This is a genomic window from Nocardia sp. CA-128927 (assembly GCF_050955855.1).
Lineage (GTDB): Bacteria > Actinomycetota > Actinomycetes > Mycobacteriales > Mycobacteriaceae > Nocardia.
In genome coordinates this window covers 7836654-7894324 of sequence record NZ_CP192087.1, presented here as the reverse complement: position 1 = coordinate 7894324, position 57671 = coordinate 7836654, and the positions used below count along the sequence as shown (strand labels likewise).

Sequence of the window (57671 nt, the reverse complement as noted above, 5' to 3'; positions counted from 1 at the left end):
TATCGGCGTGCACCAGGACGGACTCGTGCACGTTTCCGCCATGTCGCACAACTTCATCAAGGATCCGCGCGAGGTGGTGAACACCGGCGACGTGGTCAAGGTGAAGGTGCTCGAGGTCGATGTCGCCCGGCAGCGCATCGGGCTGTCGCTCCGACTGGACGACGAGCCGGGCGCCACCGCCAAGGGCGAACGGGGCGAGAACCGGCAGCGTGGCCAAGGTGACCGCAAGGGCGGCGCGCCGGAGCGGCAGAATGGACAGGGCAAGAACCAGCAGGGCCGCAACCAAGGACAACGGACGCAGGGCCAAGGCCAGGCCCGCGGCGGTGGCAGTAAGAGCCGCAACGCGCCCGCGCCGACCGGTTCGATGGCGGATGCGTTGCGCCGGGCCGGTTTCGGACAGTAGGTCGGACGGAGGTTTCAGGCGGCCATGCGACGATGGCTCAGTGAGGATGTGATCGCGCAGGGCAGGCTTCCGCTGCTGTGCTTCCTTCTAGGGTTCATCGTCGGCTTCCTGTTGATCCGGCTCAGCGTCCGGCTGATCCGGAAACAGGTGCGCTGGTGGCCGGGCAACCTGCGCTCCGGCGGGGTGCACATCCACCACATGGTGTTCGGGGTGATCCTGGTGCTGGTGTCCGGCGTCGGCATGGTCACCCTGTACCAGACCGCCGATGTCACCACGGCCGCCGTGCTCGCCGCGTTCTTCGGGGTCGGCGCCGCGCTCACCCTCGACGAATTCGCGCTGATCTTCTATCTGCGCGACGTGTACTGGGAGGAGCAGGGGCGTACCTCGGTGGACGCGGTGTTCGTCGCGCTCGCCGTCACCGGATTGTTGCTGCTGGGTTTTCATCCGCTGTGGTTGCTCGACATCAACGACTTCCGCAGCGACCCGAGCATCGAGGTCCGGGTGTTCGTCGTCTTCTTCGCGGTGGTGAACCTCGCGCTCGCCGCGATCGTCATCGCCAAGGGGAAGATCTGGACCGGCCTGTTCGGCATGTTCTTCCTGCCGCTGCTCGTCGTCGGCGCGCTGCGGCTGAGCCGACCGGGCGCACCGTGGGCCCGCTGGCGCTACGCCGACCGCCGCCGCCTCATGTATCGCGCCATCGTCCGCGAACGGCGCTACCGCCGCCCGGTCATCCGCGCCAAGATCTTCGTCCAAGACCTGGTCGCCGGTAAACCCGACGTCGAACACGTGCGTACCGCCGCCGAGGCCGAGCTGACCCGCACCGTCGTGCCCGCCCCACCGGCGCCCCACCGCCACCACCTTTCCCTGTTCTCCTCGGACCACGAGTCCGAACCGATTGCGCACGCCCCCGACCGCGACTGAGCCACCGAATCTCGCGGCCTGTTACCTTCGCGCACCGCCATCCGTCAGAGAGATAGCAACGCTGACGGAAGGAACGAAATCGTGAATACGAAGAGTCTCGCACTGCGCGTCGCCTACTTGGGCGCCACCGGGGTCGTGCTCACCGAATCGGTGATCGGCTCCTACTGGGATATCGCCAGGATTCCCTATGTCCGTGAGGTTTTCGATCAACTCGGATACCCGATGTACTTCGCGACAATGCTCGGCGTCGCCAAGGCGGCGGCGGTGGCCGCGATCGTCGTGCCCGGCCATCCGCGCGCCGAGGAATGGGCCTATGCCGGACTGACTTTCGTCTACGGCGGCGCGGCGGTGTCGCACGTGTCGGTCGGCGACGAGCCGAAGGCGTGGATCGGTCCGTTGGTCTTCGCCGGTCTCAGCCTGGCGTCCTGGGGGCTGCGGCCGCCCGCTGGTCAGCGCAATCCGCTGGCGCTGCTGCGTCGTTCAGCGCACGCCTGATATCCGTGGGGAGGACGACTATGAGCACCATCGATGTACATGGCACCGTCGCACCGGGATTCGAGGCGGTGCGTGACGAATTCGCCGAGGTCGTCGCCGAGGAGAATGGCGAATCCGGTTCACAGCTCGCCGCTTTCGTGCACGGCAGGCCGGTGGTCGACCTCTGGGCAGGTTCGCCGGTGACCGGCGATACCCTCACCGGTCTGCTTTCCTCGACCAAGGGTGCCGCGACGCTGGTCGTGGCTCTGTTGGTGCAGGACGGGGTACTCGACCTCGACCGCCCCGTTGCCGCCTACTGGCCGGAGTTCGCCGACGCGGGCAAGGTCACGATCACCTTGCGGCAGGTACTCACCAACAAGTCCGGTGTGATCGGCGTCGACGGCGGCTTCACCCTGGCCGAACTCGCCGACGACCGGCTCATCGCGCAACGCGTCGCCGGTCAACGCCCGTTCTTCCGGCCGGGCGTGGTGCAGGGTTACGGCGGATTCGTCACCTTCGCCATCGTCGGTGAGGTGATTCGCCGCCTGCGGGGCGGTTCGATCCAGGAGTTGTTCGAGGAACGCATCAGGGCCCCTTATGGTCTGGACGTCTATCTCGGATTGCCTGCGGCACTGGAAGATCGCTACCGGGCGATCCTGCCGTGGTTGGCGACACCCGAGATGCAGGCCGCGTTCGAGGCGAATTCACCGAACCTGCAAGGCATTCCGGGAATCTCGTACAACCTCGACGCCACCGGATTAACCTCGGACGACGTGCTCGCCCTGCCCAACAACTCCGAACTCCGCGCCAACGGCCCCGCCTCGATGGGCGGCGTGGGAAGTGCGCGCGGCTTGGCGGCCATGTACGCGGCGGCGATTTCCGAAATCGACGGCCGGGCAACGTTATTGAAGCCCGACACCTTGTCCGTGTTCACTACCATTCAGACGACTGGCCACGACTTGGTCCGCGGCGACAACGTGCCCTATCTGATCGGCTTCGAAGCCAAGGGCTTGCAGTATCCGTTCCTCGGCGCAAAAGCCTTCGGCCACACCGGCGCCGCCGGTTCCAACGGATTCGCCGACCCGCACAGCGGCCTGGCTTACGGCTACACCCGCAGGCGGGCCGCTTTCGCCTTCGACGGGCGAGAGAACGCGAGGCTGGCGGCGGTGATACACCGCGCGGCACGGAATGTGCCGGACTGAAATGCTCAGGACGAGACGGTAATTCGTTCGGGGCGCGGTGCTTCCTGGCCCGGCGTCAACGCGACGTGCATGCACGCGGCGATCAAGAGGGACTGCCCCACGGCGCACAGCACCGCCTGGGCGAACGGTGCGCCGGGTTGCGCGGTGATCAGATCGAACCAGGTGTCGACCATCGCGACTCCGGCGACCGCCGCGGCGACCAGTCGAGCCCGGGAATCGTTGCGGCGCAACAGCATCGTCGTCAATCCGCAGCCGACCGCGAGTAGTAGATCCAGGCCGACCCATGCCGTCGACCAGTTCTGGACCTCGGTCGTGCCCGGCAACGTAGCCGCGAGGACGACCGTCCACGGCACCAGCACGACAGCGCTGGCGGCGATCAGTGTCCGCGGCTTGTCGCGGGCGGCTCGGCGGATCAACCGGGTGTGGGGGATCGGTATTCGGAACAGTGCGGTGTTTCGCATGACGGCCACGCTACGTCCGCAAAGAACTCTTTGCAAACATTTCTTTGCAAAGAACTCTTTGCTACCCTTCGACGCATGGCACCGCGCAAACCCGACGACATGACCAGCGCCGAGCGCACCGCGCTCTACCGCACGCTGGCCCACCCCTTGCGCGGCCGCATCCTCCAGTACCTGGGCAAACACGGCGAAGCCAATTCCGCGACGTTGGCCGAGGTGCTGGGCGAGAGCACCGGCAGCACCAGCTACCACCTGCGCAAGCTCGCCGAACTCGGCCTGATCACCGAGATCGCGGAGAAATCGGCGGGCCGGGAGCGCTGGTGGCGGTCGCTGCCGTTCGAGCACACCGTCCCCGATCCGGCGACCATGGCACCGGCCGAGTACGCGGCGGCCGAACATCTCGGCAGGTTGAAGGCGGGCCACGACATCGAGCTCTACCTGCGTGCGGTGCGCGAATGGGCGGGCCCCGACGGCTGGGCACAGGTCCAGCGAACCGGGACCTACATGGCTAAGTCCCAGGTGAGCGAGTTCGTGACGGAGTACAAGGCGCTGCTCGCGCGGTACAGTTTCAGTCGCGAGGACGCGCCCGCGGATGCCAAGCCGATGAGCGTCCGCCTGTTCGCGGTACCGGACAACCCGGCCTGAACCGGGGGCCGATTTCTCCCGCGACCCGCTGATCTGGCACAATACTCAGGTTGCCCTGGGTGGTTTGTGGACCAGGAGCATCCCCTTGAATCGGAGCATGAACCGGCCGAGCACGCGATGTGCCGCCAGGGTCCTCTGTTCGCGCGAACCCATAAGGATGGAAATGAACACCCTTGACTTCGTCGACGAGAAGTCGCTGCGCAGCGACGTCCCCGACTTCCGGCCGGGCGACACCCTCAATGTGCACGTAAAGGTCATCGAAGGCTCGAAGGAGCGCATCCAGGTCTTCAAGGGCGTCGTCATCCGGCGCCAGGGCGGTGGCATCCGCGAGACCTTCACGGTCCGCAAGGTGTCGTTCGGTGTCGGCGTGGAGCGCACCTTCCCGGTGCACACCCCGAACATCGACCACATCGAGGTCGTCACCCGTGGTGACGTCCGCCGCGCCAAGCTGTACTACCTGCGCGATCTGCGCGGCAAGGCCGCCAAGATCAAGGAAAAGCGCTGAAGTAGCTTCTCCGCGCGATAGAGCGTCTGGTAGCCCGGCATCGGAACTCAGTTCCGGTGCCGGGCTACTGTTTTCGGTGTGACAGATGAGACGTTGTCGGATGGCCAGGGGCGGCGCGGCAGGCGGCGCGCGAAGAAGCAGCGGCCGTTCTGGCAGGAGCTGCCGATCCTCGTCGTGATCGCGGCGGTGGTCGCGGCATTGCTGGTCAATTTCGTGGGGCGGCCCTATGTGATTCCGTCGGAATCGATGGAGACCACGTTGCACGGCTGTGCCGGTTGCACGGGTGACCGTATCTACGTGCAGAAGCTGAGTTACTACTGGGGCGACCCGGAGCCGGGCGACGTTGTCGTGTTCGTCGGGCCGCCATCGTGGAACGACACCTTCCAGTCGACGCGTTCGACCAACACGGTTGTGCGCGGCGTGCAGAACTTCTTCTCGTTCTTCGGTGTGGTGCCGCCGGATGAGAACGATCTGGTGAAGCGGGTCATCGCGGTCGGTGGCCAGACCGTGCAGTGCTGCGACGCGCAAGGGCGAGTGCTGGTCGACGGCAAGCCGCTGGACGAGCCATACGCCCGCTACACCATCCCGTACAAGCCCGGTCTGACCTTCGGTGCCAGCGGCGGGCGAGAGTTCCCGCCGATCAAGGTGCCCGACGGTCATCTGTGGGTGATGGGCGACAACCGCAACAACTCGCGGGACTCCCGCGCGCACACCAGCGATGACCTGCACGGAACCGTCCCCGTCGACAACGTTCGCGGCAAAGCGGTGTTCAAGATCTGGCCGCCCGGCCGGATCGGCCCGGTGCGATCGCAGGACCCGCGGCCTCGCGCATCCGCGGCTCGCAAGCGCTCCAAGCAATCGAAATAGTGTGACGCCGATCGCCCGGCGTCAGCCGAGTCTCAGGGTGCCGGGCTAATCTGTTCGGCGTGGCAGACGAAAGTGGGTCGGTGTCGGTGTCCGATTCGGACGACGAGGGGGTGCGTCCCCGTCGCGGCAGGCGGCGGCGCGCGAAGAAGCAGCGGCCGTTCTGGCAGGAGCTGCCGATCCTCGTCGTCATCGCAGCGGTGATCGCCGCGCTGATGGTCAGTTTCGTCGGACGCCCGTACGTGATTCCGTCGCAGTCGATGGAAACCACGCTGCACGGCTGCGCCGGTTGCACCGGTGACCGCATCTACGTGCAGAAGCTGAGCTACTACTGGGGCGATCCCGAGCCCGGCGACGTGGTGGTCTTCGTCGGTCCGCCGTCGTGGAACACGCACTACCAGTCGATCCGCTCGGACAACGCCGCCGTGCGCGGCGTGCAGAACTTCTTCTCGTTCTTCGGCCTGGTGCCGCCGGACGAGAACGATCTGGTGAAGCGGGTCATCGCGGTCGGTGGCCAGACCGTGCAGTGCTGCGACGCGCAGGGCCGAGTACTCGTCGACGGCAAGCCGCTGGACGAGCCGTACGCCCGCTACATCTTCCCGTACGTCCCCGGCCAGCCCTACGGCCCCGGCGGCGGACGCGAGTTCAAGCCGGTCAAGGTGCCCGAGGGGCATCTGTGGGTGATGGGTGACAACCGCAACGAGTCCGCCGATTCGCGCGCCCACATGAGTGATGAGCTGCAGGGCACCGTCCCGGTGGACAACGTGCGCGGCAAGGCCGTCTTCAAGATCTGGCCGCCCAGCCGGATCGGTCCGGTGCGCTCACAGAACGCCCAAGCGAACTGATCATCAGCGGCCGCAGCATAATTGGACGGTGGGGCAGAGCCGAGTGGTACAGAGCAATGGGTGGCCGCCGCGCGTGGTGATGCGGAAGGCCAGTGGGTTACGCACGCTCGAAGCGGCGTTGATCCGCAGCGGGCTGGGCCCGGTCGCCGGCGTCGATGAGGCGGGTCGCGGTCCGTGCGCGGGGCCGCTGGTGGTCGCGGCCTGCCTGCTCGCGCCCAAGGCCTACGACAAGCTGGCGGGTCTCGACGACTCCAAGAAGCTCACCGAGGCCGTCCGGGAAGAGCTGTATCCGGTCATCATCCGGCTGTCGCTGGCCTGGAACGTGGTGGTCATCCCGTCCTGGGAGATCGATTCGATCGGCATCCACGTCGCCAATATCGAGGGCATGCGCCGGGCGGTCGCCGGACTCGGTGAGACACCGGGATACGTGCTGACCGATGGCTTCCGGGTGCCGGGTATCCCCGCGCCGTCGCTGCCGGTGATCGGTGGCGACGCGGCTGCGGCCTGCATCGCCGCCGCCAGCATCCTGGCGAAGGTCACCAGGGACCGGATGATGGTCGATCTCGACGAGCGGTTCCCCGGCTACGGTTTCGCGACCCACAAGGGCTACAACACGCCCGACCACCTCGCCGCCTTGCGTCGCCTCGGTCCCAGCGACGAGCATCGGCGTTCCTGGCGCAATGTGCGGGAGCTGGCGGGCCTGCGGCCGGTCGCCGCGGTGGCCGATCAGGCCGACGCGATGCTCGCGGGCGAGGTCGACCCGATGATGTCCGATGAGTTCCAAGTCGTGCGTCCGGATAGCCGAGTGGCTACCGGCGCTACCCATGCGCGATGATGTCAGCACACGACGCAGCGCGGCGAGAAGGAGGACGTCCCACCCGATGAGTGCCGAGGACCTCGAGAAGTACGAAACCGAGATGGAGCTCTCGCTGTACCGAGAGTACAAAGACATCGTCGGTCAGTTCTCGTACGTGGTGGAGACCGAGCGCCGCTTCTACCTGGCCAACTCCGTGGAGTTGCGCCCGCAAAACGCCGACGGTGAGGTGTATTTCGAGGTTCGGATGAGCGACGCCTGGGTCTGGGACATGTACCGCCCGGCCCGCTTCGTCAAGCACGTCCGAGTGATCACCTTCAAGGACGTCAACATCGAAGAACTCGAGAAGCCGGACCTGCGCCTCCCGGAGTAACCGCCTAGCACGGCCCACCGACAACTCAGCGCTCTCCGCTACCTGCGCACGGCGAGTTGTCCACAGGCCTTCGGCTATCCACAAGGCTGGCATTTTCCCAGTTCAGCGCCCGAAGCCGAGGCGCGATGCCGGGCACGCTGGCCGAGTGACAGATACCAAGGCGCTCGGCGCACACGGGGAAGAGCTGGCGGCACGGTTCCTGCAGGCAGCGGGAATGGAGATCGTCAGCCGAAACTGGCGATGCAAATACGGTGAACTCGACCTGGTCGTCCGAGACGCGCAATACACCGCGTTCGTCGAGGTGAAGACCCGGTCGGGGCTCGGCTTCGGGATACCGGCCGAGTCGGTCACCTTCACCAAACAACAGCGGATTCGGCGGCTCGCCCTGCTGTGGCTGTCCGAGCAGGACGGTCCGTGGCGGCACATCCGGTTCGACGTCGTCTCGGTGCTGCTGACCCGCGGACACGAGCCGGTGATCGATCACCTCGAGGCGGTGTTCTGATGGCGCTCGGCCGGGCCCACTCGGTCGCGGTCACCGGGGTGGACGGCCTGCTGGTCGAGATCGAGGCCGATATCGGGCAGGGACTGCCGTCGGTACACCTGGTCGGGTTGCCGGATACCGCGCTACAGGAGTCGCGGGACCGGGTGCGCTCGGCGGTGGCGAACTCGGGGGAGAAGTGGCCGGACGGGCGGGTGATTCTGGCCCTCTCGCCTGCGACGCTGCCGAAGATCGGCAGTGTTTACGATCTCGCCCTGGCGATTTCGGTACTCGACGCGTCGGGCGCGGTTCCGTCGGAGCGACTCGCGAAAACGGTGTTGCTCGGTGAGCTCGCGTTGGACGGCCGGGTCCGGCGGGTGCGCGGCATCCTGCCCGCGGTGATCGCGGCCCGTAATGCGGGGTGGTCCGCGGTCGTGGTGCCGGAATCAGCGCTGGCCGAAGCCGGATTGGTCGACGGCGTCGAGGTTTTCGGGGCGGCCAGCCTGCGCACGGTGGTGGCCTGGCTGCGTGGTGAAGGCACGCTCGCCGAACCGAGTGGGCAGCTGCCCGAGCCGGTGCGCTCCGGCGGTGATCTGAGCGAGGTGGTCGGGCAGGACGATGCACGCTGGGCCTTGGAGGTGGCCGCGGCCGGTGGCCACCATCTCCTGCTCACCGGTCCGCCCGGGATCGGGAAAACGATGTTGGCGCAACGTCTTCCGGGTCTGCTGCCGCCGCTGTCGGAAGCCGAGTCGCTGGAGGTGACCGCCATCCACTCGGTGGCGGGGGTGTTGTCCGGGGATCATCCGCTCATCACGATGCCGCCGTTCGTCGCGCCGCACCACTCGACCTCGGTGACCGCGATGGTCGGTGGCGGGTCGGGCACCGCGCGGCCGGGCGCGGTGAGCCGGGCGCATCGCGGCGTGCTCTTCCTCGACGAGTGCGCCGAGATCGGCACGAAGGTGCTGGAGGCGATGCGAACTCCGTTGGAAGAGGGGGAAGTTCGGATCGCCCGTCGCGATGGTGTCGCCCGGTATCCTGCACGATTCCAGCTGGTGCTGGCGGCCAACCCCTGCCCGTGTGCACCGGCTCGGGACGTCGACTGCATCTGCGCGCCGCTCGCTCGACGTCGCTACCTCGGGAAACTGTCCGGGCCGCTGATGGATCGGATCGACATCCGGGTGCAGATGCGCGGTCAGTCCGGTGCCGCGTTCAGTACCGACGAGGCGGAAAGCAGTGCGGTGGTGCGTGATCGGGTCGCCGCGGCGCGGCAGGCGGCGGTGCGGCGCTGGCAGGAGTACGGATGGCTCACCAATGCGGAAGTACCAGGCCATGTTCTGCGTCAGCAGTTCCGGCTGCCGCACGAGGCGATCGCGCCGGTCGAGACGGCACTGCGGCTCGGGCGGATGTCTGCCCGTGGTGCGGATCGCGCGATCCGGGTCGCGTGGACGATCAGTGACTTGCGTGGCGCGGAGTTGCCGACCACTCAGGATGTGCTGGCGGCGTTGAACTTTCGTCAGCGGGGTGCGCAGTGACTGTCGGTGCGGTGGACGCGGGTGGTGGGTCGGTGCTGGACGGGGGAGACGTCGAGCTCGAGCTCACGGTGGCGGCTGCCGGAAGCGGCGCTTTCGATGTCGACGCTTACGAGCGACGGTTGGCGTGGGTGTATCTGTCCCGGGTGGTGACGGGGCCGTGTGCGGCCCTTTCGGCGCTGATCGAATCGGTAGGGGTGATCGAGGCCGCACGTGCCGTGCGTGAGTGTGCGCTACCACAATCGTTGCGCGGTCCGACGGAGCAGCGGCGCGGAACGGATTCGGCCGCAAGGGATCTCGAATGGATCGAGCGGATCGGCGGGCGGGTCGTGACGCCCGAGGATCCGGAGTGGCCAGCGTGGCGGCTGCTGGGTCTTGCGCAACTCGATTCGGGTCAGGACCGAGACGGCGCCGTGCCGCTGGTGCTGTGGGTGCGCGGTCCCCGGTCGTTGCTGGAATCGAGCGACCGTGCGCTCGCGGTTGTGGGTGCGCGGTGCAGCACCGGGTACGGGAATCACGTCACCGGCGAGATCGCGGGCGATCTCGCCGCCAAAGGCTGGACGATCGTGTCCGGGGCAGCCTTCGGGATCGACGGGATGGCGCATCGCGCGGCGCTGGCCGTCGGCGGCTCCACCATCGCGGTGCTGGCCTGCGGTGTCGACCGTCCCTATCCCGCACAGCACGATCGGCTGCTGGCCGAGATCGCCGAGACCGGGTTGGTGGTCAGCGAGTATCCGCCGGGAACCACCGCGCACAAGCATCAATTCCTGGCCCGCAACCGGCTCGTCGCCGCCCTGGCCGACGGCGTGCTGGTGGTCGAGGCGGGATTGCGCAGCGGTGCGCGCAACACGGTGAAATGGGCACGGCGCCTTGGTCGTCCGGCCTTGGCGGTCCCGGGCCCGGTCACCTCGGCCGCCTCTGTCGGCTGCCATCGGATGATCCGCGAGGGTGAGGCCCTCCTCGTCACGCGGGCCGAAGAGGTCATCGATGAAGCAGGCCCGCTCCGCTTGCCCCTGCCAGGCGCCACCGGTCCGGTCGCCAGCCCCGAGGACGCGCTGTCCGGCGACGAGGCCCGCGTCTTCGCCGCTCTTCCGAAGATCGGTGCCCGCTTGCCTCGCGAACTGGCCGAACAGTCCGGACTGCCGATGTCCGCGGTTCGCGCGGCACTACCCGCCCTCGAACTCGCCGAGCTAGTCGGCACGAACGAAGGCGGTTGGTACCGAATAGCGACCGGCCGCTGACGGTTGTCTGCTCGCTCGTGCTGCCCGACGACCTGTGACCGGCGCGGTGGCTTGCCAACGGAGACGACTGTCGGGACGGTGGTGATATGGAGGAACTACCCGAGGACCTGGAAGCGCTGCTGACCGAGTACAGCAGGCACCTGCGGCTCGGCCGGAACCGGTCGGCGCACACGGTGCGTGCCTACCTCGGGGACGCGCGTTCGCTGCTGGCGCACCTGTACGCCAGGTCGGCGGATTCCGCGGTGCGCGAACTGGATCTGATGCTGATGCGCTCCTGGCTCGCGCAGCAGGCGCAGGCTGGGGTGGCGCGAACGACGATGGCGCGGCGGGCCTCCTCGGCCCGGACCTTCACCGCGTGGCTCACCCAGACCGGACGGCTCACCGTCGATCCGGGGTTACGGCTCGGTTCCCCCAAAGCGCACCGGGTGCTGCCCGCCGTACTCGGTCGCCAGCAGGCCCTCGGCGCCATGGACGCCGCGGAATCCGGTGCCGCACAGCATGACCCGATGGCTCTGCGGGACCGGCTGATCGTTGAGCTGTTGTACTCCACCGGAATTCGAGTCAGCGAACTGTGTGGCCTGGACATCGACGACGTCGACCGCGAACGCCGGGTGGTCCGGGTCCTCGGCAAGGGCAACAAGGAACGCTCCGCACCCTTCGGCATCCCCGCCGACGAGGCGATCGGCAACTGGCTTCAGCACGGCCGAGCCGCCTTCGCAACGGCCGACTCGGGCCGAGCCCTCCTGCTCGGCCGCCGCGGCAAACGCCTCGACCAGCGCCAAGCCAGAACCGTTGTCCACGAAGTAGTCTCATCCATCCCTGGTGCCCCCGATATGGGCCCGCACGGCCTACGCCACACCGCGGCCACCCACCTCCTGGAAGGTGGCGCCGACCTCCGCGTCGTCCAGGAACTCCTCGGCCACGCCAGCATGGCCACCACCCAGCTCTACACCCACGTCTCCATCGAACGCCTCAAGAAAGTCCACGACCAGGCCCACCCCCGCGCCTGACCCACGGCAATCCGGCTCCAGCGCGGCGGGTTTCGCCCGGCACAATCGCTCTCCGCTGTTGCGACCACGCTGAACCCGTGCATGAGGCATGGCAACGACCGCCAGGACGGGGATTTCATTGCTGCCGCTCGCCGCTGCACGACCAGACTCGCGTCCGGCGCCTCGTATGCGATCGTCGGCGGCTACCGCGTCATGGAGTGGGTCGGCCGCCGTCATGGCTGGGGCTGTGCTCTAGGTGAATGCGCGGCAATTCGCTGGCGGCGCAGTGGGTTATGCGCGTCACCGCGGCCTCTCCTTGCTGCGGAGAGGCGGCGGTGACGGGTCTACTAGCCGACCTCGACCACGGAATCCTTCGGCTGATCGGCCGGTGTCCGCGGCGCGCGCAGCAGGGTCACGCCGAGCAGTGCGGCGGCGACGCAGAACCCGGCGCTGATCCACGAGCCGGTGGACATAGCGGTGGTGAAGGCTGCCTTGGCGGGCTCGGCGAACCCGAGTTGGAATGCGGCGCCGATGGATTCGCGCGCCGCCTCGGGTACGTCCGACGGCATGTTCTCGGTGAACACCCCGGCGAGCACGCTGCCGAGGATGGCGATGCTGATCGCCATGCCTACCTGCTGCAACGTGTCGTTCATGGCCGAACCGACACCCGCGTGTTCGAGCGGAATGGCGCTCATGATCGCGGCGTAAGCGGCCGGACCGGCCAAGCCGCCGCCGATGCCCATGACCAGCATGCTGACCAGGATCATCACGTAGCCCTCGCTGAGGGCAAGGATCGCGAACGCGGCCGCCATCACCGACAGTCCCGAGACGATCAGCGTCTTGTTGCTGAGTTTCTTGCCCAAGGTCGCGCCGAGACCGTTGCACACCGCGGCGGCCACCGCGTAGGGCAGCAGCGCCAGTCCCGCCTTCATCGGCCCATAGCCGAGCACGAACTGCAGGTACTGGGTGAGCATCAGCATGACCGCGCCCATCCCGAACACCATCAGCAACAGCGTGAACGCAGTGCCGGTGAAGTCCCGATTGCGGAACACCGCCAGCGGCAGCATCGGATGCTCGGACCGGCTCTCCCACACCACGAACCCGATCGCGGTCACCACGGCCAGCGCGATCATGCCGATGTTCCACTCGCGCTCGATGATCACGTAGACCGTCGAGACCAGCGCGACTACGGACAACAGCACGCCGGTCAGGTCGACCGGGCGCTGCTCACCCTTGGTTTCCGGCATCAACACCAGCGCCGCCACGATGGCGAGCGCCGCGACCGGGATATTGAGCAGGAACACCGAGCCCCACCAATAGTGCTGCAGCAGCACGCCACCCAGCGTCGGCCCGGCGACGATGCCGACCATCGAAACGGTGGACCAGCCGGCCATCGCCTTGCGCCGCTCGTCCTCGGCGAAGGTGGTCATCAGGATGGACAGGGTGGACGGCATCATCAGCGAACCGCCGACACCCATCGCCACCCGCGCGGCGACGACCTGCCACGGCTCGGTGGCCAGCACCGCACCCAGCGATGCCACCCCGAACACGGCCAGGCCGCAGATCAGCATCCGTCGCCTGCCGAATCGGTCGGACAGGCTGCCCGAGGTGAGCAGCAGTCCGGCGAAGACGAGCACGTAGGCGTCGAGGATCCACTGCACGTCCGACGGTGTGGCACCCAGCTCGCGAATCAGCGACGGGATAGCGAGATTGAGCACAGTGCCGTCGATCATCAGCACCAGCAAGGACAGGCATAGGACCCCCAGAATCCACCAACGGCGAGGGTCTCGTACAACGTTCGATTCCACTCGAACACCGTACGATGAACTCGAACAATGTGCGAGTGAATATAGGATTGGCCGGTGACCAAGCAGTTCGACTCGGTATGGCTCCGCGAACCCCGGCAACCGAAGGCGTCGGGCTTACGCCTGGACCACATCATCGGCGCCGCCGTCGAGCTGCTCGACGCCGAGGGGCTCGAGTCGTTGAGCATGCGCAAGATCGGCGCGAAACTCGACGCGGGCGCCACCAGCCTGTACTGGTACGTCGCCAACAAGGACGAGTTGCTGGAATGGGTCCTCGACGAGTTCTGGGGCATGGTCGAGGTCCCGGAGTCCGACGATGCGCCGTGGCGAGAAGTGCTGACGACGTTCGCCTACAACTTCCAAGCCGCCCTGCGCGCGCATACCTGGGGAGCCGCGCTGATCGGTCAACTGCCCAGCATGGGACCGAATGCGTTGCAGCTCACCGATCGGCTGCGTCGCGCGTACGTCCGGGCCGGCTTCCGTGGCGTCGACATCTATCTCGCCAGCGGCACGGTGATGTCGTACGTACTCGGGGTGGTGATACCGGAGATCGCGTGGACCAAGACGTACGGCGACCTCAATGTCGACAGGGACAAGATCATAGAGATGATGGAGACCACGGCCGCGGACTATCCCGAGATGATCGCGGACTACCGGGCGGTCACGCCTACCAACCCCGCTGCCGCGCGGGCAATGGCGTTCGATTTCGGATTGCTGTGCCTGCTCGACGGTCTCGAGCACCGCTTGCCCGGGGGCTCCGGAGAGCACCCCGGGGAGTAGGGCGAGGCGACGATCGAATCGCGCGCGGTCATCAGGACGAAAGCAGCGCGCGGCAGGGCGTCGTCTCGGCAGCGAGTGACGGGGCAAATCTAGTACGTGTTCGTTTTGGTATTCACCGTATCTAGCGTTTGGTTGTGTTGATAGACTGAAACAGGTTCTAGTTGGATGCGGAACCTCTGGATCAGGAGATACGGTGTACCTCTTCGTTTCGTCAGCGAGGTGCACGGGAAGGCGTTCGCGTGAGCACCCACACCGTCCTCGGTCAGGAAGTGCAGATGCCGGTCCGCATCCGGCTCGCACGCGCGTTCATGGCGAGCTACCTGGTTCCCGCCGACGCCGCGCAGCAGCTGATCGACTACTCCGGACTGCGTGTGCTGCGACTGCCGGGCGGTCGCGCGATGTGTTCCCTCGTTTTCGTCGATTACGTCGACGGTGATCTCGGCCCCTACAACGAGTTCGGCGTCTCGTTCATGGTCCGGCACCACACCGCCGATCCCGCCGCCCGGTTCGGCGACATCCGCGCCTTGGCGACGAATCAGGCCGGAGTCCTCATCCATCGACTGCCGGTCGACGGTGACTTCACCCTCGCGGCCGGACGCGGAATCTGGGGATTCCCCAAGGAACTCGCCGATTTCAGCGTGCGTCACGACGCAGGCGAGCGGCACGGCGCGCTGCACCAGGACGGGAAGCTCGTCGTCGACCTGACTGTCCAGCAGGGCATTCCCACTCCGCAACGCCGAAACACCACGTCCTCGTTCGACGCTTACTCGCACATCGACGGCGTCACCCGCTGCACACCATGGCGGATGGAACCGTCCGGCATGCGCGCCCGGCCCGGCGGTGCGACCCTCGCGCTCGGCGAGCATCCCATCGCCGCCGAGCTGAGGTCACTGCGCCTGCCTCGCCGCGCCGTCATGACCTCCACCATTTCCCGACTGGCGATGACCTTCGAGGACGCCGTCGCGATATAGGCCAGTACAGCCACAACCAGCGGGAACAGGTCGGAGCCCAGTCGCGTAACCGCATGATCACGGCCGTGCGCGGTTCGTGGACGCCCCCAGGATGTCCGGTTAGTGTGACGTAGCGGATTGTTTGCTCGCAGCACGAAGCCGACCGGTGTGGGAGAGGTGCCCGTGGATTCCGACGACCAGCGCCCGATGCTGGATCCCGGCGACGGCCGAACGGAATCACGCGGTGTGGTGCCGGAGATGTGGGGCAAGTGCCGGGCGATGCACGGCCCGCAGCACATCCTCGACGGGGCCGCCCCGGCAATCGGCTTTCTGATCGGCTATTCCGCGGCCGGTGCCGAGGTCGGCGTCTTCGTCGCGATCGTGATCGCCGTCGTACTGGGCGCGGTGCGGCTGATGCGCGGCGATTCGGTCCGGGTGGTGGCGCTCGCGGTGCTGGTGATTCTGGTGTTCTCGCTGTTCGTCGAGATCACCGGCGAGGGGCGCGGTTTTTATCTGCCCGAAGTAGCGTTGAGCGTCGTGATGACCGTGCTGTTCGGCGCGACGCTGCTCACCGGCAAGCCGCTGAGCTACACAGTGACCCGGAAGATCCGGCTCGAACCAGCCGAGCCCGCCGCCCCCGCGCTACGACTGCGGCTGCATCGCCGAATCACCTTCGCCTGGTTCGTGTTCTGGGCGGTGCATGTGGCGGTGATGGTGCCGCTCTATCTGGCCGACAAGTCCGTGGCCCGAGCCGGGGCGGCATGACGCTGCCGAGCCCCGACGCCGAGTCGGAGGACGGGGAAGAAGAGGTCGACTACCGGTTCACCCTGGCCAACGAGCGCACCTTCCTGGCGTGGATGCGCACGTCGCTCGGCCTGCTCGCCGGTGGCGTCGCGGTGCACACGTTGGTGCAGCCGTTCCGGATGGGCGGCGTGCGGCGCGCGCTCGCGCTGAGCTGCCTGGTCCTCGCCGTGGTCATTGCCATTGGCGCGTATGTGCATTGGCGACGGGTAGGGGTGGCGATGCGGCAGGGACGGCCGCTGCCCGACACGGTGCTGGTGCCGGTCCTGTCCGCGGGCATCGCCGTCGTTTCGGTGCTCGCCGGTGTCGCGGTGTTGCTGCGATGAGCCGCGCCGGGCTCGCCGCGGAGCGCACCGCCCTGGCGTGGCGGCGGACGGCGGTGGCCGCGATGATCACCGGCGCGCTGTTCCTGAACCATGCCGTGACCAGCGGGTGGCGTCCGGCGCTGATCGCGCCGATCGGTGCGGCGATCGCGATGGCGGCACTGGCGGGCATGAGTTACCTGCGCAACCGGAGCCTGCACGAGGGGCGCTACGGCAACGGTCGCTGGGTCGTCGCCACCGCGACCGCGGCGGTGGTGGCCGTCGCGGGCATCGCGGCAGTCCTCGAGTTCACCGATCCATGGCCCTAGATCCCCACCGGCACAGCGACTTTGCACCTACGTCTCAGGAGGTTGACATGAGTACCGCGACCGAGCCGAGCGACTTCATCATCGGTGAGCAGCAGCGTGCCGCCGCCGCGATGCCGTTCGCCGACACCGCCGATCTCGCGGACGCCGACCGCGGGTTCATCGCCGCGCTGGAGCCCGGTGTGGTGACGGCGGCGGACGGAACCGTGGTGTGGGACAACGACTCCTACGACTTCCTGCACGAATCCTGCCCCGCCTCGGTCAATCCCAGTCTGTGGCGGCAGTCCGGGCTGGTCACCAAACAGGGGCTGTTCGAGGTCACCGAGGGGATCTACCAGATTCGCGGGCTCGACCTGTCCAACATGACGCTCGTCGAGGGTAAAACCGGTGTGCTGGTGATCGATCCGCTGATCTCCGCGGAGACCGCCGCCGCCGGGCTCGCGCTGTACCGGGCGCATCGCGGTGATCGTCCGGTCACGGGTCTCATCTACACCCATTCGCACGCGGACCATTTCGGCGGTGCGATGGGGGTGACGACTACCGAAGACGTTGCGGCGGGGCGTTGTCCGGTCATCGCGCCTGCTGGCTTCCTGGAAGAGGCGGTGGCCGAGAACGTGTACGCGGGCACCGCGATGGCGCGCCGGGCGGGCTATATGTACGGCGCGGTGCTGCCACGCGGGCCGCTCGGCGCGGTGGGCGCGGGGCTCGGGCAGACCACCTCGGTCGGCACAGTGACCCTGATTCCGCCGACCGTCGACATCACCGCGACCGGGCAGGAGGAAACGGTCGACGGGATCCGGATCGTCTTCCAGGTCACGCCCGGCACCGAAGCGCCCGCCGAGATGAACTTCTACTTCCCGGACCACCGTGCCCTGTGTATGGCCGAAAACGCCACGCACACACTGCACAACCTGCTCACACTGCGCGGAGCCCTGGTGCGTGACCCGCACGTCTGGGCGAAGTACCTGACCGAGGCGATCAACCTGTACGCGCGCCGGTCCGATGTGGTGTTCGCGTCCCACCACTGGCCCACCTGGGGCACCGATCGGCTGGTGGAATTCCTTGCGCTGCAACGCGATCTATACGGATACCTGAACGACCAGACGTTGCGCCTGCTGAACCAGGGCTACGTCGGCGCCGAGATCGCCGAAATGCTGACGCTGCCATCGGCTGTCGAGGACAGCTGGCACACGCACGGGTACTACGGGTCGGTCAGCCACAACGTCAAGGCCATCTACCAGCGGTACATGGGCTGGTTCGACGGAAATCCGGCGCATCTGTGGGAGCATCCGCCGGTCGAATCCGCCATTCGGCATGTGGAATTCATGGGCGGCGCCGAAGAGGTACTGCGCAAGGCCCGGGAGTCCTACGACGCGGGCGACTACCGGTGGGTGGCCCAGGTGGTCAACTACGTGATCTACGCCGATCCCGCCAACGATGCCGCGAAAGCGTTGCAGGCCAGCACATTCGAGCAACTCGGCTACGGCGCGGAGAACGCCACCTGGCGCAACTTCTACCTCAGCGGCGCCTACGAACTGCGCTATGGATCGTTCGGCACCCCGACCAAGGCCAACGCGCCGACCATGCTCGCCGCGCTGACCGTGGACCAGATCTTCGACGCCATGGCGTTGCGCGTCGACGGCCCGAAGGCGTGGAACCAGCGGGTCGTCGCGGAGTGGCAGATCAGCGACGAGGATCGCGTGCACCGCCTCGAGCTGCGCAACGGACGATTGACCCACTACGACCGGCCCGACGGGGTGCCGCTGCCGGAACCCGACGCGGTCTTCACGCTCAGCAAGGCGACGCTCATTCGGGTGCTGCTGGCGGGCGAGGACTTCGGGGTCGCGGCCGCCGCGGGCGACATCCTCATCGACGGCGACGTCACCAAGCTGGCCGAGCTCATCGGCGTATTCGACGCGCCGGACCCGGATTTCACCATCGTCACACCGCGGGGAACGGTCGGCTAGTTCGTGCTCGCGCCCCGCGTAAACAGTTCGACTCGTCGAGCGACTCTCCTTACGGTGGTGATCATGTCAACCGAACCGTCGACCGCGCCGCTGCGCGAGCGCATGCGCGCCGCGCTGTCCGTTGCGATGAAAGCTAGGGACCGTCAGGCAATCACTGCCCTGCGGTCGACCCTGGGTGCCATCGACAATGCGGAGGCAGTCGATGTCGGCGAGCATCAGGCAGGCGCCCTGGAGAGCAGCGCGGCCGGCTTGGGCGTCGCCGAGGTCGCCCGCCGCGAGCTGACCGAAGGCGATATCGAACAGATCGTGCGGGCCGAGATCGCCGAACGGCACACGGTCGCCGAGGAGTACGACGGTCTGGGCCGTTCGGATCATGCCGAGGACCTGCGCGTTCAGGCCAAGGCGCTGGCCGACCTGCTGTAGGCCACGGCGTTCGGAGTCAGGCGGAGGTCGGCAGGGCTTTGATGTACCGCCCGGCGATGAAGCGCTGGATGAGACGAACCACCGGACCGCCGAGCCTGGTGTACCAGGTCCCGGGCCGCGAGAACGCGGTCACGATCCCGTAGACCGACTCGTCGGCCGGGTCGTACTCGACGGCGAACAGCTCCTCACCGATTTCCGGATGCCCCGGCAGCGTGCCGTAGGCGAACCCGCGCTGATTCGGCGCCGCCAACACGTACACCACCCGGCACGGCGCGATGATCGCCAACGGCCCCACGCCGAGCCGCACAGTCAGCCTGGTCCTCGGCTCGGCCTTTACCGTCGACGCGTCATGAAAGATGCCCGTCCCCTTTTGCATCCGATAGTCGAGAATCTCCGCACCCGCATGCTCGAACAGCGCTCGCCCATGCCCGATCCGCCGCCGCAGCCGGAACCGGTGATACCCCTCCGGCAACTCACTAGTCGTCGCACCGACTTCCGAATAGGTGAACGGCGGATCGCTGGGCGCGTGCTCCATGCCCTGATCTTCACCCCCGGCTCACACCCTTGGGAAGCAATCCGCAGCGTCGGTTTCGACACGCCGCACGCCTCGCGCGCATGGAGCCAACGCCCCGGCTTGCCTATGTCCGCACACCCGTGGTCGAGGCCGGACCAGGCGTCCGGCCTACTCCGGATCGTGCGGGGCCATGCGCGGCAATCGGTTTCCGGCGTGGAGGTGAGGTGCAGTAGGCCGAGCTGACCAGATGTTCGCGTCGGCCCCGACCATCACCCCGCCGCCCGGTCCAAGCGCAAGCATTGGTGGGACTGTGCCGCGCCCATCGCAGCTGCGGACAGGGTTGTCCGTGGACAGCGAGCTGGCGGCGGGTCGTGGAACTCAGGGTGGCGCAACCGGCTTCAGGCGTAGGGGTGTGAGGTGCAGCAGGCCCAGCGGATCCAGGTACTCACGTCGGCGTCGGCCGCCCTCACTGCGCAAACCCCAGTGCAGGCAGGTCTCACAACCTTCATGCCCGGCCTCCAGCGTGCCGATCCTGGTGCCCCGCTCGACCCGCCGCCCGACCGAAACCGCGTCGCGCACCGGCTCATACGTGGTCCGCAGCCCACTCGGATGATCGATCGACACCACCGGCTTGTCGGCCACCATCCCAGCGAACACCACGATCCCATCCCCGGCCGCCAGCACCGCCTGTCCCGGCGCACCGGCCAGATCGACCCCACGATGTCCCGGTAACCAGTTCTGCGCAGGCTTGTCGAACCTCCGCAGCACGCCTGGCCGAGGTTGTAGCGGCCAGCTGAACTGTCCGACGGGCGCCGCCGCAGCGACCGGTTCCGCACCGGTCAGCAGGACCAGCACGACTCCCATGAGGGCTGCCGTGAAGAGGCGCGCACTGTTGCTCGCCATCACGCGAGATCACTTGGTCGGCAACGCCAACGGTGCAGGGGACACGAGCCCACAGAACTCGGAATCACTCGGCGACACGAAAAACGGTGCGGGACCGACGTATTCGCAGAACTCGGGATCGAGCGGAGTTATCGCAAACGGATCGAGGCCGACCCCTGACAACGGCAGGCCGATCACTCCTTCCGCCACCCGCAGCGGCGCCGGATGCACGAGCCCACAGAACGACCCCGTACAGACCGCACTCCGCGGCGGCCCACCGACCAAAGTGCTCGGCTCGAACGACCCACCGGCCGGTGACTCAGCTGCAACTGGCGGCGCCGTCAACACGGCAAGCGCGAAGAAAAGCGGTATGACCAGCGTCATCATCGAAGAAATCGGATTCGAAGGCATGCCACAAAGCCTCATCCGCCCATCCCGCTCGCGGAACCCCCACTTCCCGGATTGTGGACAACTTTCTCAACTGTGGACATCCCCCGTTCCACCTGCCGAAACCACTCCCGCGTACCCCCTGACAGGCCGATTTAGAAGCTAGGCCTCCCACCCCGTAGACTGATCGAGCGGTCTGTGCCTGCATAGACCGACTTCGCGCGCCACCCCGTGCTTGTTCGCAACGGCGCTGTTCGAATCGAGCTCATCATCAATCGGTTCGTAGCGGTGCCTGTGCGGAGCAGGGAGTCGTCGGCTGGTCCCACCCTCGAGGTCGGGTCCGACGGTTCGGAGGCGCCAGGGCAGCGAATCACCGATTCGCTGCGTCAACCGGCAACGAAAGAGAGATACGGGAGCTATGGCTGTCGTAACAATGAAGCAGCTGCTTGACAGCGGCGCGCACTTCGGACACCAGACACGGCGCTGGAACCCGAAGATGAAGCGGTTCATCTTCACCGACCGCAACGGCATCTACATCATCGACCTGCAGCAGACGCTGACCTACATCGACAAGGCCTACGAGTTCGTCAAGGAGACCGTCGCCCACGGTGGCACCGTTCTCTTCGTCGGCACCAAGAAGCAGGCCCAGGAGTCGATCGCGGCCGAGGCGACTCGCGTCGGGATGCCCTACGTCAACCAGCGCTGGCTGGGTGGCATGCTCACCAACTTCTCCACCGTGCACAAGCGCCTCCAGCGCCTCAAGGAGCTCGAGGCCATGGAGCAGACCGGTGGCTTCGAAGGTCGCACCAAGAAGGAAATCCTCATGCTCACGCGTGAGATGAACAAGCTGGAGCGCACCCTCGGCGGTATCCGCGACATGGCCAAGGTGCCCTCGGCCATCTGGGTCGTCGACACCAACAAGGAGCACATCGCCGTCGGTGAGGCGCGCAAGCTGAACATCCCGGTCATCGCGATCCTGGACACCAACTGCGACCCCGACCTGGTCGACTACCCGATCCCGGGTAACGACGACGCGATCCGTTCCGCCGCACTGCTGACCAAGGTCGTCGCCTCCGCGGTGGCCGAGGGCGTGCAGGCGCGGGCCGGCCTGTCCTCCGGCGACGACAAGCCGGAGTCGGGCGCGGGCGAGCCGCTGGCCGAGTGGGAGCAGGAGCTGCTCGCTTCGGCCGCACCCGCCGCCGACGCGCCTGCCGAAGCTGCGGCCGAGACCCCGGCCGAAGCACCGGCAGAGGCCCCCGTCGAGGTTGCCGCTGTGGAGACCCCGGCTGAGGCCTGAGTCTCGTAACTCGCTGTTACAGCGGTGATCACCAACGCGTGCGATGGTGATCACCGCTGCCCAGTACTCAAGCACTTTCTCCGAAGGAGGCTCGCCACCGATGGCGAACTACACCGCTGCCGACGTGAAGCGGCTCCGGGAGCTCACCGGCTCCGGAATGATGGACTGTAAGAACGCGCTGGCCGAGACCGACGGTGATTTCGAGAAGGCCGTCGAGATCCTGCGCATCAAGGGCGCCAAGGACGTCGGCAAGCGTGCCGAGCGGACCACCGCCGAGGGCCTGGTCACCGCCAAGGGCGGCGTCATGGTCGAGATCAACTCCGAGACCGACTTCGTCGCCAAGAACGCGGAGTTCCAGGCGCTGGCCGACCAGATCGTGGCTGCCGCTGCGGCTGCCAAGCCCGCCGACCTGGACGCGCTCAAGGCGATCGACCTCGGCGGCCAGACCGCCGACGAGGCCGTGCAGGCGCTCGCCGCGAAGATCGGCGAGAAGCTCGAGCTGCGTCGCGTGATCTCGCTCGACGGCCCGGTCGCGACCTACCTGCACAAGCGTGCTTCCGATCTGCCGCCCGCTGTCGGCGTGCTGATCGAGTACCAGGGTGAGGGTGACGCGGCGGCCGACGCCGCCCGTGCCGCCGCCATGCAGGTTGCCGCGCTCAAGGCGAAGTACGTTACCCGCGACGAGGTTCCGGCCGACATCGTGGAGAACGAGCGCCGCATCGCCGAGCAGACCGCTCGCGAAGAGGGCAAGCCCGAAGCCGCGCTGCCGAAGATCACCGAGGGCCGCGTCAACGGCTTCTTCAAGGACGTCGTGCTGCTCGAGCAGTCCTCGGTCACCGATTCGAAGAAGACCGTCAAGGCCCTGCTGGACGAGGCCGGGGTCACCGTGACCCGCTTCGCCCGCTTCGAGGTCGGCTCCAACTGATCGCGCCCCGCGATCGTCCCGGCGAACACCGGGATGGCCACGCGGGACCGGGTCTAGCCGCACTCACAGCACCATAGCGAGCAGGCCCCCCGTCGACCGATACACCGGTTGACGGGGGGTCTTCTTATGCCGCCGAACACACATAAGGCAGGATAGGGGCCGCTCCGTGTTGAGGAGCCTTTCCGAGCTGCCGAATTCTTAGACGCACTTGCCGCCGAGAACAACGTTGACCGCCGAAGGAGAAGAACACCCATGACGGACCCGGGGATCGATCGCCCAGGATATCGCCGGGTGCTTCTCAAGTTAGGTGGCGAGATGTTCGGCGGCGGCCGAGTCGGCCTCGACCCGGATGTGGTGCAGACGGTCGCCGAGCAGATCGCCGAGGTGGTCGCCACCGGCGTGCAGGTGGCCGTGGTGATCGGCGGCGGCAACTTCTTCCGCGGCGCCGAGCTGGAGGAGCGCGGCATGGAACGCGCCCGCTCGGACTACATGGGCATGCTCGGCACCGTGATGAACAGCCTTGCGCTGCAAGACTTTCTGCAGAAGCAGGGGATCGACACCCGGGTGCAGACCGCGATCACCATGGGCCAGGTCGCCGAGCCCTACCTCCCGCTGCGCGCCAAGCGCCACCTGGAGAAGGGCCGCGTGGTCATCTTCGGTGCGGGCATGGGCATGCCGTACTTCTCCACCGATACCACCGCCGCCCAGCGCGCGCTGGAGATCGGCGCCGAGGTCGTGATGCTGGCCAAGGCGGTCGACGGGGTGTTCACCGCCGATCCCAAGGTCGACGCCGACGCCACCATGTACTCCGAGATCACCCACAAAGAGGTCATCGAGCAAGGACTCAAGGTCGCCGACGCGACGGCCTTCAGTCTGTGTATGGACAACCAGATGCCGATTCTGGTGTTCAATTTGTTGACCAAGGGCAATATCGCCCGAGCGGTCGCCGGTGAGAAGATCGGCACATTGGTTCGGTCCTGACCCCGCGACCCGCGGATCATGACGATGACGACGCTGTGGAGGAAACGGTCGTGATTGATGAAGCGCTCTTCGACGCCGAGGAGAAGATGGAAAAGGCTGTCACGGTAGCGAAGGACGATCTCGCAGGCATCCGCACCGGACGCGCCAACCCGGGGATGTTCACTCGGATCGTCGTGGACTACTACGGTTCGCTGACCCCCATCACCCAGATGTCCAGCATCACGGTGCCGGAGCCGCGCATGGTCGTGATCAAGCCGTACGAGCAGGCTCAGCTCGGTGCGATCGAAACCGCGATCCGCAACTCCGATCTCGGTGTCAACCCCACCAACAACGGTGACATCATTCGCATTTCGGTGCCGCAGCTGACCGAGGAGCGTCGTCGCGAACTGGCCAAGCAGGCCAAGGGCAAGGGGGAGGACGCGAAGGTGTCGATCCGCAATGTCCGCCGCAAAGCCATGGACGAACTGTCGCGCATCCAGAAGGATGGCGAGGCGGGTGAGGACGAGGTCGGGCGTGCCGAGAAGGACCTCGACAAGACCACCGCCAAGTACGTCGGCCAGATCGACGAACTGGTCAAACACAAAGAAGCTGAACTGCTCGAGGTCTGACGCTGACGGCGGCGCGCCGCCGATCGACGCAGCAGGCCCGCCCGGGCGGGGGACGAACGGAACGACGAGTTGAGCGACGGGACAATCGTGGCCGAGAACGCCGCCGCGACCGGTGCGGCTGAGGAGCCGAGGCCGGCGAACGGCACAGCTGAGACGAGGCGAGAGCACGTGCGCGATGCGAAGGCATCGAGTGACGAGCCTTTAGCCTCGGCTGCGGCGTCCGATCACGACGCTCCGGCCACCGATGGGGTTTCGGCGTCTGCAGGGCCGGCCACCGATGGTGTCTCGGCGCCTGAGGCGCTCGCCACGGATGGCGTGTCGGCGCCTGCGGTTCATGATGATTCGACCGTCGATCATTCGCCGACCGACACCTCCTCCTGGGCAGCGGATGCCGCGGTCACCGAGCAGACTGGTCCGGTTGTCTCCGCGGCCGAGCACGACCCCGAGGCGCATGGTCCCACCGCGGTGCTCGCCGCCGCCCCCGCGTCCGGCTCCCGCGCGGGCCGGAATCTGCCCGCGGCACTCGCGGTCGGATTCGGCCTCGGCCTCTCGCTCATCGCGATCCTGCTGTTCGTGCCGAAGGTGTTCATCGGTGTGGTCGGCGTCGCGGTAGGTGTCGCCACCTGGGAAGTCGCCAAACGCCTTCGCGAGGCCGACGTTCTGGTGCCCCGGATTCCGCTCATCGTCGGCGGCCAGGCCGTGTTCTGGCTCGGCTGGCCCTACGGCGCCAGCGGTGTCGCGGGCGCCTTCGCGGCCACCGCGCTGACCTGCATGGTGTGGCGCCTGTTCGACCACGGATTGCAAACCGCCCCGCGAAACTTCCTGCGCGACACCGCCATTGCCATCTTCACGCTGGCCTGGATCCCGCTGCTCGCCTCGTTCGCAACACTGCTGCTGCTCGAGCCGGACGGCAACCTGCGGGTGCTGACCTTCATGATCCTGGTCGTCTGCTCCGACGTCGGCGGCTATGTGGCCGGCGTGCTGTTCGGCAGGCATCCTATGGTGCCGTCGATCAGCCCGAAGAAGTCCTGGGAAGGTTTCGGCGGCTCCCTGGTCTTCAGCGTCATCGGTGGCCTGCTCACCGTCACCCTGCTGCTCGAGGCCAACTCGATGATCGGCGTCGTCCTCGGCGTCGGCCTCGTCCTCGTAGCCACCTGCGGCGACCTGATCGAATCCCAGATCAAGCGCGAACTCGGCATCAAGGACATGGGCACCCTGCTCCCCGGCCACGGCGGCATCATGGACCGCCTCGACTCCATGCTCCCGTCAGCCTTCGTCTCCTGGCTGGTCCTCTCCACCCTGCTCTGACCTGGCACTATAAATTCTTGCCAGCCTGCTGAGAGGAATTTATACTCGCAGGATGTCCGAGACCAGACTGTCGCGTGCCGAGGTCGCTGTGCTGTCGTTCCTGCTCGGCAGCCCAGCTCCCCAGCGTCAGGTCGGCATCGCGGAAGCCACCGGCGTGACGCAGGCGCGGGTCTCGCAAATTCTGTCTGCCGCCGATGCGCTCGGCTGGACGGAACGGGCCGCGGACGGCTGGCAGGTTCGGCGTCCCCGTGAGCTGTTCGAACGCCTTGTCGCCACCCGCCCGCCGAAGGCGGACGTCGTCGAAGCCTGGTACAGCCTCGACAGTGCGTCGCGGCAGATCGAACTCGCGTTGGAATACGCGTCCGCTCAGCGAGTTTCGCTCCAGGTCTGCGGCGACTGGGCGGCGGACCGGGTCGCGCCGTGGCGTATTCCGGACATCGTCTACCTGCACGCCGACGCACGCGTGGAGCTGGAGGCGGCCGGTTTCGTCCCGGTCGAAACGAGTCCCTCCGACGCGACCGTCGTGGTGACCGTCGGCAAGATCGCGCCAGGACTACATCTTGATCCGGCGATCGCCACTGCGATGGGCGGGCCTCCTGCGCAAGCGTGGCCGCTCGCACCCATCACCGAGATAGCCCGGCACGTCCTCGCCGACGATGGGCCCGACGCCGCAGAAGCCGTGGCCGAGCTCGAACAGCGGTTCCTCACCGCACGCAGCGAGCTCGTTGCATGATCGAACTGGAGATCGACAGCAGTTCGCGGGCCGAGGACGGTGCCTATCTGGCGCTGGCCGATGCCGCGGCCGCTGCGACCGGGCTGGATTCGTGGGCGGTGGTCGGCGGGCACATGATCAATCTCCATGTGCTGCGGAGCGGTGTCTCGGTTCCGTTGCGCGCGACCAGAGATGCCGATCTCGCAGTAGAGCTCCTGACCATTCGTGACGGTGTTCTGCTGGATCGATTGCGCGGCATGGGCTACGACAATCCACGGGCCGGCAACCGGTTCGAACGTTCGGTCGGTGGAACCGCCGCGACGATCGACCTGCTTGCGCCCTCGTTCACCAACCGGCACGTACCCGATCTCGACGCCGGGCCGATCGCCGTGGACGGCATCCCCGCGCTGCACGTGGCGTTGGCGCGGATGCCGGTGTGGATCGCCCTCAGCGCCACACTGAGCGAAGGCACACGGGTATCAGCCCGAATCGCGATTCCCGATATCGCGACCGCCCTCTGCATCAAGATCTTCGCTTACGCACAGCGGTTCACGCCGCGCGATGCCGAAGACATCGGGCGCCTGCTGGAGTGCAGGTATGCGGACGAGGCATCCTGGCCCAGCGGAACCACCTTTACCGAAGCACTCGACCTGTTGCGGGAGCACTTCGACAAGCCGGGGCACGCGCTGCGGAAGTGGACCGGGAATCCGGCGCGCATCCGTGCGCTGGTTCGTGCGCTTACGCCTTGACTGTCCACACGGCCTAACTGTGCAGCTCGTCTGACGTGCTACTTCTTGGCGGCCCGACGCAGTTGGATGATGCGGACGCCGCCGACCAGGGCCATCACCAGTGCGCCACCGATCACCGACAACAGGACCGCGACGCCGAGTGGCAGCGAGAAGTGCCAGAAGAACAGGCCGACGTCGACCTGGTCGAGGTTCTGCAGGATGAAGACCAGCAGGACGATCAGGATCAGGGCGCCTGCGATCAGGCCGATCCAGGTGTTTCCGGTGCGTGAGGACAGCGACTGGCGGCGTTTGGTGGCGGGGACTGCCGGTGGGGTGGTGGTGGCGGGCGGCGCGGCGGCCGGAGGAGTCTTGGTCAGCGGCTCGTCCGGGAACGCCGGTTCGGGATCCGGCAGGTGGTCAGCATTGGTGGACATATCCCGATCATTGCCCACTGCTATGACAGTTACACGTATTTCCCGGCAACGAACTGGTCATGTCGGGGGCGCTAGCACACGGGCGAGTGTGCGGCGCATTCGCCCAGATGGGAGAATGGAGAAACTATGACCGTCTCCCTGCCCCTCGTTTTCGATGCTCCGCGTCGTGGCATGCCGCCTCGGCACCTCGCCGACCTCGACGCCGAGGGCAGGCGGGCGGCCATCGAGGAGCTGGGACTGCCCAAGTTCCGCGCCGACCAGATCGCCCGCCAGTACTACGGCAGGCTGCAGGCCGACCCCGAACAGATGACGGACCTGCCCGCGCCCGTACGCGAGAAGATCGGCGAGGCACTGTTCCCGCCGCTGATGTCGGTCGTCAAGCACGTCGCCTGCGATGCGGGCGAGACGCGAAAGACGTTGTGGCGCGCGGGCGATGGCACCCTGCTGGAGAGCGTGCTCATGCGCTACCCGGACCGCGCCACCCTCTGCATCTCCAGCCAAGCAGGCTGCGGCATGGCCTGCCCCTTCTGCGCGACCGGCCAGGGCGGACTGAACCGCAATCTGTCCACCGCCGAAATCGTCGACCAGGTCCGCGCCGCGGCCGCCGCGATGCGCGACGGCGAGGTCGCCGGCGGCCCGGGCCGCCTGTCCAACATCGTCTTCATGGGCATGGGCGAACCTTTGGCGAACTACAAGCGAGTAGTCTCGGCGGTTCGTCGGATTACTTCTCCGTCGCCGGATGGTTTCGGTATATCGCAGCGGAATGTCGTTGTCTCGACTGTGGGTTTGGCTCCTGCGATCCGCAAGTTGGCCGATGAGGACCTGTCGGTGACCCTCGCGGTCTCGCTACATACCCCCGACGACGAACTTCGCGACACCCTGGTGCCGGTGAACAACCGTTGGCCGGTCGCCGAGGTCCTCGACGCCGCCCGCTATTACGCCGACAAGTCTGGTCGTCGCGTCTCCATCGAGTACGCGTTGATCCGTGACATCAACGACCAGCCGTGGCGCGCGGACTTGCTCGGTCAGAAGCTGCACAAGGCGCTCGGTTCTCGCGTGCACGTCAACGTCATCCCGCTCAACCCCACCCCCGGCAGCAAATGGGACGCCAGCCCCAAACCCGTTGAAGCCGAGTTCGTTCGCCGCGTCAACGCCCGAGGTGTCCCGTGCACCGTCCGCGACACCCGCGGTCAGGAAATCGCTGCGGCCTGCGGTCAACTCGCAGCCGAAGGCTGAGTACCTACCACATCCGCCGCGACGTCGGTCGGCGATGTCATGGTGGGCGCACGTGGCGTTTGGTCGGATCTGCGTATGCGCAGCGAGCCGGACAGAGTCACCGCAGCGGAACGAACCACTCGGGGAGTCCGAAAGCTTTCCGGCACTGCCCAAGTACCCCTCGATCATCACGGCCGGTCACTGCGAGGTCGCCAGGCTTCGAGAAGGCCTGCCGGGGTGAACACGGCGTCGGTAATAGCCATCGACCAGCCTGGCACCTCGGCCTCCGGGAAATCAGCCCGAACCCGTTCGGCGTTTATTCCTTCGGTACTGGCGGCCAATTCCGCCCCGGGGTATAGGGTTTCGGCAAAGCCGACGGTGAGGTAGGGGGTTGCTGCTATGCGTGAACCCGTGGTGCTCGATCTGTTGCGGCGTCCGCCGCCGGGTTTCATCGATCGGGAGCCGGAGCGGGATCGCCTGTGGGAGGCGGTCAATGAGGCGTCTGCGGCCAGGCGGCAGGCGGTGTTGGTGGTTACGGGAATGCCCGGTGTGGGTAAGACGATGTTCGCCGTACGGATGGCAGAGGAGTTGCTAGGCCAGACAGGCCGGGCGTTCGACGTTGTTATCAAGTTGGCCGTTGGCGAACGCGGACATGCCCGCACCGCGGAGGAGGTGCTCGCGATGTGCCTCTCCGCGCTGAAGGTCGAGAAGATACCGGTTGCGCTCGCCGAAATGCAGGCGCTCTTTCGGGCGAAGACCGCGTGCGGGGCTACGTTGCTGTTGCTCGACGATGTCGAGGACGCGGAACAGGTAGAGGCCCTGCTTCCGGGCTCGGCGGACAGTATTGTGATCGCGACCAGCCGCCGCCGGACCGATGGGTTCGATTACTACCGGCACGTGATACTTCCGATCGACGTGTTCGATGCGGATTACGCGCGGGAACTGCTGGTGTCCGGGATGGACCCCGAACTTGTTCGTGCGAACGAGGTTTCGCTGGCCGAGTTGGTGAAGCTGTGTGGTCGCTTGCCTTTCGGCCTCGACATCGCGCGGGCCCGGCTGCGGGGGCATTATCGCAACAATGTCGGTGAATACGTCCGTCAACTGAACGTGACCCGCTCACGGCTGACGGAGTTCAAGCTAGACGGCAAGGACGTGCTCACCGCCCTGTTCGAGGAGGCGTTCCATCGGCTCCCGGCTCCGGTACGCCTGCTTTACAGCCTTCTCGGCCTGCATCGAGGGCTGCAATTCAGCGAGCAGGTCGCCATCAGACTGGCCGGACCCGATTATCCGGGCTCGGTTCCGGAGGGTTTGCGCCTTTTGGTGGACTGGAGCCTGCTCGCCGAACTACCCGGCGGCCGATTCGAAATACACGCTCTGACAGCCGAACATGCGTACGGCACAACCAGCGTCATGCATGCCGCCGAGATCGAGCGGGCGAACCGGCGCATGCTCGAGTGGTACCTGGACTTCACCGTCGCCCGCGAACAGGTGTTCAGCGACCGTGTCCGATTCGGGCCGCGGTTCCGGGAGGGGCCGGCACCGGCGTATTCGGGAGAAGATGCCTACGGCCGGGCGAACGCCGATCTGGAATTCGAGCGCGCAAACCTTCGCAGGGCAATCGGGCTGGCCTGGGATCTGCGATTCTGCGACTTGGCATGGCAGCTCTGTGAAGCCATGATCACGTTCTATTTCCAGCGCGACCGGTTCGATGAGGCGATCGAGGCGCACGGAAATGGACTGGAGGCGGCCGAATGGCTGGCTGAGCCGGTGCCGCTTGCGGTCATGCACAACGCACTGGGGCGGGCGTTTTTCGGAAAGCGGATGCACGTCGAGGCCTTGGAACAATTCCGGGAGGCCCGCAGGCAGGCCGCTCGGCTCAGCGAAGGCGTCGCCCTGTTCGTTCTCGCCCAGGCCGCCATCTGGGAGGCGTTTGTGCATCAGCGCGATGGTGATAACGAAGCAGCGGTGCACTCGTGGTCGGCGGCCCGAATTCTAGTCGCCGATCCGGACTTCCCGGCCGAGTGGCAGGAGCGGGAGACGCGACTGTTGAATGTGAACGGCAGCATCATGCTCGCGGCGGTGGGCCGCCACGCGGAAGCGATCGAGGCTGCCCGCAATGCTGTGAACGGCTTCACCGGCAGCAAGGAAAAACATAACGACATCAAAGCGCTTGCCAACCTCGGACGAGTCCTGGCCGTTTCCGGCGATGAGTATGCCGATGAGGCGATCGATGTGTTGACCAGTGCCGTGAGTCTGGAAGCCGAGCATGAGCTGAAATCGTGGGAGATCGACAGCTGTCAGGTGCTCGGCGACTTGTTGCTGCGGTTAGCCTCGGCCAATCATGGTAATGGCGCCTAACCTGCGGCGGGAATGGCGAAAGGTGCTCCGACCTGCGATAATTCGACTTGCGAAGGCTGAATTGATCGAGGTTTTGGAGCACCTTTCTGGTGGGCAAGTCTATATCGCCGTATCCGCGGCTGACCATCGACGGTGACGGTGCGGGCGTGGTGTCACACGCAGGTGCGGCACTGCTGCTGCGTACTGCCGAGATAACTGGTTTGACCTGGGGTTTGTCGGAACAGTTGGGGCCGTGGCGCAAACCGATGGCTGTCCACGACCCGGGCAAGATCGTGCTGGATTTGGCGGTGACACTCGCGGTCGGTGGTGACTGCGCCGCGGATGTGGCGTTGTTACGGGCCGAGCCGGGCGTGTTCGGTCTGGTGGCCTCGGATCCGACGGTGTCGCGGACGATCACCGCGCTGGCTGCCCAGGCACCGAAAGCGTTGGCCGCCATCGCTTCTGCACGCGCGGACGCGCGGGCGCAGGCGTGGGCCGTGGCTGGGCCGAACGCCCCCGGTCACGGGATCAACATCGATGATCCGTTAATCATCGATCTCGACGCCACCCTGACCGACGCGCACTCGGAAAAACAGAACGCCACACCGACGTTCAAGCGGGGCTTCGGCTTCCACTCGCTGTGGTCGTTCATCGACCACGGTCGCACCGGCACCGGCGAGCCCGCCGCGCCCATGCTGCGGCCGGGCAACGCCGGTAGTAATACCGCTGCCGACCACAAGCAGGTTCTCCGCGATGCCCTCGCTCAGCTGCCGTGGCAGCCGGGATGGCGGGTCGGCCGGAAAGTGCTGGTGCGCACCGATTCCGGTGGCGGCACCCACGAGTTCCTCGACTACTGCCACCGCCGCCGGCTGCAGTACTCGGTCGGGTTCACTCTCACCGACGAGATCGTCACCGCCATGGGCACCCACCTGAATCCGCAGGATTGGACACCGGCCTACGACGCAGACGGCGAGGTCCGCGACGGCGCCTGGGTCGTGGAAGTCACCGGCATCACCGAGTTGACCGGATGGCCGCCCGGCATGCGGCTCATCGTCAGGAAAGAGAGACCACACCCCGGTGCTCAGCTGCGGTTCACCGACCGCGACGGGATGCGGTTGACCGCGTTCGTCACCAACACCACCCGCGGCCAGCTGCCCGACCTCGAGTTGCGTCACCGCCAGCGGGCCCGCTGCGAAGACCGGATCAGAAACGCGAAAGACACTGGCCTGCGCAATCTTCCGTTCCACAGCTTCGACGCCAACCGCATCTGGCTCGCCGTCGTCGCGCTCGCACTCGACCTGACCGCCTGGATGCAGACACTCGCCCTGCACGACCACCCCGCACGTCGCTGGGAACCGAAAACGCTACGGCTGCGGCTGTTTTCAGCCGCCGGACGCATCGCCCGCCATGCCCGCAAAACCACACTGCACCTGGCGCGGCACGCCCCCTACACCGAACTGCTCACCACCGCCGCAGCACGCCTGCAACCCGGCTGACCAGCCAGAAACCGTCCCTGCAACCAAGGAAACCAACCACCCGGGCCAGTGGAACCCGGCAGCCAGCCCGCTGCGCGGGCCAGCTGCCCTGCCCGCAACCGGAAAACTACGACCGAAACACCCAATCCGAACCCGATCAGGCCAGCACATCAACCCGGCGAAAGATCGAGGTTAGGGCGTACCGAGGAGGGGCATTACTGGCTGGCTCGCGCAGCCGAATTGAACGAGCGCCTGACCGACGGAGACGAGGATCAGGAATGAGCCGATCACGAAGCGTCGCGAAAATCGCCTAACACGAACGTCGTTCGCTTCCGGCCCGTGATAATGTCCCACTCCCCGGGTAATTCGCTCGTCCCAGTGAGCAACCACTCGTACACCATGCCCGCTGCCATCCCGATATCACTGCCCCGCAAGATGATTCGATGCCCACGTCGCGTGCTGATCACCTGATTGGTGCCGCTGGTCAGGGCCACGACCTGGGCGGCGGGTAACCGGCGCAGGACGGCGTCGAGCACTGTTTCGGGATCCTGCCCGGCCGCCGGGGAGGTGACAAGAACGACGGGTGCCTCGTTCAGCAGCGAGCGTTGGGGGTGATTCTCGTGCACGACAAGAAAGGCGCGGTCAAGATGATCCGCTGTGGCGCGGTCGATCGCTATGCCTGCGGGATAGCGTTCGATCGTGTATTCGGCGGGTCCGGTCGGCGTGCAGGTGAGGTGGTCGGCGAGTATTTCGGGACGGGGAATGGTGACGAGTTCCGGCGGGATGACCGGGGTCACCGGCGCGGTATCGGGGACGGATAAGCACAGGTGCCGATAGCAGAGCGCCCGCAGCCTCTCGATGGCCGCGCCGGGATGGGAACTCATGAGCTCGCGCACGGGGGCGAAACGGCCGAGCTGGTGGTCTTCCAGCGTGGATTCGATTTGGGTGCGCAGGGTTTCGTACCGGTTGAGCCGAGGAGCCAGCGCGCCGAGGCACTCGCCGACCGAATCCGCGGCTACCTCGGCGTCCGGGAATGCGGCCAGCAGGACGGGCAGATCCTGAGACGCCCCATAACAGGTTGTCGCGCCGAAATCACCGACGATCAGGTCAGCGGCTAGCAGAACGGCCTGCCAACCCTCGGTCGGACCTATCAACGTGAGACCGGCGCGACGGGCGTCGGCCAACCATGTCTTTACCTGCAAGGCGCCATGACCGTGCCAGACATTGGGATGTATGAGACCGGCTAGTCGGTATTCATCGCGGGGCAAACATGCGACCAATTCCCGGAACAGCTCGGGCCAGCTGCCGAGCAGTGAGCGGTGAGACCAGGTGGTGCACAGTACAATCAGCTTCTGATGCGGTTCGACGGCCAGCGCCTGGCGGTAGTGCATCCGCAGCTGCCGACTGGCGAGCATTCGATCGTAGGCTGGATCGCCTACGACCACTCCGATCGGTGCCGCCGCAGGGGTTAGCGCCCGCAGTCGCTTCAGCTCGGAGTCGTGCGCGAGTACCAACGCCGAGGCAATCGGACGACCGTTGTAGAGCAACCATTCCTGCGACAAACCGAATACGGACCGGCTCTCCGGCTCTCCGGCTCTCCGGCTCTCCGGCTCTCCGGCTCTCCGGCTCTCCGGCTCTCCGGCTCTCCGGCTCTCCGGGGGAATTCTTAGTATATCCGGCACCGTGCGGCAATATGATCAAATCGGCCGAAATTTCGGTCAGTCCACCGTGATTCGCGGCTATGGCCAAATCGAATTCGGTATTGATCGCCTGGTGCCAGGGAATGACCATGGCACCCAGGTTTCGAAGTTGTTCGTCGATTCCGTCGATGAATGGATCCGAACCGTTCCAACTGAACACCACCTGCACTCGTGGGTCGGAGTCGAAAACCGACAACATGTCGACCAGGCGCAATAGTGAGGTTACGTGATGAGCGACCACCAGCACCTGTCGTTCGGGGCGGATGGTATTCCAGTGTCGTGCCTGTAGGCCGATCGGAACCTTGACGGACGGCCTGACCTGCACGGAACCCCCTGCGACGACGATCGAACGAGTGTAACTGGGTAACCGTAACCGAGTCACTCGCTCGGTAAGTGTCGCCCACGGGGCCACCTCGGCGAGGACTCGACGCAGTGCCGTCTCGTGGTCGTAGTGCCGCATAGCGTGTGTTCTGGCTCGACGTAGGAGTTCTCGCCGACGGTGCGAATCCAGCGCGAGGGCACGGGACAAGGCCGCGGCGAGGCTTTGGGGCTCACCCGGCCGACAGGTGAATCCGGTCACTCCGTCGATGATCTGCCCGGCCAGTCCGTGCGCGGTGGTCGCGACGACCGGGCCCGCGCCGGCCGCGAACGCCTCCATCGGAATTCGCCCGAACGGCTCCGCGCGAGACGGCACGATCACCGCGCGGATACCCGGATGGGTCAGTATCCGAGGTATCTCCGGCGTGAATCGTTGCAGGCTCACTGCGTCGATACCGAGTTTGTCGATGCGGGTTGCGAGATATTTCTGATATTCGGTCGGACGCCAGCTTTCCGTGGTTGCCGCGAAAACCAAAGGCGGCACAGATTTTCGGCGCTGCCGCAGAATCACGACGGCGTCCAACAGGTCGTCGAATCCCTTGTACGGCTCGGCGCGGCCCATCGTGAACAGGAATTCGCGCGGCAGGTTGACGCCGATATCGCTTGTGGGGGTGGTGAACCGACGCCAATCGGCGTCGCACAGGCCGTCTGCGAATTCTAGCAGCGCCTCATCGCAAATGGAGTAGTCATCGCGCAGATGCCTGCGCATATACGGTGAGATCACGCCGATGCGGGCGCCCGCGGATATCCCGGCGCGCAGGCTGTCTCGCTCCCACGCGATACGCGCGAGGTCGCCTGGGTCGTGGAGGACACCGCTGGAGCGGGGAACGAGGATGAGGTGCTGCCGCACGGCCGGTGGTAACAGCGCGCCGAGCCCGAAGAATGGTACGTCGAACGCGACGATCAGCACCGGGCCGGCTTGCGGGAGAACAACGTCGCGGATGTGGGCCGCAGCCTCGATACCGCACCGGCGAAAGCTCTCTAGGCCGCACCATCGGTCCATTCCGCCGGTCCCGTTGTCGATGGGATGGACGGATACCTCGCGGTCGCGCAGCATGACGCCGACCTGGGCATGCCAGTCCGGATGGTATTCCGCACTGCCAGGTACTATGCGCACCGGCAAGATCGTAAGTCGAATGTCCTTCGGCAGCAGAGCAATCAGCGTTTCGAGAAAGCCATAGTTCGCGTATCCGGCGCCGGTGCCGCAGCCGTAGAAGCCGTCATGCACGGCGACCACCACGGTCGGCCGCCGGGTCACCGAGGCCGATCCGGTCGCAGACGCGGATGGTGTACGCCCGGAGGCAGTTTCGTCTCGCTGTCTACAATGGCCGTCCGTACCGCGTTGTCGGTCAGACCCTGAGCCGCACTCAGGTCGGTGCCGGTCAGGTCGGCCTCGTCGAGATTGGTCCCGGTCAGGTCGGTCCGGACGCCGTTGGTCTCCCCGATCCGAGCGCCGCGCATCCGGGCGCGTCGCAGCATCGCCCCGCGCAGGTTTGCCCCGCGCAGATCGGCACCTGTCAGGACGGCGTTTGTGAGCGTGATGTCCTCGGCCTTGGCCTCGGTGAGATCGACATCGGCCAGATCGGCGTCGCTCAGATCCGTTCGCGTAAGGATGGTTTCGTGCAGCACGGCACCGGTCAGGCGAACGCCACGACACAACGCCTCGGTGAGATCGGCGCGGGTGAAGTCGGCTCCACCCAGATCGGCGTGCGTCCCCGTGTCGGAGAATCGCACACCGCGTATCCGCGCATCCCGCCAGTCCGATCCGGGCAGGAACACACCGGCCAGGTCCAGGGGCGCGGACTCCGGCCGTGCCGGACGCTCTCGCAGGGCGGCCACGGCCGCGACCAAATCGTCCCCAAGTCGTTGCGGCGTGGTCGATTGCGGCACCGCAAGTTCGCGCAGCAGGTCGCACAGCGAGGCGATGCCGAGCATATGGTCCACCTCCGAGACGGCTACGAGCCGGGCCAGCGTACGCACGCCGCCGGCGCGGGCGCGAGGATGCTCGGCAATCAGGCGGCCCATGGCCGCGTCGAATTGGCCGGTCAGATGTTTGTCCACATCGAGGCGCTGTTTGTCGCGGTCGAGGCGCTGCTTGTCCTTCTCCAGGAAGTGCTTGTCCATCGCGACGGTCACCAGCACGAGCGCGCCGATTCCGGAAACCGCTGTGATGGCCTGCCCGCGTGCAGTACTCAACGCGGTGATTCGCTCCATCGGGGACAACCGCGTCACATCCGCGCCGAGTGCCCACTGCGGCAGCAGCACGATGACGAGCCATCCGGCCACAACCATCCCTGCCCCCAGCAGAACCGTTCCGACGGCCGTACGCCACCAGCGAGATCTCATGGCTCATCCGTACACGTCACCGGTGCCCTCGGCAAGCAGGGACACTGGGGTAGCGTCCGCATTGTGTCCGCGGTCGAGGTCGCTCGCACGATCAGGCGTGTTCATCCCTGGGCAGCAAGTGGGACGCGAGCCAGAAACTCGTTGAGGCCGAATTCGTTCGCCGCGTCAACGCTCAGGGCGTCCCCCGGTACCGTCCGCGACACCAGCGGCCAGGCAATCGCCGCGGCGTGCGGACAACTCGCCGCCGAAGGGTGGTTGCTACGCAGGCGTACAGATCCCTGACCGGTGGTCCCGATGCGCCGTACACAAGCTACCGGGTACCAGAAGTGGCCTCGCGGACGCGCTGAGCGCCTGCGAAGAGTTCCTGACTGGTCTGGCCCAGCTCTCGGGACAGGCTTGGGACATCCAGCCCGCAGTCCTGGCCGAGCAGGTGATGTCGGCTCGCGATCGCCCAGGTGATGATTGCCGACTGTGTAGGAATGTCCTTCTCCCGAGCCACATCTGGCGCTTTGTGTACCAGCAGCATCGCTAACTCGTAAGCTTCGTGGGCATAGTCGGTACCGAGTGTTTCGCCGGTCAGCTTCCACGAGTGGCGCGCTAGCATATCGAGCAGATTCGTCGCCTCCTCGTCCAGGCCGGTTGTGTCGGGCGAGGGTGCAGCGCCGAGGCTCGGGAGGGTGAGGAAGAGATCCCAAACATCTTGGTTCGCTGAGGGATCCATATTGCCAACATACAACCCACCACCGACATGCGTTCGAGCCCAGGAAGCAACAAGGGTGTCCGAAATGCCAAAGGGAACTAGGGGTGCTCGATCGCTCACCTGGGATCTCTTGCCGGGAGTGCAGAGCGCACTCCGGTTCGCTAACGGCAGCGAGAGGTCGAGGTACATCGAGTTCCGTGCAAACGGCACAGGCGAATTCGCGACTATCGCGGTGAAAGGCGAGATGGATTGCCGCCCAGCACAACACGACGGTCGTGCGGGTGTGGGGTTCAGTTGGGAAGGCAACGACGACTGTGACCCGGCGAGCCGACGCGGCTGGGCGGTACCGGTCGAGGACCACGCGCCGCATGGTCGCCTGTACTTCCACTTCGGTGACGAATCCGGTTTCCGCGCAGCGCGATTCGACTCCACTACCGCTGAGGGGCGACGTTGAGCGAATACCAGTATTACGAGTTCGTCGCGATCGATCGCCCGCTGACCGAACGTCAGCAGGCGCAGGTGCGCGAGCTGTCGACCCGTGCCAGGATCACCGCGACTCGCTTCGTCAACGAGTACCACTGGGGCAGCTTCAAAGGCGATCCGGAGCGGATGGTGGGGCGCTACTACGATGCGCACCTGTATGTGACCAATTGGGGCACACATCGTTTCCTGTTCAAGCTGTCGCGGAAGACGCTCGACCCGGAGGTCGTCGATCAGTACAGCATCGGTGACTACCTGACTGTCCAGGCGGCGGGTGACCATCTTCTCATCGACATGACCAGCGACGATTACGACGGTGACTGGGAAGAGTCTGCGGAGGATTCGCTGTCGGTATTGATCGGCGTCCGCCTCGAGTTGGTCAGCGGTGATCTGCGCTCGCTTTATCTGGCCTGGCTGGCCGGATACGGCACCTGGGAGCGTAACGAGGATGCTTTCGACCGTGACCACGACGACGCGCTCGAGCCACCGGTACCGCCCGGTCTGCGCACACTGACAGCTGCGCAGCGGGCGCTGGCCGAATTTCTGCGGGTGGATTCGGACTTGCTCGCGGTCGCGGCGGAGGCGAGCCCGAACCTGACGGCTACGGCCGCCGATCCGGAAGCCAAGGCCGCGTGGATCACTGGTCTGAACACTAGGGAAAAGGATGGGCTGCTGCTGCGGGTCGCTCTGGGTGAGTCCGCGACGGTGCAAGCGGAACTGCTGCGCCGCTATCGCTGCGCCACTGCTGCGGAGCCGGAGATGGTAGGTACGCGCACCGTCGCCGACCTACTCGACGGGGCGGCACGTCACCGGGCCGAACGTGAACGCGTCAAGGCCGCTGCCCGGGACCGCGAGCGGGCCAAGCAGGAGGCCAAAGACGTTCGTGACCACGAACGACGACTGCGGCGCCTGGCAGCGGAGGGGGAGAAAGCCTGGAACCGGGTGGACGAGTTGGCCGAAGCCGGCCGATCCAGCTCCTATGACGCCGCCGACGACCTCCTGACCGATCTCCGCGAGCTGGCCGAACGCGACGGCCAAGCCGTCGAATTCGACAGCCGTGTCGCTGGCCTGCGCGATCGCCATAGTCGCAGACCTGCCTTCCTCAGACGGCTCGCAGAGCTGAATAGCGCCGGTTCGTGACCGCGGACCAAGGCCATCGCGGGCCAGGTCTGCGGGGCTGATGAGCATGGAGTCATGCCGAAGCGCCGTGGTCGCCGGAAAGGCGGCAAACCCGTCCGGCATCTGCTCGCGAAATCCGCGCACGCCTCATCGGGCGGATGTGCTTCTCCGCGAAGCGCGTACGCATCTGCTCGATTGTGGGAATGCACGGTGCCAGTTCTGCCGGCGTCCTGGTGTCAACTCTGCCTTCAGTCCTGGCGCGAGCGGTGTCCGCAGTGGTTCAGCGGCGTTTGCCGGTTTTCTGGCGGAGCGGCGCGAGCGATTCGGTGATCTGATGCGCGTTGAATTCCGCAGGGTCGAAATCGGAGGCTCGGTCGAGGCCTAGCCATTCGAGGCGGTCGTCGTGGTCGTCGTGGTCGGGATCGGCGAGGATGTCCAGCAGTTCTTGGTAGCCCCAGATGCCGCCGCAGTCCTCGGGGGGTGTGGCCCGGCGTCCGCCGGTGCAGCGGGGGTAGTCGGTGGATGGTTCTCGTGTCAGTGCTTCCTCGATGACGATGCGGTGTTCCCAGCTGTCGCCGAAATCGTAGGTGTAGGTGATTTTCGCGCCGGGGGAGGAGGCGACTTGTTCGAGGGTGACGTTCCTGTCGGAGCGATGTCCGAGTTCAGGGTCGGGGCGCCCGAACGTGCCGTAGTCGGTGTCGAACATATACAGATGGCTGTCGTCCCAGTCGAAAGCTGCCTGGAGTACCTGGTGCAGGGTGACCAGCGAGATATCGCCGGGGACTTCGAGGCGGCGCCAGATCGGCGGCTTGGCGCCATCCAGATCGACTCGGAGTCGCAGGATCGGGGCGACGCCGTCCCTTGTCTTTCGCTTGGTCGGCAGTTTGGCAGGTTTCGGCGGGCGCAGTCCGAAGCCGAATCCGCGTGCGCTGGTCATTTGCCGGATCATTGCCAGCATGTCCGCCGGGTTCAGCTCGGCTTTGTGCGGCGGTATGGGTTTGTCGGACATCGGCAGGGCGCGCAGCCGGGCCCGCAGCAGTGGAGCGAGGGCGCGATATCCGGGACCGGCTTCGTCGTCTATTGCCAGGTCGTAGGCCAGCTCTTCGGGTGCGGACTCGCTGTCGTGTTCGTCGCGCGCGTCCATCGCGATCTCGGTGTGCCACCGGAATTCGGCCGGATCCATGGTGGATTCGGTGAGCGTCAAGCCGTCCTTGCGAGCAGTCTTGCGGATGTCGGCGAGGACTGGGGACAGTTCCTCACCGGCTATCAGGAGGATCTCCGCGGCTTCGCCGCAGTGCTCCGGGTCGAGCATGACAACGACCGAATGAGCTGTCCCGGATCGCTCGAGCCGGGCGCCGAGAACGACCAGGTCGCCGTCGGGGTCCTGCAATGCGGTGCATTCGCTTGCGGCTACCGGTGCGGACAATTCCTCGATCCAGGGTCGGCTGGTGATGCCGTGTGAGTGCAGCCGCTGCACGCCGGCCATCGCGGCGTCGCTGATCCGTGGACTGCCAAGCGCACCGAGGGTCGCCAGCATCGTGGCGGCGTGGGAATCGGCCACGGATTCGAGTGCGGGCAGGAAATGGTGGACCATCGCGTCTTCGGAGTCGTCGCTGACGAGTTCGATGCTCGCCAGGAATATCGAACCGACGGCCTCGGCATCGAGCGGATCGTGGATATCAGCCAAGCCTGCGGCGACGGTGGTGGCCAAGGCGCGGGGATCCGGTCCGTCGTCAGCGGGGATGTCATTCGGGAACTGCCCCGTCTCCTGATCCTGTTCTTGGGGCACGAGTTTCAAGTCGTAAGCAGGCTGCTCGGCGGCATGACGCTTTGGCATCGGGCTACGTTCTCACAGTGTGGCCCCGCCTTCCAATCCGGCTACCGATGCGCGCTGGGATGCTGTACTTGTGGCCGGATCATCGCTACACCGATCGGAAGGCGATCCAACTGATTCGCCGCTTCCTTCAGAGCAGACCCAGTTTGAGCATGAGCGCCCGATCGATGTCAACGTCATCCCGCTCAACCCCCCCGGCAGCAAATGGGATGCTGCCCCCAAACCCGGCGAACGCGAATTCGTTCGCCGAGTCAACGAACAAGGCGTCCCCTGCACGGTGCGTGGTACCCGCGGTCAGGAGATCGCCGCGGCTCGCGGGCAACTCGCCGTCGAAGGATAGTTCCTACCTCGGGTGGTCCTTCTCAGCTGCACCGACAATGACCAGCGTGGTCAGGAATGACGTCGCGCGAGGGTAGGGTTCTTCGGGCATCTGGACAATCGCTGGCGAATGCTCGTTCTGAGACTCCTGCGTATAAAGCGCCTGTACAACGCTGACCGGTATGCCTCTCCCCGCCTGCTACCCGCCCCCTGGGAGACTGCGACCACCCCGGCAGCGCCACGTCGGTCCAGATTTGTATCGTTGACGCGGTGACGGATGGGGACGAGCTGGTCGAGTCGGCAGGGGCTGACCCGTGGGCGGCCCACCTGCCGGGACAGGAACTTGTTCCTGCCTATCTGGTGTCACGGTTCGCGGCACAATATCGGGCTATCGTCGATGTGATGGTCGAGGCGCAGGACACGAGCCTCACCGGCATGTCCTACGACGACATCGCGCTGCAACTTCGGGCGTGGGTGAGTGCCAAGACCGGGTCGGACGTAGCCGACCGGCTCATGCATGAGGACGCGTTCGCGCTCGACGCTCGGCTGGACAGTTTGGTGCGGTGGGCAGTGCTAACTCGATGGCAGGAGCCCGCGCGCACCGGTGAGGACTTTCTGCGGCGCCGTGACCGGTTTCAGCTCACCCCCACCGCAGCCCGACTGCACACCTTCTGGACACTCGAACTCGCTGCGGACGAAGACGCTGCCGCGGACCTGACCTTGGCGCCGCGCGCGATCCACGACCGTCTTCGCGAATTCGCCGCCGCGATCGACGAGCGTCGGTTCCCGGCCGCGGCCTCGGAATATCAGCAGATCATCGCGCTACACCACGGTATGGCAGTAGCGGCACGGTCGTGGCAGCGCAGTCTGGCGCACGCGCTTTCCGGTGGCCCCGACCCGGATAAGCAAGAGATCCTGTGGCTCACCTTGCAGTCCTATGTGGGGATGTGGGGCGAACAGGTCGACATCTACACTCCCGCGGTCGCGCAGGTGATCACCGAGTTGGTACCTCAGCTCACCGAATCAGTGTGGCGGGCGTGTGTCCGGGGTGCGCTCGCGCAGGATGCGTCGGAGACGATTGTCGAGAATCAGACGCAGCGGTGGGTGCGTACCTGGGGCGCGTTGGGCGGCTGGTTCGCGGGGGCCGATGGGCAAGCACGTCGGCTGCGCCGGCAGTTGCGCGACCTGGTGGCGCCGTGGGCTCGGAATATGCACATTTTGATGGATACCGGCGGCGCGCTCACCCGTCGCGGCGAACTCCTCGACCTGGCGCGGGCGATTGAACGCGCGCCCGACGACGACACCGCGTGGCAAATGTGGGACACGGCCGTCGGTGTTTTCGGGGCAAGGCACTTGCTGATTGCCGCAGAAAGCGCGGACGAACACACTCTTGCCTGGGCTGACGCCGATGCGGCCCCGATCACCGCGCGGTTCCGTGAGCACGGACACCGCGCGGCTGTCGGCAAACGCACCAAAGCGATAGACAACTCGGCAGGCAGGGAAGCGGCCCGCAGGTCTAGAGCAGCGGCGCTGGCGCAGCGGCGGTCCGCCGAGGTGACGTTGCGTGCGCGCTCGGGTACCGCGATGTCGGAGTGGGCCGCGCTCACCGAACCCGAACTCCAACTGCTGCTGGAGTATCTGGCGATCGCCCGAGTGCGGGGCGGTGAATCCACGCGCAGCGCGGTGACCGAGGATGGGCGGTGGCGGGTGACCCTGACCGCGCCCAAAGATGCGACGACCACTGCGCTGAAGGCCACGCAAGGTCAATTCGTCACGCGCAATTGGCATTTCGTGCTAGACCCGACAAAGTTGGCCGCCGGGGAATAGTGGTGTGAGTATGAACAGGGACGAAGAAGACCGACGCCGCGCCTTCGTTGGGTTGCTGGCGAGTCCGGTGGTGGACCGTCGTCGTGACCGGGAACTATTCGGCTTGGTACGCGATCCTCGACATCGGCCCGAACTGGTCAGCTGGTTCCGCACCCGTCTCGGGTACCGATTGGTGATCACCGATACGGCGGCCCGGCTGTTTCGGCTGCCCCTCGGCGACACCGTGATCGCACCACGGCGGGTGACCACACCGCCCCGGCGGATGTTGGTCCTGGCGTTGCTGGCCGCCGCAGCGGCTGAGGACGCCGAGGATGTCACCACCACACAGGACTTGTCCGACCGGGTGCGGGTGCTCTCGGCACGCGAGGACACCGGTGTTTCCGCCTACGAACCAGATAGGTACGCGGAGCGAAAGATATTCGCCGAGTCGGTGCGTTTGCTGGCTTCGACGGGCGCGTTGGCGCCTCTCGGTGCAGGCGGTGGCGACCAGCAGGACAACTGGGCGCGCCGCTCGGACAAGGTCGGCGCAACCTATGCGGTGCAGCGAGAGATGTTGCTACGCATGGTCGATCCGGCCTCGCTCGCGGCCGCGCTCGGCCAACGTGGTCCGACATTCGGTGACGACGCGGAACGGTTCACCGTGATGCGCCGACTCATCGAGTTGCCGGTCTGCCTGTACAGTGACTTGACCGAACCCGAGCGGGCCTACCTGATCAGGCAGCGATCGCGCATTGTCTCATGGTGCACCGAGATGACAGGCTGGACGGTCGAGCAGCGCGCCGAGGGGCTGGCGCTGATCGCGGCCGAGGAAGCCCACACCGACTTGGCATTCCCCCGCATGCGCGCGGTCGACTTCGCGAGTTTGCTGATACTCGACGAGTTGTATCGTTGTCGTGACGAGATGGGTGTGGTCACCGAGTCCGATCTGGTTGCCGCCGTCTCCGAGGTCGCGCACCGGCATCCCAAGTCGATCACCGCCGAGATCGCCACCGAAACGCTACGTCGGGACCGAGCGCTGGAACTACTCCGCGCTCTCGACCTGCTGCGACCGGGTCTGCGCCCCGGGCTGTGGCAGCTGACCCCCATCGCCGCACGTTATCGTGATCCCGAGGTCATCGCGGTGACCACACGCATCGAGGAGCCTGCGCCATGACCGAAACTATGGACCAGCCCGACATCGGGGTGGGCCAGTTCGGCCCCGAGTGGCTGCGTGCGGCACTTGACGGCGGATTGCCGACCCCGGTCCGGTCCCGGTGGCAACCGCTGCGGGTGGGGATCGCCAACCTGTGGGAGTACGACGACGCCGAATTCTGGTTCGCGGACGGCAGATTGGTGCTGCGCGGTGGCAACGGCGCGGGCAAGACCAAAGTGTTGGAATTGACGACATTGCTGCTGTTGCGTGGCGAGATAGCGCCCTCGGTGCTCGACCCCTTCGGCTCTCAGCACCGCACCATGCGATTCAACCTCCTGCCCACCGGCGACGGTGACGATCCGCGTGCCCCGGCCGACGCTGGACTCGGTTATGCCTGGGTGGAATTCGGGCGCGTTACTCCGGACGGATCGGCGGAGTACTTCACCTGCGGACTCGGTGCGTCCGCGCGTGCGGGAACCGGCTCGGCCAATGTCGCCACCTGGCATTTCGTGACCAAACGTCGCCTCGGCCAAGACTTTCGACTGTTGGACGCGGGTCGGGCGGTGGAGCACAAAGACCTCAAGAAGATCGAAGGTGTCGTTGTACCCACCAGCGCTGCCGCCTACCGTGCTCGGCTTGCCGATGAACTGTTCGGGCTTTCGCCCGAGTCCTACGACAACCTCACCGAATTACTCAAGCAACTGCGCAAACCTAAACTGGGGGAGCGGCTCAATCCCGCCAGTTTGGCCATGACGCTACGAGATGCGTTGCCGCCCTTGGCTACACATGAGGTGGATCAGCTCGCGGACGGTTGGGAACATCTCGAGCAGTTACGATTGGCGATGCAGCGCACCGAGGATGCCGCACGGGCCATCGCGCAGTTCGTCCGACTCGGTTGGCAGCCGTGGGCTCGGGTGGTGATGCGTCGGCGGTCTGATGAAATGGCCAGTGCGACCACCAGTTTGGATAAGACAACTGCTGCCAAGAAGGCTGCTGAGCAGCAGCTGGCCGATGCCGGAGAGCTGTTGGCGCGATCCGAGACGGAACTGGGCACGACCAAGCGCGACTACAGCGACAGCAATACCGCACTGCGAGAGTTGCTGGAATCGCAGTCCTACCAGGATGCTGTCGCGGCGGCGGGGCGGATCGACAGCCTGGGTCACGCGTTGGCCAGTGTGAAAGCACAGGTTGATCATGCGGCGAAACATGTTGAGCGAGAGCGTGCTTCCGAGTCGAAGGCGGCTACCATGGTCGCGCAGGCGCAAGCTAACTCCGAGCGGGCGGGTGGTGCGGTCCGTACCACAGCCGAGGCGATCACCGAGGCAGGCGAACCTGCCGGCCTCGCCGTCGCCGTCGCCCGGTATCTGCCCGACCGTGATGTCGATGCCCTGGTCGGTGAACTCCAGTCGCGCACTGAGCGTTTCGAGCATCTGCGAACCCTCGACGCCACGTATTCGAAGGAAGCCAAGGCTGCGGAACGTTCCGGACAGAAGGTCGAACTCGCCGCTGAGTCCGTCGACACAGCGCGAGCGGCCCAGGAGCAAGCGTTGGGGACTGTTCGTGTGGCGGCGCAGTCGCTCGAAGATCAGGTCCGCGCGTGGGCGGCCAACGCCGAGATGTCCACCAGTGACTTCTCGCTCGTCGGCTCGTGGTGCGACCTGATCGCAGGCATGACCGAGATCGATGACACAGGTTCGGTGCCTGAGCACGAGTCGGTGGTCGACGCGATGCGAGCATATGTGACCCAGCGCCGGGAGGGTTGGACCCGGCAGTCGGAGAGCTTGAGATTGCAGCGGCAGCCGTTGTCGGCGCGTCTGGCCGAGATCGCTGAGCGCTTGGCGACTGTTCGTGCCGAGACCGACGGTGCGCCACCGTCGCCCACGCTGTGGCGGCGACGGACTCGACCGGAGTTGTCCGAGCGCGCGGGTGCTCCGCTGTGGCGTCTGGTGAATCCGATAGGCATCGACGACGCCGCGCTCGCCACGGTGGAAGCCGCACTGGCTGGGTCGGGTTTGCTCGATGCGTGGGTATCACCGGATGGCTCAGTCGATTTCGGAGTCGCTGACCTGGCGGTGAATCACTCCCGTGGTGATGAGCGCGGCGCGCACACTCTGCTGGCCGTGCTGGAGCCGGCGGAGGCTGGTGGCGTCAGCGTCGAGACCGCCGCGCGTATCCTCGGGCAGTTCGGCTGGCGCGAAAGCGGTTTCGCTGACAATCTCGACGATCGAGATTGGCTTGCCGCAGACGGAAGTTGGCGAGTCGGCGGACTGGCGGGTCGCGCGGAGGCAGCCGGACCGGCGGCTTACCTCGGCACTGCGGCGCGCGAGGCTGCCCGCGTACGCCTGATCGCGACATTGGAGGCAGAACAAGTCGAGGTCGAAATCCACGTCGCCGATCTCGACCGGCAACTCGGCATCGCGCGAGCCGCGTTGTCGCGCTTGGTGACCGAGGAAAAGACATTGCCGACGACAGGCGAGCGCGAGCTGGCCGCGGCTGTCGTTCGGTGGGCCGATCGCGGCCGTGCCCTGCTTGCCCGAACGGCCGAACTCGACGTCGCCGAGCGCGCACACGGTGCCGATCTCACCCGGCGTGACGAGGCCCGCGCTCACTTCGCCGAGTATGCGAGCACCCACCGATTCGCCTTGACCGACCTCGAGGCACAGCAGCGAGCGCTGACGGATTTCCGTACCTACCTCGAGCGGTTCGGCAGCGCGCTCGACAAACTTGTCATGGCCGAGGAAGCGCTCGACACCACGGTAGGCGTCCACCAGGATCGCGAAAAGGCCCGCCGACAGGCCGAAGTCGATCTCGTCGAGCTGGAGACCGATCAACGTCGAGTTCAGGTGCAGCTCGATACCGCGCGGTCAGCGTTGGGTGAGGATCAACAGCAGCAGATCGCGCGCAAGGAAACGATCGAAAAGCGCATCGAGACACTGGAATCCGAGCGGGATCGGCTCACCGATCAGCGCGGCAACGCCCGAACCGCGTGCGCGGTCGCAGAGCAGACTCTGAACAATCACGAAGCGAGTCGTGCTGACGCGGAGCGCCAGCGCGACGCCGCGATGACCGCACTCTGGGAGGCGGTCGACAGCGGACTCACCCACCCGCTCTCGCTCGATCCACCGCAACGTCAGAACGTGCAGTCCGCACGTGAACTCGCGACGGCGATCCGCCGGGAGGTCAATGTCAAAGCTGAGCAGGCCGATGCCGAACGGGCGTGGCGGCTTTGCCTGCAAAAACTGGAAGAATTGCGCCAATCCCTACTGCCGCAGCAGGACGCGCGGGTGCTCGACGACGAGGACACCTTGCCCAGGGTGGAGATTCACACCGACGCCACCCTTGGATTCCAGCTGCCACCCGCCGCGGCCGACACGTTGGCGGAGCGAGTCAGCCAGCAGCGCGACGGTTACGACGAGGAACAGCAGCGGGTCTTGGCCACCCTGCTCGGATCGACCTTCATCGAACATCTGAAAGAACGACTCGACTACACCACCCGCACCTTCGCCAACATCAACAACCATCTCGCGGCGCATCCGACCCGGCAGGGGCATGCGGTGAAGGTGGAGTGGGGTGCTGATCCCGCCGACCCCGACGCGGCATCGGTGGTGGGGGCGCTGGGCAAGGGCTACCACGAATTGTCGAGTGACCGGCAGGAAATGGTGCGTCAGTTCCTGGCCCGCAAGATCGACCAAGCCCGCGCCGAGGCCACCGCCGAAGGCGCGGCTGACTGGAAGCAGCAGCTCACCCGTGCGCTGGACTATCGCGGCTGGCTCAAGATCACCTTGCAATATCGGGCCGGGGCAACGAGCAAATTCACGCTGTTCGACGCGGCCAAGCACGGTGCGAAGTCCGGCGGTGAGAAGGTTGTGCTGCTGTCGCAGCCGTTGTTCGCCGCCGCCGTGGTCGCCTATGACGCGGCAGCAGCGCACGCCCCGCGCTGGGTGTGGCTCGACGAGGCGATGACCGGGGTCGACGCCCAGGTGAAGGCTTCGTTCATGGGCCTCACGGTCGACTTCGAACTCGACATCATGCTCACCGCGCACGACGAATGGTGCAACTACGACACCGTTCCTGCGGTCGCGGTGTACGACCTCGCTCGAGAACGGCACCTGCCAGGCGTGGATGTGCTGCCCTACCTGTGGTGCGGCGGCATTCTGACCAGCATCGATGTCGATAGGCTCGGCGTTGTTGAGTCGCGGACCGAACTGAGCGAGGGGTTGTTCGGGTTCTCCGATGGATGAACCGACCCTGCCGGATGGGCTGCGCGCGTGGGCGGGAACATCGGGGCCCGCCGCGGTTCTCGATGCCATTCGTAGACGTGTGTCGCGTGGCGGGGGACTGGAAAGTGGCTCTCTGAGCGTGAGTTTGACGCCCGAACAGCGCACCCAGGTAGCCCGATTGCTCGGCACCGGTTGGGAAGTCAGCAACAAGGCGGTGACTTTACGTGCGCTTGGCCGCGCCCTTGCCGAGCACGGTTTGACCGTACGGCAATTCGTCGAGCTCTTCGACGGACGGAAGCTGACAGTTCGCCGGGAAGCGCAGGCGCTCAAACATATCGCCGCAGAAGAGGAACGACGGAATTCTCTGCGAATCCTGCGCGCCGTGGGTATTGCCGAGCACGTAGGGGATGGGTGGTTGGCCGGCCCCAGGGCGCCCCGCTTAGGGTCTGGCGCGGCGGCGGAAATGGCCCGGCAGATTGCTCGTGTGTGGCCGCGGCTGCCGTGGGATGGACCAGGATTGCGCCTGGCCCAACTCGCGGCCGGGGCAACCGAGGACGCGCACGGACTCGACTACTCCACCGATCTCGGGCGAACCGTTGCCCGCCTGATCGCGGCCAGCACCGGTCTGGCGCGCCCGAGCAGGCCAGGCAGGGAGTGGCGGGCGGCCTGGGCATCGGCGGGCGTACGGTGCGATACCGTCTCCTCCCGCGTGCTCACACTCAACGTGCCACTCGATTTCACCGCGGGCCACCGACGTGGGGCGCCGACCTGGCTAACGTTGCGAGACCTCCTCGGACCGTGGCGGTTCGACCCGGTCCCCGCCCGACTCTTCGTCTGCGAGAACCCGACAATCGTGGAGGCGGCCGCGGACGAACTCGGCCCGCGGTGTCCGCCCTTGGTCTGCACCGACGGTGTGCCCGCCCTCGCGGCACTCGACCTGATAGCCGGAATCGACGAGTCGCGCACCGAGGTTCGAGTCCGCGCTGATATCGATCCGACAGGGTTCATGATCGTGTCCGCGGTCCAATCGGCCGCACGCCGCGCAAGTCTATGGCGATTCGACACTGCCACCTACGCAACATATTTCGGGATTGATGTGGAATCGGGGGTCAATTTGGTGGAGGCCAGGGCAGCTTTCGGTAAGGACTTGCACGAAGAAGCTGTGTTGCCGCTGCTTCTGAGTGACCTGCGCGACGCGGCCGACAGATTAGTCGCTGGCAACTGATGTGCGAATGACCAGAACCATTGGGGGACGCTTCCCTCCTGGGTGATCAGGCGCGTTCGGCGGGATCGGAGGTGAGCGGGTCCGTCAGCTGTTCCAACGTTCGCTGGTGCGGCTGATCCTGCCACCGCCTGGATCGGTTTTCCGGGCGTGGGATCACGTTCGTGGGGTTCTGCGCCGAGCGACATACTCCCGGCTCGGCGCTCTTGATACGGAGCTCGTGTTGTCCCTGGTCGAGCTTGCGCTTCCAACTGCGGACCTGTGGGAGGCCGTGACATTCGTAGGCCATGTGAGCGGCCACGACCGTGACACCGCGCTCATCCGGGAACGGGTCGTCGAACTTGCGCACGAGCGAGCACAGCGGCGGAAAACGGAGTACCTGGATCGGAGAGGGCAGGGACGGCTCGCCGCTAAGCTCGTCCGGCTGCTGGATTGCATCGAATGGCCCAAAAGCAAACCACAGAACTCGATTCCGCTGGATCGCCTTCGCCCGCGGCCTTCACCGAACGAGACCAACCGGCGGGGTATCACCGGCTACATTGAGTCGCCATCGCTGCGCCGACTGGTGGGTTACGAGTCGAAAGCAGAACTCGGTAATCTATCGCGAGCGATGGCACTGCCGTACCCAACCATTTCGGCTGTCGGTGAAGGTCTGTTCGACTCGATGACGCCACAGCGCACGGTTGAGTGTCCACGAATCAACTCGATTGGTCACCCCCGAAGTTGCCACGCTTCGAGGAGATCCGCCGGGGTGAATACGGCGTCGAGGTGCTCAGTGGTGACTCCGGAACGCGTGACGGCGACGAGTGGAATCGGTTCGTCGGTGATGCGGTGGTGGTGGCGCTGGAGGGCGGTCAGGTCGTGGTTGTCGAAGGGTGAGTTTTCGAGCCACTTGATGGATCCGAGAAATGTCAGTTCATGCGCGACAGGTTCGCGGTCCGCGCCGACGATGTCGATTTCCACGTCATTGCTACGGGTCCAGTAGCCGCCGATCGCGGGGCATGCCGGGATGCCGTGTGCGGGGAGCAGACGTGCGAGTGATTCCCGGACCAGTGGCTCTATGGCGCGGCCTCGCCAGCTTGTCCATCCGCGGTGAATACGTTCGAGGGTGAGGTCGGGGCGCATGCGGTCCAATTCGGTGAGATGGGGACCGAGGAATGTCAGCCAGAAGCGCAGGTAGGGGTCGGTGATTCGGTAGCGGCGTTCCTTGGACGGTGTGAGGCTGATCGGCAACTCCGCCGCGACGATGCCCTTGTTGGTCAGCAGTTCGGTAGCCCGCGTCAGTGTCGAGTGCGCGATGCCGCCGGCAGCTCTGGCGATGTTGGTAAAGGTGCGCTCGCCGCTGCCTATTGCCGCCAACACCTGTCGGGCTTGGGTTTGGTCCGGAAATTCGGCGGCCAGCGACAGTTGTGCGGATACGACCAATGGGCTCACCGGGTCAGCCAGTTCTCGGGCAAGGAATGTCCGGACATCCTCACCTGCTGGCCAGCGTGCTGCGATGACGGGTAGCCCTCCTGTCACCAGTGCCGCGTCGAAGGCAGCCGCTGGTTCCAGACCGGTCATTGTCGCTACGTCGGCTGGATTGAGTGGTCCCAGACGCATTTCTGTGCCGCGTTGGTGAAACGGCCGTCCATATGAGGTGAGTGCCTGCATCATGGCGAGATCGGAACCGATGAGGATCAGCAGAACCGGTTTACGCGAGAGTTCGCGGTCCCACGCTCTTTGCAGAATGCTCTCGAATGCGCCGGCTGGATCCATCAGATACGGCACTTCGTCGAGCACCACTACACTCGTCTGGTCCTCCGGCAAGATGCCGGAGAGCTGGCGCAGCGCCGCGGTCCAGTTGCCGGGGAGGGCATCGGCGAAGATGTCGGCGTCCGGCAGCGACGAACTGCGCACGGCATCGACGAACTCGGTGAGAGGATCCGTGCCGAAGCCGATCGCGCTGGTGTGAAAGACGTTCGGTACGTGGTTCCGGTCCACGAACTCCTCCACCAAGGCGGACTTCCCGATCCTGCGGCGTCCGCGCAGGATCAGGCAACGTCCCGGCCTTGCCGTTCCGATTTCCGTCCGTACCCCGGCCAGTGTGGTCGCAAGCGTGTCCAGCTCATGTTGCCGTCCGATGAAGTCGACCAAGGCGCGCCTCCAATCTCGGTAGATACTACTGGGTGAGATACTATCACAAGCGATACTATCTGGCACCTGTCTAGCGTTTGACTACTTCTGAATATGTGCAGGTCATCGACTTGTAAAGCGGTCGGGATGGGCGAACCCCTGGCCAACTACAAGCGGGTAGTCGCCGCGGTCCGCCGCATCACCTCCCCGTCGCCGGACGGCTTCGGCATCTCCCAGCGCAACGTGGTCGTTTCCACCGTCGGCCTGGCTCCCGCCATCCGCAAACTGGCCGACGAAGACCTCTCGGTCACCCTCGCCGTCTCCCTGCACACCCCCGACGACGAACTCCGCGACACCCTCGTCCCGGTCAACAACCGCTGGCCGATCGCCGAGGTCCTCGACGCCGCCCGCTACTACGCCGACAAGTCCGGCCGCCGCGTCTCCATCGAGTACGCATTGATCCGCGACATCAACGACCAGCCCTGGCGCGCAGACCTGCTCGGCCAGAAGCTGCACAAGGCGTTGGGCTCGCGCGTGCACGTCAACGTCATCCCCCTGAACCCGACCCCCGGCAGCAAGTGGGACGCCAGCCCGAAACCGGTTGAGGCCGAGTTCGTTCGCCGCGTCAACGCCCAAGGTGTGCCGTGCACCGTCCGCGACACCCGCGGCCAGGAGATCGCTGCCGCCTGCGGGCAACTCGCCGCCGAAGGGTAGTCGCGGGAGTGTCGAACTGGACACACGAGCACAACCGCGATGGGCTAGGTGCAAGCGGTGCGCCGACAGAAGACGGCGCGGAACTACAACAAGAAATCCATAGCTGCATTTGTGGTGCAAAAGGTAGCCGTAGGTGCCCTAACAGCTCGACGTGTCTCTGCTAGGACTGAACTCCCTGGTGGTCGTTGGGTGGGCTGGAGGTTGTCTTGGCCGTGCCCCACATTCGTGCCGCCGACGTCGCCGCGACGGCTGTTACGCCCACGGCCGATCCGAACCACATCGGACCGCATATCGACCCGAATGCCAATAGGAAGCTGCCTGAGACGGCGATCGCGAGCATGGCTCGGCGGAATCGTCCTGGATCCGCTAGCACCCGGTCGATCAGTCCTCGCCATGAACCCGGTTCAGGATCGAGTTGCTGCCGACTCGAGGTGCTTGTGATTGACCTGGTGATAGTCATGCCGGGTCGCGGGTTGTGTCGACCACGGGGAGTGGAGACGCGCCCTGAAGACCAACTCACGGCACACGACCGGTGGTGCTGCAACGGAATTCATGCAGATGAGAAGTTGGACGCGGCGAAGCCTGTTGCGGTATCACAACGAGCTCCGCAACTGGCGTAACGTCATACCAGAGGGTGTGTGGACCCAGTTCTGCCACCCATCTATTTGACTGCCGACCAGGTCTCTCAGCGCAGGCGACGGCGCAACATAGACCCCCTTTTCGGTTTGTATCAGCCCATCGGGGGTGACAGTTGCGACGAAAGTCTGCCCTTTACGGACACGTTCGTGCCGAAGTTCGTCGCCACTTTTTACCAAGTTCGAGCTGATGAGGGGTGCGAGGCGCCCTGTTTGTGACTTGGCTGGCCCTGCCGTATCTCCGGGTGCGATATCGCTCTTGTTGGGGATCAGCAGGCGCCGAAGGACGTCGTTCGGGGATTCGAAGCCGCGTACGCGATGCCCGAGAGCCTGGTATACCTCGTCGTCGATCTCGATACTGCGACCCATGGCTGCCTCCAGATCAGATCTTCCAAGACTGGGAATACGATAACAGATTCTGAAGATCAGTCAACGTGGACTCTGTGCTGACAGGGCGTCGTCCTCATCCTGCGCCAACGCAACGGCGGGCTCGCATCACCTTGTTGCGATCGGCGCGCTACCGAGGAAGGTGGAGTGTCGTAGTTCAGGCGGGTGCCGATGAGGGTCATCTGTACAGGCCGAATTCGGCGCGGATTTACATTCCGCTCAACCCGGCCCCGGCAGGAAGTGGGACGCGAGCCCGAAACCCGTTGGGGCAGAATTCGTTCGCCGCAGAGGGGTAGCGCGCTGTGCTGGCGTATGGATCCCTGTCTGCACACAGTCGTTTCCGCGAGGGCCAACTCTGCAGTGCCTGCGCCGCGGCCTGAATCGCTGGGACTCAACCGCCGCGCTCGTGAGCGACCTGCGTGAGAGTCACAGTGACACAGTCGACTTCGGGCACGAGAAGGATGAGGCGTTGCGGAGCCTGTCCGAGAGTTTCGAGCGGCATCAGCTGCCCGACGCGGGCACCGGGGTATCGGCGGCGCTGTTGAATGCGACCGGCTGGCTCCATGATTTCGCTCGGACGGCAGGGCAAACATTGACCACCGTCGAGGACAATGCGTTCACCCACCGGCCGATCGAGCTCTCACCAACCCAGTTGACCGACACGCGCGAGGCTATCGCCACAGCGGCGATCCGGTCGCAGCCCGGAACTCGTAATCGCGGATCAGTCAAAACTCGTTGAGCGCGAATCCATTCGGCTCGGGCTGGGCCGCAGCGCGGCTAGCATGATCGGGGGTTGAGCACGCGAGCCGCTCGCGAATCGCCGAGGGGTTGCGCTGGCCCGCATGCTCGCCCCTGCTGGCGAGCCCCCAGAATTGGCGCACCGCAGCGTGATTCGCGCCTCGTCTCGGCGTGGCGGGCGGTGACCGATTTGCTTGATGGAACGGCACGATACGGAGCGAAACAGGGTGCATCGAAAGGAAGCCGCCTGCTTGACTCTTGCCTCGAGATCGATCCACCGGCAGCACTGATGTGCCCCACAGCGGTAGATGGCTGGCGAATTCGACCGTGCTCGACGACTCGGTTGAACTGCCGCTGAAGCGATTGAGCCGATCTCCCATCAGAGGGCGACGATTTCTACCTAGCTGTGTGCGATAAGGGCAGTTCCCTGGTCACGGTGTCTGGAGCGTCTGGCGCCATTCGGCGAAACGACGGCGCATGGCCGTGATGTGCTCGTATGGGACGTCATATTCGGCGAATGCGTCGTCGGTGATCTGGCTGAGCGCGCCGAGTGCGTCGGCGAACATGTGAGGGTCGAACCCGTTGTCGGATTTCTTGGCGAGGTCCAGTAGCCGGTCGCGGCTGTAGCGGCCGCTGGTGATTGTGGCATCGACGTCGAGGAAATCTCGGGGAAGTGCTCGCCCGTAGAGTGCGCACATCTTGTTCGCGACCGCATCGTCGGGGTGCAGGACCGGTCCGATGTCGAGCAGGACTGGAGGGTGTGCTCGCCAGTCGGCCGACAGCTCTAGTTTGTCTGCGCCCGTATCGGGTTCGGTGAGCGAGGTGACAAGTAGACGTGCGAAGGTGTCGCCGCTCACCGTTGTAGCGACAGCGTATCCGTGTTCTTCGAGGGCGGCGATGACCGCCATGACCGCCGCGGGAAAGTCCGCTCGGCGGTGCCAGTCGGTGAACAGGTCGACGTCACCGCTGGGGCGGTTACCCATTCCGTGGGCGCGGAGTGCGTAGCCGCCAGCTAGGGCGAAACCTTGATCGCCGGCTACCGCGAGTGCGATTTCTGCCAGCTTGCGATGGCTTGGTTCCACTGGATGCCTACGCCGAGGACAGTCGGCTGAGTTGTGCGAGTTCGGGGAACCGGCTTTCCCAGGCGAGCTTGATCTGCCGGGGAAGCCAGATATAGGACCAGAGTCGTTTGAGAACTGCTTCGTTGAGGTACGAGTACAGGTCGGTTGGGCTGGCGGCTTCGTTGATCACCGTGCGGTAGAGGTCGACGATTCTGCCTGGCCGGTCGAGGTCGTACTCGGCATGGCCGGACCAGTCGAGATGCGTCGGGAGGTTGACGATGCCATTGGTCGGACCCGTGAGGAGGTGCAGGTCCTCGGGTACCGCGACAGGCTTGCGGTACATCGGCTGGCCGTGCGCCATTTCCGGCATCTTCCCTCCTCTCTGGGATGTTGCTTGCTCCGTCAGCTTACCGTCGACGTCGGACAGACGGTGCGGGACGACGCGCTTCTATTTCTGCAGGTCAACCAGTTTGTGAGACGGTCGTCATGGGCGAACCATGGGACGAGCACTTCGGCTCGACTCCGTGTTACTGATCTTCCGTTCTCGTCATTAGCCTCGGCCAATCATGGTAATGGCGCCTAACCTGCGGCGGGAATGGCGAAAGGTGCTCCGACCTGCGATAATTCGACTTGCGAAGGCTGAATTGATCGAGGTTTTGGAGCACCTTTCTGGTGGGCAAGTCTATATCGCCGTATCCGCGGCTGACCATCGACGGTGACGGTGCGGGCGTGGTGTCACACGCAGGTGCGGCACTGCTGCTGCGTACTGCCGAGATAACTGGTTTGACCTGGGGTTTGTCGGAACAGTTGGGGCCGTGGCGCAAACCGATGGCTGTCCACGACCCGGGCAAGATCGTGCTGGATTTGGCGGTGACACTCGCGGTCGGTGGTGACTGCGCCGCGGATGTGGCGTTGTTACGGGCCGAGCCGGGCGTGTTCGGTCTGGTGGCCTCGGATCCGACGGTGTCGCGGACGATCACCGCGCTGGCTGCCCAGGCACCGAAAGCGTTGGCCGCCATCGCTTCTGCACGCGCGGACGCGCGGGCGCAGGCGTGGGCCGTGGCTGGGCCGAACGCCCCCGGTCACGGGATCAACATCGATGATCCGTTAATCATCGATCTCGACGCCACCCTGACCGACGCGCACTCGGAAAAACAGAACGCCACACCGACGTTCAAGCGGGGCTTCGGCTTCCACTCGCTGTGGTCGTTCATCGACCACGGTCGCACCGGCACCGGCGAGCCCGCCGCGCCCATGCTGCGGCCGGGCAACGCCGGTAGTAATACCGCTGCCGACCACAAGCAGGTTCTCCGCGATGCCCTCGCTCAGCTGCCGTGGCAGCCGGGATGGCGGGTCGGCCGGAAAGTGCTGGTGCGCACCGATTCCGGTGGCGGCACCCACGAGTTCCTCGACTACTGCCACCGCCGCCGGCTGCAGTACTCGGTCGGGTTCACTCTCACCGACGAGATCGTCACCGCCATGGGCACCCACCTGAATCCGCAGGATTGGACACCGGCCTACGACGCAGACGGCGAGGTCCGCGACGGCGCCTGGGTCGTGGAAGTCACCGGCATCACCGAGTTGACCGGATGGCCGCCCGGCATGCGGCTCATCGTCAGGAAAGAGAGACCACACCCCGGTGCTCAGCTGCGGTTCACCGACCGCGACGGGATGCGGTTGACCGCGTTCGTCACCAACACCACCCGCGGCCAGCTGCCCGACCTCGAGTTGCGTCACCGCCAGCGGGCCCGCTGCGAAGACCGGATCAGAAACGCGAAAGACACTGGCCTGCGCAATCTTCCGTTCCACAGCTTCGACGCCAACCGCATCTGGCTCGCCGTCGTCGC

General features: G+C 65.8%; 53 protein-coding genes and 3 pseudogenes (2 of these 56 cut by a window edge). 40 read left to right on the top strand and 16 right to left on the bottom strand.

What is annotated here, in order from left to right; all coding sequences use genetic code 11:
- The 4 genes from ACQPW1_RS36510 to ACQPW1_RS36495 all read left to right on the top strand — a co-directional run.
- Positions 1–403 carry the end of a Tex family protein gene (locus ACQPW1_RS36510; RefSeq protein WP_433665441.1) on the top strand. Its footprint begins 2003 nt before the window's first position, so 403 of the gene's 2406 nt are visible here — the last part of the coding sequence; its start codon lies off the left edge, out of view; its stop codon occupies positions 401–403.
- A 24-nt stretch (positions 404–427) separates the two neighbouring features.
- Positions 428–1324 carry a hypothetical protein gene (locus ACQPW1_RS36505; protein WP_433656934.1) on the top strand — a complete coding sequence of 299 codons (897 nt, stop codon included), beginning with the start codon at positions 428–430 and terminating at the stop codon, positions 1322–1324.
- 81 nt (positions 1325–1405) lie between these two features.
- Positions 1406–1819 (top strand): DoxX family protein, encoded by a 414-nt coding sequence (locus ACQPW1_RS36500; RefSeq protein WP_433656933.1) that lies wholly within the window; start codon positions 1406–1408, stop codon positions 1817–1819.
- A 20-nt stretch (positions 1820–1839) separates the two neighbouring features.
- Positions 1840–3000: a serine hydrolase domain-containing protein gene (locus tag ACQPW1_RS36495; protein ID WP_433656931.1), complete on the top strand. Its 1161-nt coding sequence runs from the start codon at positions 1840–1842 to the stop codon at positions 2998–3000.
- Between the two features lie 5 nt (positions 3001–3005).
- Here ACQPW1_RS36495 and ACQPW1_RS36490 read toward each other — a convergent pair whose 3' ends face one another.
- Positions 3006–3461 (bottom strand): hypothetical protein, encoded by a 456-nt coding sequence (locus ACQPW1_RS36490; RefSeq protein WP_433656929.1) that lies wholly within the window; start codon positions 3459–3461, stop codon positions 3006–3008.
- Between the two features lie 75 nt (positions 3462–3536).
- Between ACQPW1_RS36490 and ACQPW1_RS36485 the strand changes: the two genes are divergently transcribed.
- From ACQPW1_RS36485 to ACQPW1_RS36440, 10 genes are all read left to right on the top strand, one after another.
- Positions 3537–4103, top strand: a complete 567-nt coding sequence (locus ACQPW1_RS36485) for a helix-turn-helix domain-containing protein (protein WP_433656927.1) — start codon at positions 3537–3539, stop codon at positions 4101–4103.
- A 163-nt stretch (positions 4104–4266) separates the two neighbouring features.
- Positions 4267–4608, top strand: a complete 342-nt coding sequence (rplS, locus tag ACQPW1_RS36480; protein ID WP_029893064.1) for a 50S ribosomal protein L19 — start codon at positions 4267–4269, stop codon at positions 4606–4608.
- A 78-nt stretch (positions 4609–4686) separates the two neighbouring features.
- Entirely contained in the window at positions 4687–5475 is a 789-nt protein-coding gene (lepB, locus tag ACQPW1_RS36475) for a signal peptidase I (RefSeq protein WP_433656925.1), read from the top strand.
- A gap of 59 nt (positions 5476–5534) precedes the next feature.
- A complete protein-coding gene (lepB, locus tag ACQPW1_RS36470; RefSeq protein ID WP_433656924.1) occupies positions 5535–6317 on the top strand; it encodes a signal peptidase I in 783 nt (260 codons plus the stop codon).
- 79 nt (positions 6318–6396) lie between these two features.
- The gene (locus ACQPW1_RS36465; protein ID WP_433665440.1) at positions 6397–7152 is read left to right on the top strand and encodes a ribonuclease HII; all 756 of its coding nucleotides are present in this window, start codon (positions 6397–6399) and stop codon (positions 7150–7152) included.
- A 46-nt stretch (positions 7153–7198) separates the two neighbouring features.
- Complete coding sequence (locus tag ACQPW1_RS36460; RefSeq protein ID WP_011210678.1) at positions 7199–7504, top strand: DUF2469 domain-containing protein; 306 nt, start codon at positions 7199–7201, stop codon at positions 7502–7504.
- A gap of 145 nt (positions 7505–7649) precedes the next feature.
- Positions 7650–8006 carry a YraN family protein gene (locus ACQPW1_RS36455; RefSeq protein ID WP_433656923.1) on the top strand — a complete coding sequence of 119 codons (357 nt, stop codon included), beginning with the start codon at positions 7650–7652 and terminating at the stop codon, positions 8004–8006.
- Positions 8006–9514: a YifB family Mg chelatase-like AAA ATPase gene (locus ACQPW1_RS36450; RefSeq protein WP_433656921.1), complete on the top strand. Its 1509-nt coding sequence runs from the start codon at positions 8006–8008 to the stop codon at positions 9512–9514. The genes ACQPW1_RS36455 and ACQPW1_RS36450 overlap by 1 nt, the downstream gene beginning before the upstream one ends.
- 119 nt (positions 9515–9633) lie before the next feature.
- The gene (gene dprA / locus ACQPW1_RS36445; protein WP_433665439.1) at positions 9634–10752 is read left to right on the top strand and encodes a DNA-processing protein DprA; all 1119 of its coding nucleotides are present in this window, start codon (positions 9634–9636) and stop codon (positions 10750–10752) included.
- A gap of 86 nt (positions 10753–10838) precedes the next feature.
- A complete protein-coding gene (locus tag ACQPW1_RS36440) occupies positions 10839–11762 on the top strand; it encodes a tyrosine recombinase XerC (RefSeq protein WP_433656920.1) in 924 nt (307 codons plus the stop codon).
- A gap of 326 nt (positions 11763–12088) precedes the next feature.
- On the opposite strand, the gene ACQPW1_RS36435 is transcribed toward ACQPW1_RS36440, so the two are convergent.
- Complete coding sequence (locus ACQPW1_RS36435) at positions 12089–13549, bottom strand: MFS transporter (protein WP_433656919.1); 1461 nt, start codon at positions 13547–13549, stop codon at positions 12089–12091.
- A 54-nt stretch (positions 13550–13603) separates the two neighbouring features.
- Here ACQPW1_RS36435 and ACQPW1_RS36430 point away from each other — a divergent pair, with 54 nt between their 5' ends.
- From ACQPW1_RS36430 to ACQPW1_RS36400, 7 genes are all read left to right on the top strand, one after another.
- On the top strand, positions 13604–14326 hold the full coding sequence (locus ACQPW1_RS36430; RefSeq protein WP_433656917.1) for a TetR/AcrR family transcriptional regulator: 723 nt from the start codon (positions 13604–13606) through the stop codon (positions 14324–14326).
- 239 nt (positions 14327–14565) lie between these two features.
- Positions 14566–15297, top strand: coding sequence for an acetoacetate decarboxylase family protein (locus ACQPW1_RS36425; protein WP_433656915.1), 732 nt, complete (start codon positions 14566–14568; stop codon positions 15295–15297).
- Between the two features lie 162 nt (positions 15298–15459).
- Positions 15460–16041 carry a DUF3159 domain-containing protein gene (locus ACQPW1_RS36420; RefSeq protein ID WP_433656914.1) on the top strand — a complete coding sequence of 194 codons (582 nt, stop codon included), beginning with the start codon at positions 15460–15462 and terminating at the stop codon, positions 16039–16041.
- Positions 16038–16403 (top strand): YidH family protein, encoded by a 366-nt coding sequence (locus ACQPW1_RS36415; RefSeq protein WP_433656912.1) that lies wholly within the window; start codon positions 16038–16040, stop codon positions 16401–16403. The genes ACQPW1_RS36420 and ACQPW1_RS36415 overlap by 4 nt, the downstream gene beginning before the upstream one ends.
- Positions 16400–16708 carry a DUF202 domain-containing protein gene (locus ACQPW1_RS36410; protein ID WP_433656910.1) on the top strand — a complete coding sequence of 103 codons (309 nt, stop codon included), beginning with the start codon at positions 16400–16402 and terminating at the stop codon, positions 16706–16708. The genes ACQPW1_RS36415 and ACQPW1_RS36410 overlap by 4 nt, the downstream gene beginning before the upstream one ends.
- A 47-nt stretch (positions 16709–16755) precedes the next feature.
- Entirely contained in the window at positions 16756–18672 is a 1917-nt protein-coding gene (locus ACQPW1_RS36405; protein ID WP_433656908.1) for an alkyl/aryl-sulfatase, read from the top strand.
- A 63-nt stretch (positions 18673–18735) separates the two neighbouring features.
- Complete coding sequence (locus tag ACQPW1_RS36400; RefSeq protein ID WP_433656906.1) at positions 18736–19095, top strand: hypothetical protein; 360 nt, start codon at positions 18736–18738, stop codon at positions 19093–19095.
- A gap of 16 nt (positions 19096–19111) precedes the next feature.
- Here ACQPW1_RS36400 and ACQPW1_RS36395 read toward each other — a convergent pair whose 3' ends face one another.
- From ACQPW1_RS36395 to ACQPW1_RS36385, 3 genes are all read right to left on the bottom strand, one after another.
- Entirely contained in the window at positions 19112–19630 is a 519-nt protein-coding gene (locus ACQPW1_RS36395; RefSeq protein ID WP_433656904.1) for a DUF1990 family protein, read from the bottom strand.
- A 357-nt stretch (positions 19631–19987) separates the two neighbouring features.
- Complete coding sequence (locus ACQPW1_RS36390; protein WP_433656902.1) at positions 19988–20512, bottom strand: M23 family metallopeptidase; 525 nt, start codon at positions 20510–20512, stop codon at positions 19988–19990.
- 9 nt (positions 20513–20521) lie between these two features.
- Positions 20522–20902, bottom strand: a complete 381-nt coding sequence (locus ACQPW1_RS36385) for a hypothetical protein (protein ID WP_433656900.1) — start codon at positions 20900–20902, stop codon at positions 20522–20524.
- 394 nt (positions 20903–21296) lie between these two features.
- Between ACQPW1_RS36385 and rpsB the strand changes: the two genes are divergently transcribed.
- The 7 genes from rpsB (at position 21297) to ACQPW1_RS36350 (ending at position 27458) form a co-directional block, all read left to right on the top strand.
- Positions 21297–22175 (top strand): 30S ribosomal protein S2, encoded by an 879-nt coding sequence (gene rpsB / locus ACQPW1_RS36380; protein WP_433656898.1) that lies wholly within the window; start codon positions 21297–21299, stop codon positions 22173–22175.
- 100 nt (positions 22176–22275) lie between these two features.
- Positions 22276–23100: a translation elongation factor Ts gene (gene tsf, locus ACQPW1_RS36375; RefSeq protein ID WP_433656896.1), complete on the top strand. Its 825-nt coding sequence runs from the start codon at positions 22276–22278 to the stop codon at positions 23098–23100.
- 252 nt (positions 23101–23352) lie between these two features.
- On the top strand, positions 23353–24081 hold the full coding sequence (gene pyrH / locus ACQPW1_RS36370) for a UMP kinase (protein WP_379284707.1): 729 nt from the start codon (positions 23353–23355) through the stop codon (positions 24079–24081).
- 50 nt (positions 24082–24131) lie between these two features.
- Positions 24132–24689: a ribosome recycling factor gene (gene frr, locus ACQPW1_RS36365; RefSeq protein WP_357378401.1), complete on the top strand. Its 558-nt coding sequence runs from the start codon at positions 24132–24134 to the stop codon at positions 24687–24689.
- A gap of 465 nt (positions 24690–25154) precedes the next feature.
- Entirely contained in the window at positions 25155–25997 is an 843-nt protein-coding gene (locus ACQPW1_RS36360; protein ID WP_433665438.1) for a phosphatidate cytidylyltransferase, read from the top strand.
- A 52-nt stretch (positions 25998–26049) separates the two neighbouring features.
- Positions 26050–26730, top strand: coding sequence for a MarR family transcriptional regulator (locus ACQPW1_RS36355; RefSeq protein ID WP_433656893.1), 681 nt, complete (start codon positions 26050–26052; stop codon positions 26728–26730).
- Positions 26727–27458, top strand: a complete 732-nt coding sequence (locus tag ACQPW1_RS36350) for a hypothetical protein (RefSeq protein WP_433656891.1) — start codon at positions 26727–26729, stop codon at positions 27456–27458. The genes ACQPW1_RS36355 and ACQPW1_RS36350 overlap by 4 nt, the downstream gene beginning before the upstream one ends.
- 38 nt (positions 27459–27496) lie before the next feature.
- Here ACQPW1_RS36350 and ACQPW1_RS36345 read toward each other — a convergent pair whose 3' ends face one another.
- On the bottom strand, positions 27497–27871 hold the full coding sequence (locus ACQPW1_RS36345) for a LapA family protein (protein WP_433656889.1): 375 nt from the start codon (positions 27869–27871) through the stop codon (positions 27497–27499).
- A gap of 126 nt (positions 27872–27997) precedes the next feature.
- On the opposite strand from ACQPW1_RS36345, the gene rlmN reads away from it, so the two are divergent.
- The 3 genes from rlmN (at position 27998) to ACQPW1_RS36330 (ending at position 32919) form a co-directional block, all read left to right on the top strand.
- Positions 27998–29107: a 23S rRNA (adenine(2503)-C(2))-methyltransferase RlmN gene (gene rlmN / locus ACQPW1_RS36340; protein ID WP_433656887.1), complete on the top strand. Its 1110-nt coding sequence runs from the start codon at positions 27998–28000 to the stop codon at positions 29105–29107.
- A gap of 390 nt (positions 29108–29497) precedes the next feature.
- Positions 29498–31444, top strand: coding sequence for an NB-ARC domain-containing protein (locus ACQPW1_RS36335; protein WP_433656885.1), 1947 nt, complete (start codon positions 29498–29500; stop codon positions 31442–31444).
- 89 nt (positions 31445–31533) lie between these two features.
- On the top strand, positions 31534–32919 hold the full coding sequence (locus tag ACQPW1_RS36330; RefSeq protein WP_433655183.1) for an IS1380 family transposase: 1386 nt from the start codon (positions 31534–31536) through the stop codon (positions 32917–32919).
- Positions 32920–33185: 266 nt separating this feature from the next.
- On the opposite strand, the gene ACQPW1_RS36325 is transcribed toward ACQPW1_RS36330, so the two are convergent.
- The 4 genes and pseudogenes from ACQPW1_RS36325 to ACQPW1_RS36310 form a co-directional block, all read right to left on the bottom strand.
- On the bottom strand, positions 33186–34460 hold the full coding sequence (locus tag ACQPW1_RS36325; protein ID WP_433665595.1) for a hypothetical protein: 1275 nt from the start codon (positions 34458–34460) through the stop codon (positions 33186–33188).
- A gap of 586 nt (positions 34461–35046) precedes the next feature.
- A pseudogene (locus ACQPW1_RS36320) lies at positions 35047–35538 on the bottom strand (glycosyltransferase); the annotation flags it as partial.
- Positions 35539–36230: 692 nt separating this feature from the next.
- Positions 36231–37322, bottom strand: coding sequence for a pentapeptide repeat-containing protein (locus tag ACQPW1_RS36315; protein WP_433656883.1), 1092 nt, complete (start codon positions 37320–37322; stop codon positions 36231–36233).
- A 310-nt stretch (positions 37323–37632) separates the two neighbouring features.
- A complete protein-coding gene (locus ACQPW1_RS36310; RefSeq protein ID WP_433656881.1) occupies positions 37633–38043 on the bottom strand; it encodes a hypothetical protein in 411 nt (136 codons plus the stop codon).
- Positions 38044–38472: 429 nt separating this feature from the next.
- Between ACQPW1_RS36310 and ACQPW1_RS36305 the strand changes: the two genes are divergently transcribed.
- Complete coding sequence (locus tag ACQPW1_RS36305; protein ID WP_433656879.1) at positions 38473–39642, top strand: hypothetical protein; 1170 nt, start codon at positions 38473–38475, stop codon at positions 39640–39642.
- Between the two features lie 259 nt (positions 39643–39901).
- Here ACQPW1_RS36305 and ACQPW1_RS36300 read toward each other — a convergent pair whose 3' ends face one another.
- Entirely contained in the window at positions 39902–41458 is a 1557-nt protein-coding gene (locus ACQPW1_RS36300) for a plasmid pRiA4b ORF-3 family protein (protein WP_433656878.1), read from the bottom strand.
- A gap of 160 nt (positions 41459–41618) precedes the next feature.
- Here ACQPW1_RS36300 and ACQPW1_RS36295 point away from each other — a divergent pair.
- The 5 genes and pseudogenes from ACQPW1_RS36295 to ACQPW1_RS36275 form a co-directional block, all read left to right on the top strand.
- Positions 41619–41795: pseudogene (locus tag ACQPW1_RS36295) on the top strand (23S rRNA (adenine(2503)-C(2))-methyltransferase RlmN); the annotation flags it as partial.
- A gap of 248 nt (positions 41796–42043) precedes the next feature.
- Entirely contained in the window at positions 42044–43600 is a 1557-nt protein-coding gene (locus ACQPW1_RS36290) for a DUF2397 domain-containing protein (protein ID WP_433656876.1), read from the top strand.
- 10 nt (positions 43601–43610) lie between these two features.
- Positions 43611–44753, top strand: coding sequence for a DUF2398 family protein (locus tag ACQPW1_RS36285; RefSeq protein ID WP_433656874.1), 1143 nt, complete (start codon positions 43611–43613; stop codon positions 44751–44753).
- Positions 44750–48973 carry a TIGR02680 family protein gene (locus tag ACQPW1_RS36280; protein WP_433656872.1) on the top strand — a complete coding sequence of 1408 codons (4224 nt, stop codon included), beginning with the start codon at positions 44750–44752 and terminating at the stop codon, positions 48971–48973. Before ACQPW1_RS36285 ends, ACQPW1_RS36280 begins: the two co-directional genes overlap by 4 nt.
- Positions 48966–50177, top strand: a complete 1212-nt coding sequence (locus ACQPW1_RS36275) for a TIGR02679 domain-containing protein (protein WP_433656870.1) — start codon at positions 48966–48968, stop codon at positions 50175–50177. The genes ACQPW1_RS36280 and ACQPW1_RS36275 overlap by 8 nt, the downstream gene beginning before the upstream one ends.
- Positions 50178–50223: 46 nt before the next feature.
- Here the strand turns inward: ACQPW1_RS36275 and ACQPW1_RS36270 are convergent, their stop codons facing one another.
- Together ACQPW1_RS36270 and ACQPW1_RS36265 are read right to left on the bottom strand one after the other, a co-directional pair.
- On the bottom strand, positions 50224–50523 hold the full coding sequence (locus tag ACQPW1_RS36270; RefSeq protein WP_433656868.1) for a hypothetical protein: 300 nt from the start codon (positions 50521–50523) through the stop codon (positions 50224–50226).
- Between the two features lie 362 nt (positions 50524–50885).
- Complete coding sequence (locus ACQPW1_RS36265) at positions 50886–52310, bottom strand: ATP-binding protein (protein ID WP_433656866.1); 1425 nt, start codon at positions 52308–52310, stop codon at positions 50886–50888.
- A gap of 120 nt (positions 52311–52430) precedes the next feature.
- On the opposite strand from ACQPW1_RS36265, the pseudogene ACQPW1_RS36260 reads away from it, so the two are divergent.
- Positions 52431–53003, top strand: a pseudogene (locus ACQPW1_RS36260) (radical SAM protein); the annotation flags it as partial.
- Between the two features lie 593 nt (positions 53004–53596).
- On the opposite strand, the gene ACQPW1_RS36255 reads toward ACQPW1_RS36260, so the two are convergent.
- Positions 53597–54007 (bottom strand): hypothetical protein, encoded by a 411-nt coding sequence (locus ACQPW1_RS36255; protein ID WP_433656864.1) that lies wholly within the window; start codon positions 54005–54007, stop codon positions 53597–53599.
- A gap of 424 nt (positions 54008–54431) precedes the next feature.
- Between ACQPW1_RS36255 and ACQPW1_RS36250 the strand changes: the two genes are divergently transcribed.
- Positions 54432–54764, top strand: a complete 333-nt coding sequence (locus ACQPW1_RS36250; RefSeq protein WP_433656863.1) for a hypothetical protein — start codon at positions 54432–54434, stop codon at positions 54762–54764.
- Between the two features lie 430 nt (positions 54765–55194).
- Here the strand turns inward: ACQPW1_RS36250 and ACQPW1_RS36245 are convergent, their stop codons facing one another.
- Both ACQPW1_RS36245 and ACQPW1_RS36240 read right to left on the bottom strand, forming a co-directional pair.
- A complete protein-coding gene (locus tag ACQPW1_RS36245) occupies positions 55195–55845 on the bottom strand; it encodes a nucleotidyl transferase AbiEii/AbiGii toxin family protein (protein ID WP_433656861.1) in 651 nt (216 codons plus the stop codon).
- Between the two features lie 7 nt (positions 55846–55852).
- Positions 55853–56194: a hypothetical protein gene (locus ACQPW1_RS36240; protein WP_433656859.1), complete on the bottom strand. Its 342-nt coding sequence runs from the start codon at positions 56192–56194 to the stop codon at positions 55853–55855.
- Positions 56195–56496: 302 nt separating this feature from the next.
- On the opposite strand from ACQPW1_RS36240, the gene ACQPW1_RS36235 reads away from it, so the two are divergent.
- Positions 56497–57671 carry the 5' portion of an IS1380 family transposase gene (locus ACQPW1_RS36235; protein ID WP_433655183.1) on the top strand. Its footprint extends 211 nt past the window's final position, so the window shows 1175 of its 1386 coding nt (coding positions 1–1175); the start codon lies at positions 56497–56499; its stop codon lies beyond the right edge, outside the window.

Coding starts and splice junctions, on each gene's coding strand:
- ACQPW1_RS36505 (WP_433656934.1), top strand. CDS start 428: ATGCGACGATGGCTCAGTGAGGATGTGATCGCGCAGGGCAGGCTTCCG.
- ACQPW1_RS36495 (WP_433656931.1), top strand. CDS start 1,840: ATGAGCACCATCGATGTACATGGCACCGTCGCACCGGGATTCGAGGCG.
- ACQPW1_RS36490 (WP_433656929.1), bottom strand. CDS start 3,461: ATGCGAAACACCGCACTGTTCCGAATACCGATCCCCCACACCCGGTTG.
- ACQPW1_RS36485 (WP_433656927.1), top strand. CDS start 3,537: ATGGCACCGCGCAAACCCGACGACATGACCAGCGCCGAGCGCACCGCG.
- rplS (WP_029893064.1), top strand. CDS start 4,267: ATGAACACCCTTGACTTCGTCGACGAGAAGTCGCTGCGCAGCGACGTC.
- ACQPW1_RS36465 (WP_433665440.1), top strand. CDS start 6,397: ATGCGGAAGGCCAGTGGGTTACGCACGCTCGAAGCGGCGTTGATCCGC.
- ACQPW1_RS36460 (WP_011210678.1), top strand. CDS start 7,199: ATGAGTGCCGAGGACCTCGAGAAGTACGAAACCGAGATGGAGCTCTCG.
- ACQPW1_RS36450 (WP_433656921.1), top strand. CDS start 8,006: ATGGCGCTCGGCCGGGCCCACTCGGTCGCGGTCACCGGGGTGGACGGC.
- ACQPW1_RS36440 (WP_433656920.1), top strand. CDS start 10,839: ATGGAGGAACTACCCGAGGACCTGGAAGCGCTGCTGACCGAGTACAGC.
- ACQPW1_RS36415 (WP_433656912.1), top strand. CDS start 16,038: ATGACGCTGCCGAGCCCCGACGCCGAGTCGGAGGACGGGGAAGAAGAG.
- ACQPW1_RS36410 (WP_433656910.1), top strand. CDS start 16,400: ATGAGCCGCGCCGGGCTCGCCGCGGAGCGCACCGCCCTGGCGTGGCGG.
- ACQPW1_RS36405 (WP_433656908.1), top strand. CDS start 16,756: ATGAGTACCGCGACCGAGCCGAGCGACTTCATCATCGGTGAGCAGCAG.
- ACQPW1_RS36400 (WP_433656906.1), top strand. CDS start 18,736: ATGTCAACCGAACCGTCGACCGCGCCGCTGCGCGAGCGCATGCGCGCC.
- ACQPW1_RS36395 (WP_433656904.1), bottom strand. CDS start 19,630: ATGGAGCACGCGCCCAGCGATCCGCCGTTCACCTATTCGGAAGTCGGT.
- ACQPW1_RS36390 (WP_433656902.1), bottom strand. CDS start 20,512: ATGGCGAGCAACAGTGCGCGCCTCTTCACGGCAGCCCTCATGGGAGTC.
- ACQPW1_RS36385 (WP_433656900.1), bottom strand. CDS start 20,902: ATGCCTTCGAATCCGATTTCTTCGATGATGACGCTGGTCATACCGCTT.
- rpsB (WP_433656898.1), top strand. CDS start 21,297: ATGGCTGTCGTAACAATGAAGCAGCTGCTTGACAGCGGCGCGCACTTC.
- tsf (WP_433656896.1), top strand. CDS start 22,276: ATGGCGAACTACACCGCTGCCGACGTGAAGCGGCTCCGGGAGCTCACC.
- pyrH (WP_379284707.1), top strand. CDS start 23,353: ATGACGGACCCGGGGATCGATCGCCCAGGATATCGCCGGGTGCTTCTC.
- ACQPW1_RS36355 (WP_433656893.1), top strand. CDS start 26,050: ATGTCCGAGACCAGACTGTCGCGTGCCGAGGTCGCTGTGCTGTCGTTC.
- ACQPW1_RS36350 (WP_433656891.1), top strand. CDS start 26,727: ATGATCGAACTGGAGATCGACAGCAGTTCGCGGGCCGAGGACGGTGCC.
- ACQPW1_RS36345 (WP_433656889.1), bottom strand. CDS start 27,871: ATGTCCACCAATGCTGACCACCTGCCGGATCCCGAACCGGCGTTCCCG.
- rlmN (WP_433656887.1), top strand. CDS start 27,998: ATGACCGTCTCCCTGCCCCTCGTTTTCGATGCTCCGCGTCGTGGCATG.
- ACQPW1_RS36315 (WP_433656883.1), bottom strand. CDS start 37,322: ATGAGATCTCGCTGGTGGCGTACGGCCGTCGGAACGGTTCTGCTGGGG.
- ACQPW1_RS36310 (WP_433656881.1), bottom strand. CDS start 38,043: ATGGATCCCTCAGCGAACCAAGATGTTTGGGATCTCTTCCTCACCCTC.
- ACQPW1_RS36300 (WP_433656878.1), bottom strand. CDS start 41,458: ATGCCAAAGCGTCATGCCGCCGAGCAGCCTGCTTACGACTTGAAACTC.
- ACQPW1_RS36285 (WP_433656874.1), top strand. CDS start 43,611: ATGAACAGGGACGAAGAAGACCGACGCCGCGCCTTCGTTGGGTTGCTG.
- ACQPW1_RS36280 (WP_433656872.1), top strand. CDS start 44,750: ATGACCGAAACTATGGACCAGCCCGACATCGGGGTGGGCCAGTTCGGC.
- ACQPW1_RS36275 (WP_433656870.1), top strand. CDS start 48,966: ATGGATGAACCGACCCTGCCGGATGGGCTGCGCGCGTGGGCGGGAACA.
- ACQPW1_RS36255 (WP_433656864.1), bottom strand. CDS start 54,007: ATGGGTCGCAGTATCGAGATCGACGACGAGGTATACCAGGCTCTCGGG.
- ACQPW1_RS36240 (WP_433656859.1), bottom strand. CDS start 56,194: ATGCCGGAAATGGCGCACGGCCAGCCGATGTACCGCAAGCCTGTCGCG.